Here is a 55,963-nt window from a genome sequence, read left to right on the forward strand (position 1 = left end):
CACCCAAGCAATTTGACTACTCTAACGAGCATCAGATTGCGGTGTGTGAAGACGAAAACGAACCGAAAGTTCGACGTTCACAAAACACCGAAAGCTGTCACATACCCAATTTGCTGAAGCGAGGCCCAGGCCGCGACTCAGTACCCGAATTTCTTGACGACCATAGAGCATTGGAACCACCTGATCCCATCCCGAACTCAGTAGTGAAACGATGCATCGCCGATGGTAGTGTGGGGTTTCCCCATGTGAGAGTAGGTCATCGTCAAGATTAAATTCCAGAACCCCTGATTGCTAACGCAGTCAGGGGTTTTGTTTTGGGCGGTCGGAAAGTGCGCTGAGTGTGGCCTCCAGCGCTAAAGTCCAGCCTTTCTATGCAATGACCCTGCGCATGGCTATCATGCGTGCCTCATTGTAAGGCGATGCTTGCATGCTGACGTTGTTGAAACTTCTGAAAGATGGCCGATTCCATTCCGGAGAAGCACTGGGTGCCGCCCTCGGCGTCAGTCGCAGTGCTGTATGGAAGCAGCTGCAGCACCTGGAGGCAGAGTTGAATCTGCCAATTCATAAGGTGCGAGGCAAGGGGTATCAGCTGGCATCCCCATTGGTGTTCTTGAGTGCTGAAGAGATTTCGCGGAGTGCGCCATCGCTGAGATGGCCCGTTCATATCTCCGACTCCATTGACTCCACTAATGCTGAAGCTTTGCGGCTGGTAGACGCTGGATGCGCGGCGCCGTTCCTGGTGCTCGCGGAGCAGCAAACTGCGGGAAGAGGTAGGAGAGGGCGAAAGTGGGTCAGTCCGTTCGCGCAAAACGTTTATTACAGCCTCGTATTGCGTATTGAGGCGGGTCTGCGCCAACTGGAGGGACTAAGCCTGGTTGTGGGTTTGGCGGTCGTGCAGGCCTTGCGCGAGTCTGGTGTTCAGGGCCTGGCCTTGAAGTGGCCGAACGATGTTTTGGTAGGGCAGAAGAAAATTGCTGGAATTTTGCTGGAATTGGTAGGTGATCCCGCGGATATCTGCCACGTGGTCCTGGGAATAGGTATCAACGTGAATATGCAGAGGGCTGACGAGGTCGATCAACAATGGACCTCGGTGCAGCTTGAGACGGGGGTTCAGGTGGATCGCAACCTTCTGGTGTCGCAACTGGGGCGGCAGCTGCAAGGCTACCTTGAGCGGCATCGGGAAGGCGGTTTTGTCGCGCTTCAGGGAGAGTGGGAGCAAAATCACGCTTGGCAGGGCCGGCCGGTCTCCCTTATCGCGGGTGTCCACCAGGTCGATGGGGTTGTGCTGGGTGTAGATCGCCAAGGGGCATTGCGCTTGAGTGTTGATGGCGTTGAGAAAGTATACAGTGGTGGTGAGTTAAGCCTGAGGTTGCGTGATGATTCTTGAGCTCGACTGTGGGAATAGCTTTATCAAATGGCGTGTACTTGCTGATAGCCCCAGTGCCTCGTCGGAGGGGGTGGTTGGTTCGGACCTGGCTTTGATTGAAAGCCTGTTGGCCCTTCCTGGATTGTTGCTGACGCGCTGTCGCTTGGTGAGCGTTCGTGCGCTGGAAGAAACAAGCAAGTTGGTCGCGGCTCTGCATGAGGCGTTCGGTATTACTGTTTCGTGCGCTGCTCCCGCGCGTGAAATGGGCGGAGTGCGCAACGGTTACGAAGATTTCGAGCGTCTCGGCCTTGACCGCTGGTTGGCGATGCTAGGTGGATTCAAGCTCGCGCGAGGCGCTTGCCTGGTGCTTGATTTTGGTACGGCAGCCACAGCGGATTTCATTGCGGCCGATGGCGAGCACTTGGGCGGTTTCATTTGCCCGGGTATGCCTCTCATGCGCAACCAACTGCGCACTCACACGCGTAAAATACGCTACGGCGACGCAGCTGCTGAAAGGGCGCTTGAGCGCCTCTCCCCTGGCCGTACGACCGTCGAGGCAGTGGAGCGCGGCTGCACACTGATGCTGAGAGGGTTTGTACTCACTCAGTTAGAGTTGGCGCGAAGCTACTGGGGTGATGACTTCATCGTGTTCCTGACTGGGGGGGACGCTGATTTAGTGGCTGATGCAGTGCCGCAGGCGCGGCTCGTGCCCGATCTGGTGTTTGTCGGTTTGGCGATGGCTTGTCCTTTGTCCTGAGGTGGTTATGCGTTGGTTGTTTTTGCTTTTACTTGTCCTCAACGCCTTCTATTACATTTGGCATCAGCAAGAAGCGCCGCTGCGCGCCAAGGATGTCACGCCTCTAAGCCTGTACAGGGGAGCGCAGCAGGATATTCGGCTTCTCAGCGAATCTTCTGATGCCGTGGTGCGCAGAGACCGCGTAAAAGCATCTGAAGCGCAAAATACTTGCTTGTACATCGGTGGTTTTGCGGATCAGCGTCAAGCACAGTCTGTTGAGCAGCGGCTCACAAGTCTGGATATAAAGGTCAAGCTTCTATTGCTCAATACTACAGACGCCTCCGGCTATTGGCTTCGAGTAGCCCCTGAAAGCCGACGCCTGGCTGACGATCTGCCCTTTGAAAACCTTGCTAAGGAATTCAATGAGTTAAAACATAAAATAATGTTGTGCGAAGGCGTTGCAACTCTCGAATAGTTTGCATAGAATGGCGCCCGCTTCGCAGTGAAGACCTTCTAGGCCTACAGTGTGAAGCGAAGGTCAATGCAGCTAACCTCATATTTTTAAATGAGAAAATGCTTGACAGAAGGTCGGCGTAATGTAAAATGCCGGCTCGCTTAGGAGGGGTTCCCGAGCGGCCAAAGGGATCAGACTGTAAATCTGACGTCTACGACTTCGAAGGTTCGAATCCTTCCCCCTCCACCATTTTTAGCGTGAGCTGCAAGCTCCGCGGGTATAGTTTAGTGGTAGAACCTCAGCCTTCCAAGCTGATGATGCGGGTTCGATTCCCGCTACCCGCTCCAAGTTTGCAGGTTGTGCAGGTGTTTTGCTCTTGTAGCTCAGTTGGTAGAGCACACCCTTGGTAAGGGTGAGGTCAGCGGTTCAAATCCGCTCAAGAGCTCCATATAACAAGGCAGATATGAAAATATCTGCCTTTGTTTTAACAGCTGCCTCGGCTTGAAGGTGTTGAGTCTGGCGTTATTGCCAGGTGATTTCAGGTCTAGTGGGGTTGGTTGTTGTAAAGTCTTTTTCGGGCCTGCATAATGGTCGGCCTGATTTTGTTTTAGGTCAGTAGCTCAATTGGCAGAGCGACGGTCTCCAAAACCGTAGGTTGGGGGTTCGATTCCCTCCTGACCTGCCAGATTCACGTGGTGTGTCTGGCTTTCTTTTCACAGGATCTTCATAGATGACTCCTAAGGCTGAAGCTCAAAGCTCTCGTTTCGATCTGGTCAAGTGGCTCGCTGTAGTCGCCTTGGTGGTCGTAGGCGTTGTTGGCAATCAGTACTACTCTGCTTCGCCGATCCTGTACCGCGTGCTCGCATTGCTTGCCCTAGCTGCTGTGGCTGCCTTTGTGGGCCTGCAGACCGCCAAAGGCAAATCTTTCGCGATCCTGGTAAAGGAAGCTCGCACCGAAATTCGTAAAGTCGTTTGGCCGACTCGCCAAGAAACCACGCAGACCACGTTGATCGTTGTGGCTGTTGTTCTGGTTATGGCGTTGCTGTTGTGGGGTCTTGATTCCCTGCTCGGCTGGCTTGTTTCCTTGATTGTTGGCTAAGGGTGTCCCGTGGCTAAGCGTTGGTACGTTGTTCATGCTTACTCGGGTTACGAGAAGCATGTTATGCGCTCTTTGCTGGAGCGCGTAAAGCTGGCAGGCATGGAAGATGGCTTCGGCGAAATTCTGGTTCCCACTGAAGAAGTGGTTGAAATGCGGAATGGTCAGAAGCGCAAAAGCGAACGCAAGTTCTTCCCTGGCTATGTGCTGGTTCAGATGGACATGAATGAAGGTACTTGGCACTTGGTCAAGGACACTCCTCGTGTCATGGGTTTCATTGGCGGTACCGCTGATAAGCCTGCTCCTATCACCGACAAAGAGGCAGAAGCGATTCTGCGCCGCGTTGCTGATGGTAGCGACAAGCCTAAGCCGAAGACGCTTTTCGAGCCGGGTGAGGTTGTTCGTGTCACAGATGGTCCGTTTGCTGATTTCAACGGTACTGTCGAAGAAGTTAACTACGAAAAGAGCCGGATCCAAGTGGCAGTGCTCATTTTCGGTCGCTCTACTCCGGTAGAGCTGGAGTTCAGCCAGGTCGAGAAGGTCTAGCTGAGCAAGCATCCCAACCCCGCAGCCTTAGGCTGTGGGGTTTTGTCGTCACTGGGATAAACGCGCAAGTAACCGGGGAGCCTTTCGAGGCGTTTGAACCCGTAATTGGAGTGCCTCATGGCCAAGAAGATTACCGCTTACATCAAGCTGCAAGTGAAGGCCGCTCAGGCCAACCCTAGCCCACCCGTCGGTCCAGCTCTGGGTCAGCACGGCGTGAACATCATGGAATTCTGCAAGGCCTTCAACGCCCGTACTCAGGGTCTTGAGCCAGGTCTGCCGACTCCAGTGATCATCACTGTATACAGCGACCGTAGCTTCACTTTCGAAACCAAGTCGACTCCGGCTTCGGTTCTGTTGAAGAAAGCTGCTGGTCTGACTAGCGGTTCCGCTCGTCCTAACACCGTTAAGGTTGGCACCGTAACTCGTGCTCAGCTGGAAGAAATCGCGAAAACCAAAAACGCGGATCTGACTGCAGCTGATATGGATGCAGCCGTGCGTACCATCGCCGGTTCTGCTCGTAGCATGGGCCTTAACGTGGAGGGTGTGTAATGGCTAAGCTGACCAAGCGCCAAAAGGCTATCGCCGGCAAAATCGAAGCAGGCAAGGCCTACAATTTTGTAGACGCCGCTGCCCTGCTGACCGAGCTGTCGACTGTCAAGTTCAGCGAGTCTGTTGACGTTGCTGTAAACCTGGGTGTTGACCCACGTAAATCCGACCAGGTCGTTCGTAGCGCTACTGTGCTGCCACACGGTACTGGCAAGACTGTACGTGTAGCTGTCTTCACCCAAGGCCCAGCAGCTGAAGCTGCTCTGGCCGCTGGCGCTGACCGCGTTGGCATGGACGACCTGGCTGCCGAAATGAAAGGCGGCGACCTGAACTACGACGTAGTTATTGCATCCCCGGATGCAATGCGCGTTGTAGGTCAGTTGGGTCAGATCCTGGGTCCACGTGGTCTGATGCCTAACCCGAAAGTCGGTACCGTAACGCCAGACGTAGCCACCGCGGTTAAAAACGCCAAGGCTGGTCAGGTTCGTTATCGCACCGACAAAAACGGCATCATTCACACCTCCGTTGGCAAAGTCGGCTTCGATGCCGTCAAGCTGAAGGAAAACGTTGAAGCCCTGATCGCTGATCTGAAGCGTATCAAGCCAGCTTCTTCGAAAGGTATCTACGTCAAGCGCGTTACCCTGAGCACTACTATGGGCCCAGGTCTGGTCATCGACCAAGGCTCACTGGACGTATAAGACACAGATTGGTGCGAGCGATCGCGCCAATTGAAAAAAATTGGGGTCCCTGCCTGGCGGGGGCTATCCAAGACCGTAGGCGACGCAAGTCTTAAACCACAAGCCTACGCAGATGGTGCTCCCGGTTCCTTACCGAATCAGACACCAAAACGACATCCGGCTCCGGCCAGATGAAACGGTAACAAGCAGGAGTTAAACCCGTGGCAATTAATCTCGAAGACAAGAAGGCCATCGTCGCTGAAGTCAACGAGGCTGCCAAAGCTGCTCTGTCCGCTGTCGTGGCTGATGCCCGTGGTGTGACAGTAGGCGCTATGACCGGACTCCGTAAAGAGGCTCGTGAAGCTGGCGTATACGTACGTGTTGTACGTAACACCCTGCTCAAGCGCGCTGTTGCTGACACTGAATACAGTGTCCTCAACGACGTGTTCACCGGCCCGACTCTGATCGCGTTCTCCAAGGAACATCCAGGCGCTGCTGCCCGTTTGTTCAAGGAATTCGCCAAGAGTCAGGATAAGTTCGAGATCAAGGCAGCTGCGTTCGAGGGCAAGTTCCTCGCAGCTAACCAAATCGACGTACTGGCAACACTGCCGACCCGCGACGAAGCCATTTCGCAGCTGATGAGCGTGATTCAAGGCGCTACCAGCAAGCTGGCTCGTACTCTGGCCGCAGTTCGCGAGCAAAAAGAAGCTGCCGCAGCCTAAGGCTGAGCGACTTCTCTCGCGTATTTTTGTTTATTTCGATGGCCGAGTAGGCCGTCCCCCAATTCAGGAAATACAGCAATGTCTATCTCCCAAGACGATATCCTCAACGCCGTAGCTGAAATGTCGGTTCTGCAGGTTGTTGAGCTGATCAAAGCTTTCGAAGAAAAATTCGGCGTTTCCGCTGCCGCTGCTTCCGCTGGCCCAGCTGTTGCTGCTGTTGCTGCTGAAGAGCAAACCGAATTCAACGTCATGCTGGTAGAAGCTGGCGAGAAGAAAGTAAACGTGATCAAGGCAGTACGTGAACTGACCGGTCTGGGCCTGAAAGAAGCCAAGGCTGTAGTTGACGGCGCTCCTGCCCAGGTTCTGGAAGCAGTGTCGAAAGACGCCGCTGACAAAGCTAAAGCAGTGCTGGAAGAAGCAGGCGCTAAAGTCGAGCTGAAGTAAGCATCGACCTTGCGTCTCCAGCCCAAGCGTTAAGCTGAAGGCTGATGGCTGGTGGCTCTTGCCACCGGCCTTTTTCCGTTCTTGGCTGTCGACTCGGTCGCCGCCACTAACGCGCTGTAACCACCCGATGCGGTGGTGCAAACCATGGGGTTTGCAAGATTTTCTGGCTGCTCCCGTCGGAGGGGCCAAACAAGCAGGTGACCAAGCTGGGGAACGCTGATGGCTTACTCATATACTGAGAAAAAACGTATCCGCAAGGACTTTAGCAAGTTGCCGGACGTCATGGATGTCCCGTACCTTCTGGCTATCCAGCTGGATTCGTATCGTGAATTCTTGCAGGCGGGAGCGACCAAAGATCAGTTCCGCGACGTGGGCCTGCATGCGGCCTTCAAATCCGTTTTCCCGATCATCAGCTACTCCGGCAATGCTGCGCTGGAGTACGTCGGTTATCGCCTGGGCGAACCGGCATTTGATGTCAAAGAATGCGTGTTGCGCGGTGTTACGTACGCCGTACCTTTGCGGGTAAAAGTCCGTCTGATCATTTTCGACAAAGAATCGTCGAACAAAGCGATCAAGGACATCAAAGAGCAAGAAGTCTACATGGGCGAAATCCCATTGATGACTGAGAACGGTACCTTCGTAATCAATGGTACCGAGCGCGTTATCGTTTCCCAGCTGCACCGTTCTCCGGGCGTGTTCTTCGACCACGACCGCGGCAAGACGCACAGCTCCGGCAAGCTCCTGTACTCCGCGCGGATCATTCCGTACCGTGGTTCGTGGTTGGACTTCGAGTTCGACCCGAAAGACTGCGTGTTCGTGCGTATCGACCGTCGTCGCAAGCTGCCGGCCTCGGTACTGCTGCGCGCGCTCGGCTACACCACTGAGCAAGTGCTGGACGCTTTCTATACCACCAACGTGTTCAGCCTGAAGGATGAAACCCTCAAGCTGGAGCTGATCGCTTCGCGTCTGCGTGGTGAAATTGCCGTCCTGGACATCCAGGATGAAAAAGGCAAGGTCATTGTTGAAGCTGGCCGCCGTATCACTGCGCGCCACATCAACCAGATCGAAAAAGCCGGTATCAAAGAGCTGGAAGTGCCTCTGGACTACGTCCTGGGTCGTACTACCGCCAAGGTCATCGTTCACCCGGCTACAGGCGAAATCCTGGCTGAGTGCAACACCGAGCTGAACACCGAGATCCTGGCCAAAATCGCCAAGGCTCAGGTCGTTCGCATCGAGACCCTGTACACCAACGACATCGACTGCGGTCCGTTCATCTCCGACACGCTGAAGATCGACTCCACCAGCAACCAATTGGAAGCGCTGGTCGAGATCTATCGCATGATGCGTCCGGGCGAGCCACCAACCAAAGACGCTGCCGAGACCCTGTTCAACAACCTGTTCTTCAGCCCTGAGCGCTATGACCTGTCTGCGGTCGGCCGGATGAAGTTCAACCGTCGTATCGGTCGTACCGAGATCGAAGGTTCGGGCGTGCTGTGCAAGGAAGACATCGTCGCGGTACTGAAGACCCTGGTCGACATCCGTAACGGCAAAGGCATCGTCGATGACATCGACCACCTGGGTAACCGTCGTGTTCGCTGTGTAGGCGAAATGGCCGAGAACCAGTTCCGCGTTGGCCTGGTACGTGTTGAACGTGCGGTCAAAGAGCGTCTGTCGATGGCTGAAAGCGAAGGCCTGATGCCGCAAGACCTGATCAACGCCAAGCCAGTAGCTGCGGCGGTGAAAGAGTTCTTCGGTTCCAGCCAGCTGTCCCAGTTCATGGACCAGAACAACCCGCTCTCCGAGATCACCCACAAGCGCCGTGTCTCCGCACTGGGCCCGGGCGGTCTGACCCGTGAGCGTGCCGGCTTTGAAGTGCGTGACGTACACCCGACGCACTACGGCCGTGTTTGCCCGATCGAAACGCCGGAAGGTCCGAACATCGGTCTGATCAACTCCCTGGCCGCTTATGCGCGCACCAACCAATACGGCTTCCTCGAGAGCCCGTACCGTGTGGTGAAAGACGCTTTGGTCACCGACGAGATCGTTTTCCTGTCCGCCATCGAAGAAGCTGATCACGTGATCGCCCAGGCTTCGGCCACGATGAATGACAAGAAAGTCCTGGTCGACGAGCTGGTAGCTGTTCGTCACTTGAACGAGTTCACCGTCAAGGCGCCGGAAGACGTCACCTTGATGGACGTTTCGCCGAAGCAGGTAGTTTCGGTAGCAGCGTCGCTGATCCCGTTCCTGGAGCACGATGACGCCAACCGTGCGTTGATGGGTTCCAACATGCAGCGTCAAGCTGTACCGACCCTGCGCGCTGACAAGCCGCTGGTAGGTACCGGCATGGAGCGTAACGTAGCCCGTGACTCCGGCGTTTGCGTCGTGGCTCGCCGTGGCGGCGTAATCGACTCCGTTGATGCCAGCCGTATCGTGGTTCGTGTTGCCGATGACGAAGTTGAAACTGGCGAAGCCGGTGTCGACATCTACAACCTGACCAAATACACCCGCTCGAACCAGAACACCTGCATCAACCAGCGTCCGCTGGTGAGCAAGGGTGATCGCGTTCAGCGTAGCGACATCATGGCCGACGGCCCGTCCACCGACATGGGTGAACTGGCGCTTGGTCAGAACATGCGCATCGCGTTCATGGCATGGAACGGCTTCAACTTCGAAGACTCCATCTGCCTGTCCGAGCGTGTTGTTCAAGAAGACCGTTTCACCACGATCCACATTCAGGAACTGACCTGTGTGGCCCGTGACACCAAGCTTGGCCCAGAGGAAATCACTGCAGACATCCCGAACGTGGGTGAAGCTGCACTGAACAAGCTGGACGAAGCCGGTATCGTCTACGTAGGTGCTGAAGTAGGCGCAGGTGACATCCTGGTCGGTAAGGTCACTCCGAAAGGCGAGACCCAGCTGACTCCGGAAGAGAAGCTGCTGCGTGCCATCTTCGGTGAAAAAGCCAGCGACGTTAAAGACACCTCCCTGCGCGTACCTACCGGTACCAAAGGTACTGTCATCGACGTACAGGTCTTCACCCGTGACGGCGTCGAGCGTGATGCTCGTGCACTGTCCATCGAGAAGACCCAGCTCGACGAGATCCGCAAGGATCTGAACGAAGAGTTCCGTATCGTTGAAGGCGCGACTTTCGAACGTCTGCGTTCCGCCCTGGTAGGCCATAAGGCTGAAGGCGGCGCAGGTCTGAAGAAGGGTCAGGACATCACCGACGAAATCCTCGACGGTCTTGAGCACGGCCAGTGGTTCAAACTGCGTATGGCTGAAGATGCTCTGAACGAGCAGCTCGAGAAGGCCCAGGCCTACATCGTTGATCGCCGCCGTCTGCTGGACGACAAGTTCGAAGACAAGAAGCGCAAACTGCAGCAGGGCGATGACCTGGCTCCAGGCGTGCTGAAGATCGTCAAGGTTTACCTGGCAATCCGTCGCCGCATCCAGCCGGGCGACAAGATGGCCGGTCGTCACGGTAACAAAGGTGTGGTCTCCGTGATCATGCCGGTTGAAGACATGCCGCACGATGCCAATGGCACCCCGGTCGACGTCGTCCTCAACCCGTTGGGCGTACCTTCGCGTATGAACGTTGGTCAGATCCTTGAAACCCACCTGGGCCTCGCGGCCAAAGGGCTGGGCGAGAAGATCAACCGTATGATCGAGGAGCAGCGCAAGGTCGCCGACCTGCGTAAGTTCCTGCACGAGATCTACAACGAGATCGGCGGTCGCAACGAAGAGCTGGACACCTTCTCTGACCAGGAAATCCTGGATCTGGCGAAGAACCTGCGCGGCGGTGTTCCAATGGCTACCCCGGTGTTCGACGGTGCCAAGGAAAGCGAAATCAAGGCCATGCTCAAACTGGCGGATCTGCCAGAAAGCGGCCAGATGCAGCTGTTCGACGGCCGTACCGGCAACAAGTTCGAGCGTCCGGTTACTGTTGGCTACATGTACATGCTGAAGCTGAACCACTTGGTAGACGACAAGATGCACGCTCGTTCTACCGGTTCGTACAGCCTGGTTACCCAGCAGCCGCTGGGTGGTAAGGCTCAGTTCGGTGGTCAGCGTTTCGGGGAGATGGAGGTCTGGGCACTGGAAGCATACGGTGCTGCTTACACTCTGCAAGAAATGCTCACAGTGAAGTCGGACGATGTGAACGGTCGGACCAAGATGTACAAAAACATCGTGGACGGCGATCACCGTATGGAGCCGGGCATGCCCGAGTCCTTCAACGTGTTGATCAAAGAAATTCGTTCCCTCGGCATCGATATCGATCTGGAAACCGAATAACACGTGACGCGAATCGAGAGCGGGGCAGTGATGCCCGCTCTCTGCTCCGCCAGGAGGAAAGGCCTTGAAAGACCTACTGAATTTGCTGAAAAACCAGGGTCAAGTCGAAGAGTTCGACGCCATCCGTATTGGGTTGGCATCGCCTGAGATGATCCGTTCGTGGTCGTTCGGTGAAGTTAAAAAGCCGGAAACCATCAACTACCGTACGTTCAAACCTGAGCGTGACGGCCTGTTCTGCGCCAAGATCTTTGGCCCGGTAAAGGATTACGAGTGCCTGTGCGGTAAGTACAAGCGCTTGAAGCACCGTGGTGTGATCTGCGAGAAGTGCGGCGTTGAAGTTGCACTGGCCAAGGTTCGTCGTGAGCGCATGGCGCACATCGAACTGGCTTCGCCGGTTGCCCACATCTGGTTCCTGAAATCGCTGCCGTCCCGTATCGGCTTGCTGATGGACATGACCCTGCGTGATATCGAGCGCGTTCTCTACTTCGAGAGCTATGTCGTTATCGATCCAGGCATGACCACCCTTGAAAAAGGTCAGCTGCTGAACGACGAGCAGTACTTCGAAGCGCTGGAAGAATTCGGTGACGATTTCGATGCTCGCATGGGTGCCGAAGCTGTCCGCGAACTGCTGCACGCTATCGACCTGGAGCACGAGATTGGCCGTCTGCGTGAAGAAATTCCGCAAACCAACTCCGAAACCAAGATCAAGAAGCTGTCCAAGCGTCTGAAGTTGATGGAAGCCTTCCAGGGTTCCGGCAACTTGCCAGAGTGGATGGTGCTGACCGTTCTGCCGGTTCTGCCGCCTGACCTGCGTCCACTGGTACCGTTGGATGGTGGTCGTTTCGCGACTTCCGACCTCAACGACCTGTACCGTCGCGTGATCAACCGTAACAACCGCTTGAAGCGCCTGCTTGATCTGTCCGCTCCGGACATCATCGTGCGCAACGAAAAGCGTATGTTGCAAGAAGCTGTCGATGCCTTGCTCGACAACGGTCGCCGTGGCCGCGCTATCACCGGTTCCAACAAGCGTCCTCTGAAATCCCTGGCTGACATGATCAAGGGTAAGCAAGGTCGTTTCCGTCAGAACCTGCTCGGTAAGCGTGTTGACTACTCTGGTCGTTCGGTAATTACCGTAGGCCCGACCCTGCGTCTGCACCAGTGCGGTCTGCCTAAGAAGATGGCACTTGAGCTGTTCAAGCCATTCATCTTCGGCAAGCTGGAAATGCGCGGTCTCGCGACCACCATCAAAGCGGCCAAGAAAATGGTCGAGCGCGAACTGCCAGAGGTTTGGGACGTTCTCGCTGAGGTGATCCGCGAACACCCGGTTCTCCTCAACCGTGCACCGACCCTTCACCGTCTGGGTATCCAGGCGTTTGAACCGGTACTGATCGAAGGTAAGGCTATCCAGCTGCACCCGTTGGTCTGTGCTGCGTACAACGCCGACTTCGACGGCGACCAAATGGCCGTGCACGTACCGCTGACACTGGAAGCCCAGTTGGAAGCGCGTGCATTGATGATGTCGACCAACAACATTCTGTCGCCAGCCAACGGTGAGCCAATCATCGTTCCGTCGCAGGACGTTGTATTGGGTCTGTACTACATGACGCGTGAAGCGATCAACGCCAAGGGCGAAGGTCGTGTGTTCGCTGACCTGCAAGAAGTTGACCGTGTGTTCCGTGCCGGCGAAGCCGCATTGCACGCCAAGGTCAAAGTGCGGATCAACGAAACCGTCAACGACCGTGACGGCGGCAGCGTGACCAACACTCGTATCGTCGACACCACTGTCGGCCGTGCGCTGTTGTATCAAGTTGTGCCAAAAGGTCTGTCGTACGACGTCGTCAACCTGCCGATGAAGAAAAAGGCGATCTCCAAGTTGATCAACCAGTGCTACCGCGTGGTTGGTTTGAAAGAGACCGTGATCTTCGCTGACCAGTTGATGTATACCGGTTTTGCTTACTCGACCATTTCCGGCGTTTCCATCGGCGTTAACGACTTTGTTATCCCGGATGAAAAAGCCCGCATCATCGGCGCTGCCACCGAAGAAGTGAAAGAAATCGAAAGCCAGTACGCCTCCGGCCTGGTAACCCAGGGTGAGAAGTACAACAAGGTAATCGACCTTTGGTCCAAGGCGAACGATGAAGTTTCCAAGGCGATGATGGCCAACCTCTCGAAAGAGAAAGTCATCGACCGTCATGGCGACGAAGTTGACCAAGAGTCCTTCAACTCGATGTACATGATGGCCGACTCGGGCGCACGGGGTTCTGCTGCGCAGATCCGTCAGCTCGCCGGTATGCGTGGCCTGATGGCCAAGCCGGACGGTTCCATCATCGAAACGCCGATTACTGCGAACTTCCGTGAAGGTTTGAGCGTACTTCAGTACTTCATCTCGACTCACGGTGCTCGTAAGGGTCTTGCGGATACCGCGTTGAAAACCGCTAACTCCGGTTACCTGACTCGCCGTCTGGTAGACGTTGCACAAGATCTGGTTGTAACCGAGATCGATTGTGGTACCGAGCACGGCCTGCTGATGACGCCGCACATTGAAGGCGGTGACGTTGTAGAGCCGTTGGGTGAGCGCGTATTGGGTCGTGTTATTGCCCGTGACGTGTTCAAGCCAGGCACCGAGGAAGTTATCGTTCCTGCCGGCACCCTGGTAGACGAGAAGTGGGTCGAGTTCATCGAACTCAACAGCATCGACGAAGTGATCGTTCGCTCGCCGATCAGCTGCGAAACCCGCTACGGCATCTGCGCCAAGTGCTACGGCCGTGACTTGGCTCGTGGTCACCAGGTGAACATCGGTGAAGCGGTCGGCGTTATCGCTGCCCAGTCCATCGGTGAGCCGGGTACCCAGCTGACGATGCGTACGTTCCACATCGGTGGTGCGGCAAGCCGGACCTCCGCAGCCGACAGCGTTCAGGTGAAGAATGGCGGTACTGTCCGCCTGCACAACCTGAAGCACGTAGAGCGAGTGGATGGCCACCTGGTTGCCGTGTCCCGTTCCGGTGAGCTGGCAATCGCTGATGACTACGGTCGTGAGCGTGAGCGTTACAAGCTGCCGTACGGTGCTGTGATTTCGGTTAAAGAAGGTGACAAGGTCGACGCTGGCGCAATCGTGGCCAAGTGGGACCCGCACACTCACCCAATCGTTACCGAAATGAAAGGTACCGTGACCTACGTGGGCATGGAAGAAGGCATCACGATCAAGCGTCAGACTGACGAATTGACCGGTATGACCAACATTGAAGTACTCGACGCGAAAGATCGTCCAGCTGCCGGTAAAGACATCCGTCCTGCCGTGAAGATGGTCGATGACAACGGCAAGGACTTGTTGCTGCCAGGCACTGACGTAATCGCTCAGTACTTCCTGCCAGCCAACGCCCTGGTCGGTGTAGCGGATGGTGCGAAGATCGCGATCGGTGATGTTATCGCGCGTATCCCGCAAGAAACTTCGAAAACCCGTGACATCACCGGTGGTCTGCCGCGTGTTGCCGACTTGTTCGAAGCTCGTCGTCCGAAAGAAGCGTCGATTCTGGCTGAAGTCAGCGGCACCATCGCGTTCGGTAAAGAGACCAAGGGCAAGCGCCGTCTGGTCATTACTCCGAACGACGGTAGTGATCCGTATGAAGAGCTGATTCCGAAGTGGCGTCACCTGAACGTGTTCGAAGGCGAACAGGTAAACCGCGGCGAAGTTATCTCCGACGGCCCGAGCGATCCACACGACATCCTGCGTCTGCTGGGTGTGAGTGCGCTGGCCAAGTACATCGTTAACGAGATCCAGGACGTTTACCGCCTGCAAGGCGTGAAGATCAACGATAAGCACATCGAGACCATCCTGCGTCAGATGCTGCGTAAAGTTGAAATCGCTGAATCCGGCGATTCCAGTTTCATCAAGGGCGACCAGATGGAACTGACTCACGTGCTGGTGGAAAACGAGCGCTTGGCGACCGAAGACAAATTCGTGTCCAAGTTCACTCGCGTGCTACTGGGTATCACCAAGGCGTCGTTGTCGACTGAATCGTTCATCTCGGCGGCCTCCTTCCAGGAGACCACTCGCGTACTGACCGAAGCAGCGGTAACCGGCAAGCGCGATTACCTGCGCGGCCTGAAAGAAAACGTGGTTGTGGGTCGTCTGATCCCGGCCGGTACCGGTTTGGCTTACCACAGCGAGCGTAAACGCCGCCGTGATGCTGACAAGCCGTTGCGCGTAAGCGCCAGTGAAGTGGAAGCTGCACTGACCGAAGCGCTGAACTCCAGCGGTAACTGAGTTCTGCGATAAATAAGTCCGGGCCCTGGTAGCCCCCATTCGTCGGATCGAGGCAGTTTTGTCCCGGTTCGATGAGAGGGGATGTCGGGGCCTTGCCTTGACTGGGGGCAAGATCCTCTTTAGACTCTTGTACCCCTAAATTTGGCGGGAATTCGTTCCTGCCATTTTGCTTTTCTTGCAAGACAATAGCGTCGCAAGACAACAGTGGAGCTAGTAGATGGCAACTATCAACCAGCTGGTACGTCAGCCGCGTAAGCGTATCGTCGAGAAATCCGACGTGCCTGCGCTGCAGAACTGCCCGCAACGTCGTGGCGTATGCACTCGCGTGTATACCACTACGCCGAAAAAACCTAACTCGGCACTGCGTAAAGTATGCCGTGTGCGCCTGACCAACGGTTTCGAGGTTTCCTCGTACATCGGTGGTGAAGGTCACAACCTGCAAGAGCACAGCGTGGTACTGATCCGCGGCGGTCGTGTAAAAGACTTGCCAGGTGTTCGTTATCACACCGTTCGCGGCTCCTTGGATACTTCCGGCGTTAAAGGTCGTAACCAGGGTCGTTCGAAGTACGGTACCAAGAAGCCTAAGTAGTAGCGGCTTTTTGTAACACTGAATCATCTTATTTTCTGAGTCGATAAGAGTAAGGTCGGAGGCGTCCCGAAAGGGCACCGATTCCGAGCGAACCTGAAGACCGTTTGAGGGCTTATCCATGCCAAGAAGACGCGTAGCAGCCAAGCGCGAAGTGCTTGACGATCCAAAATACGGAAGCCAAATTCTGGCCAAGTTCATGAACCACGTGATGGAGAGCGGCAAGAAAGCCGTTGCCGAGCGTATCGTTTATGGCGCGCTGGAAAAGGTTAAAGAACGCAAGAACAGCGACCCCCTGGAAATCTTCGAGAAAGCTCTCGACGCCATCGCTCCGCTGGTCGAAGTGAAGTCGCGCCGTGTAGGCGGTGCTACTTACCAGGTTCCGGTCGAAGTTCGTCCGTCCCGTCGTAACGCTCTGGCAATGCGCTGGTTGGTAGACTTCGCCCGTAAGCGCGGCGAGAAGTCTATGGCTCTGCGTTTGGCCGGCGAGCTGTTGGACGCTGCTGAAGGTAAAGGTGCTGCTGTTAAGAAGCGTGAAGACGTGCACCGTATGGCTGAAGCTAACAAAGCTTTCTCGCACTACCGCTTCTAATCTTAGCTTCACTAATTTTGCGAGGGCTTTATGGCTCGTACTACTCCGATTAGCCGCTACCGTAACATCGGTATCGTTGCTCACGTGGATGCTGGTAAAACCACCACCACCGAGCGCGTACTGTTTTACACCGGCAAAAGTCACAAAATGGGCGAGGTGCATGACGGCGCCGCGACCACAGACTGGATGGTTCAGGAGCAGGAGCGTGGTATTACCATTACTTCTGCTGCTATTACCGCCTTCTGGAAAGGTTCCGAGAAGCAGTACAAAGACGAGCATCGCTTCAACGTAATCGATACCCCAGGCCACGTAGACTTCACCATTGAAGTTGAGCGTTCCCTGCGTGTACTCGACGGTGCTGTCGTTGTGTTCTGCGGTACTTCGGGTGTTGAGCCTCAGTCGGAAACCGTATGGCGTCAAGCCAACAAATACGGCGTTCCACGTCTTGTTTACGTAAACAAGATGGACCGTGCTGGAGCCAACTTCCTTCGCGTGATCGGTCAGATCAAACAGCGTCTGGGTCACACCCCGGTGCCAATCCAGTTGGCTATCGGTTCCGAAGACAACTTCCAGGGTCAGATCGATCTGATCAATATGGAAGCGGTTTACTGGAATGACTCCGACAAAGGCATGGTGCCTGTTCGCAAGCCTATCCCTGCAGAACTGCAGGAACTGGCTGACGAGTGGCGCAACAACATGGTTGAGGCTGCGGCCGAAGCCAGCGAAGAGCTGATGAACAAGTACCTCGAGGGTGAAGAGCTCACCAACGTGGAAATCAAGGCTGCTCTGCGTCAGCGTACTATCGCTGGTGAGATCGTCCTGGCTGTTTGTGGTTCTTCCTTCAAGAACAAGGGTGTTCCCCTGGTTCTCGACGCCGTTATCGACTACCTGCCGGCTCCAACCGACATTCCTGCTATCAAGGGTACTAACCCTGATAACGAGGAAGAAGAAATGGAGCGTCACGCCGATGACAGCGAGCCGTTCTCGGCTCTGGCGTTCAAGATCGCAACCGACCCATTCGTGGGTACTTTGACCTTCGTCCGCGTTTACTCGGGCGTGTTGGCCTCCGGCGACGGCGTGATCAACTCGGTTAAAGGCAAGAAAGAGCGCGTGGGTCGTATGGTGCAAATGCACGCAAACGCCCGTGAAGAGATCAAGGAAGTACGCGCTGGTGACATCGCGGCCCTGATCGGCATGAAGGACGTCACCACGGGCGAGACTTTGTGCGACGCTGCCAAGCCAATCATCCTGGTTCGCATGGACTTCCCGGAGCCGGTTATTTCGGTTGCCGTAGAGCCTAAGACCAAGGATGACCAGGAAAAAATGGGTATCGCTCTGGGCAAGCTTGCTCAGGAAGATCCATCTTTCCGCGTCAAGACTGATGAAGAGACTGGTCAAACGATCATCTCCGGCATGGGCGAGCTGCACCTGGACATCCTGGTTGACCGGATGCGCCGTGAGTTCAACGTCGAAGCCAACATCGGTAAGCCTCAGGTTTCCTATCGTGAGCGCATCACGAAGAACTGTGAAATCGAAGGCAAGTTCGTTCGTCAGTCCGGCGGTCGTGGTCAGTTCGGTCACTGCTGGATCCGTTTTGCTCCTGCTGACGAAGGTCAGGAAGGTCTGCAATTCGTGAACGAAGTGGTAGGTGGTGTGGTTCCTAAGGAATACATCCCTGCTATCCAGAAGGGTATCGAAGAGCAGATGAAGAACGGTGTTGTTGCCGGCTATCCGCTGATCGGCCTGAAAGCAACCGTTTTTGACGGTTCTTACCACGACGTCGACTCCAACGAGATGGCGTTTAAGGTGGCTGCTTCCATGGCAACCAAGCAACTGGCCCAGAAGGGCGGTGGTGAGTTGCTTGAGCCAATCATGGCGGTAGAAGTTGTTACACCTGAAGACTATATGGGTGATGTCATGGGCGACCTTAACCGTCGTCGCGGCATGATCTTGGGTATGGAAGACACGGTTTCCGGCAAAGTGATTCGCGCCGAGGTTCCGTTGGGTGAGATGTTCGGTTACGCGACCGACGTTCGCTCCATGTCCCAGGGTCGCGCAAGCTACTCTATGGAATTCAAAAAATACAACACAGCTCCGGCGCACATCGCTGAAACTGTATCCAAAAAACAAGGCTGATTCAGTCCTTTAGGCAAGGAGTTAATTGTCGTGGCTAAAGAAAAATTTGATCGTTCCCTACCGCACGTAAACGTTGGCACCATCGGCCACGTTGACCACGGTAAAACCACTCTGACCGCTGCTCTGACTCGCGTCTGCTCCGAAGTTTTCGGTTCGGCTCGTGTTGACTTCGACAAGATCGACAGCGCACCAGAAGAAAAAGCTCGTGGTATCACCATCAACACCGCTCACGTTGAGTACAACTCGACTATTCGTCACTACGCTCACGTTGACTGCCCAGGTCACGCTGACTACGTGAAGAACATGATCACTGGTGCTGCCCAGATGGACGGCGCGATCCTGGTTTGCTCGGCCGCTGATGGTCCGATGCCACAAACCCGTGAACACATCCTGCTGTCCCGTCAGGTAGGCGTTCCGTACATCGTGGTTTTCCTGAACAAGGCTGACCTGGTAGACGACGCTGAGCTGCTGGAACTGGTTGAGATGGAAGTGCGCGATCTGCTGAGCACTTACGACTTCCCAGGTGACGACACTCCGATCATCATCGGTTCTGCTCGTATGGCTCTGGAAGGCAAAGACGACAACGAAATGGGCACCACTGCCGTTCGTAAACTGGTTGAGACTCTGGACAGCTACATCCCAGAACCAGTTCGTCTGACCGACAAGCCGTTCCTGATGCCAATCGAAGACGTATTCTCGATCTCCGGTCGCGGTACTGTTGTGACTGGTCGTATCGAGCGCGGTATCGTTCGCGTTCAAGATCCACTGGAAATCGTTGGTCTGCGTGACACTACCGTCACCACCTGCACCGGTGTTGAAATGTTCCGTAAGCTGCTCGACGAAGGTCGTGCTGGCGAGAACTGCGGCGTTCTGCTGCGTGGTACCAAGCGTGACGACGTTGAGCGTGGCCAGGTTCTGGTTAAACCAGGTTCGGTTAAGCCTCACACCAAGTTCACCGCAGAAGTTTACGTTCTGAGCAAGGAAGAAGGCGGTCGTCACACTCCGTTCTTCAAAGGCTACCGTCCACAGTTCTACTTCCGTACTACTGACGTGACCGGTAACTGCGAACTGCCAGAAGGCGTTGAAATGGTAATGCCAGGCGATAACATTCAAATGACTGTTACCCTGATCAAAACCATCGCAATGGAAGACGGTCTGCGCTTCGCTATCCGTGAAGGCGGCCGTACCGTTGGTGCTGGCGTTGTAGCTAAAATCATCGAGTAATTATCTCTTCTGAGATAGCTCGGTTTTTTTGAGAAGGCCCCCGCTTAGCGGGGGCCTTTTTATTGGGTTGACACCCATCGGGGGCGTCTATAGAATTGCGCCTCCTTTTAACGGGCGCATTGCGCCCGGTGGGAATAGCAGCCGGAGTCTGAAATCCAATGCAAAATCAGCAAATCCGTATCAGGTTGAAGGCTTTTGACCATCGCCTGATCGACCAATCCACCCAGGAAATCGTGGAAACCGCGAAACGTACTGGTGCTCAAGTGCGTGGTCCAATTCCACTGCCTACCCGTAAAGAGCGGTTCACCGTTCTGGTCTCCCCGCACGTCAACAAAGACGCGCGTGACCAGTACGAGATCCGTACTCATAAGCGCGTACTGGACATCGTCCAGCCAACGGATAAAACCGTTGATGCACTTATGAAGCTCGATCTGGCGGCCGGTGTGGAAGTACAGATCAGCCTCGGCTAAGACTCGGGTCTTAGTCGTGTAACGCTCTGAAATGGGCGGCCATAGCGGGTGAAAGCCCCGTACACTCATGAGGTTTACAACATGACTATTGGTGTAGTCGGTCGTAAATGCGGTATGACCCGTATTTTCACCGAAGAAGGTGTCTCCATTCCGGTCACGGTCATTGAGATCGAGCCGAATCGCGTCACCCAGTTCAAAACTGAAGAAACCGATGGCTATCGTGCAGTGCAAGTCACTGTCGGCGAGCGTCGTGCTTCGCGTGTGACTGCTGCTCAAGCAGGCCACTTCGCTAAAGCAAACGTTGCAGCTGGTCGCACCGTTATGGAGTTCCGTCTTGAAGACGGCGACTACCAGGCTGGCGATCTGATCAACGCTGAAATCTTCGCTGCTGGTCAACTGGTTGATGTAACCGGTCAGTCCAAAGGTAAAGGCTTCCAGGGTACGATCAAGCGTTGGAATTTCCGTGGACAAGACAACACTCACGGTAACTCCGTTTCCCACCGCGTCCCGGGCTCTATTGGCCAGTGCCAGACTCCTGGTCGTGTATTCAAGGGCAAAAAAATGTCCGGTCATATGGGCGCTGAGCGCGTGACCGTGCAGTCCCTCGAAGTAGTGCGCGTCGACGCTGAACGCAATCTGTTGTTGGTCAAGGGTGCTGTTCCTGGCGCTACTGGCGGCAACCTGGTTGTACGTCCAGCGGCCAAGGCTCGCGGTTAAGGGGAAGCTGACATGCAATTAAATGTAAATGACGCTCAAGCGATCGAAGTTTCCGAACTGACATTTGGCGGCGAATTCAACGAGACGCTGGTTCACCAAGCAGTCGTGGCCTACATGGCCGGCGGCCGTCAAGGTAGCAAGCAGCAAAAGACCCGTTCCGACGTACGTGGTGGCGGTAAGCGCCCTTGGCGTCAGAAAGGTACTGGCCGTGCTCGTGCCGGTACTATCCGTAGCCCAATCTGGCGTGGCGGCGGTACCACTTTCGCAGCTCGTCCGCAGGATCACTCGCAGAAGCTCAACAAGAAGATGTACCGCGCAGCTCTGCGCTCCATCCTTGCTGAACTCGTGCGTACTGACCGTCTGGTCGTGGTTCAGGACTTCGCTGTTGAAAGCCCGAAAACCAAAGATCTGCTGGGCAAACTGAACAACATGAGCCTGACCGACGTTTTGATCGTGTCGGAAGCTGTTGATCAGAACCTGTACCTGGCTGCTCGCAACCTGCCACACGTTGATGTACGTGACGTGCAAGGTTCCGATCCAGTTAGTCTGATCGCATACGACAAGGTGTTGATCACCGTGTCGGCCGTGAAGAAATTCGAGGAGCTGCTGGGATGAACCAGGAACGCGTATTTAAAGTTCTGCTTGGCCCGCACGTTTCCGAAAAGGCTACGGTTCTGGCTGACAAGAAAGGCCAGTTCGTTTTCAAGGTTGCAACTGACGCAACCAAGCTGGAAATCAAGAAGGCCGTCGAAAGCCTGTTCAGCGTGAAAGTAGAGCGTGTTACTACCCTGAATGTTCTGGGTAAGAGCAAGCGCACTGCTCGCGGTCTGGGCAAGCGTAATGACTGGAAGAAGGCAGTTATCTCCCTTCAGCCAGGCCAAGATCTCGATTTCAGCAGCAGTGCTGAGTAAGGAAGGGGTGCATCATGGCAATCGTTAAATGCAAACCGACTTCCCCTGGCCGCCGTTTTGTGGTCAAGGTGGTCAACCAGGAGCTGCATAAAGGCGCTCCTCACGCACCGCTGCTCGAGAAAAAATCGAAGTCTGGTGGTCGTAACAACAATGGTCGCATTACCACTCGTCACATAGGTGGTGGCCATAAGCAGCATTATCGTCTGGTCGACTTCCGTCGCAACGACAAAGATGGCATCGCTGCCACTGTCGAGCGCATCGAATACGATCCAAACCGTACTGCTCACATCGCTCTGCTGTTGTACGCAGATGGCGAGCGTCGCTACATCATCGCCCCTAAAGGCGTGAGCGCTGGCGACCAGCTGATCGCAGGTGCCCTGGCACCGATCAAGCCGGGCAACGCTCTGCAACTGCGCAACATTCCAGTTGGTAGCACCGTACACGGCATCGAATTGAAGCCAGGTAAAGGCGCGCAAATCGCTCGTTCCGCTGGTGCTTCGGCTCAGCTGATCGCTCGTGAAGGTGTCTACGTGACCCTGCGTCTGCGTTCTGGTGAGATGCGTAAAGTGCTGGCTGAATGCCGCGCGACCCTGGGCGAAGTCTCGAACTCCGAGCACAGCCTGCGTTCGCTGGGTAAAGCTGGTGCCAAACGCTGGCGTGGCGTTCGCCCAACCGTTCGTGGTGTTGCCATGAACCCGGTTGACCACCCACACGGTGGTGGTGAAGGTCGTACCTCTGGTGGTCGTCATCCGGTATCGCCATGGGGCTTCCCGACTAAGGGCGCGAAGACTCGTGGTAATAAGCGTACCGACAAAATGATCGTCCGTCGTCGCAAGTAAATAGAGGGATACGACAGTGCCACGTTCTCTGAAAAAAGGTCCTTTTATTGATCTTCACCTACTGAAGAAGATCGAAGTGGCGGCGGAAAAGAACGATCGCAAACCAGTTAAGACCTGGTCGCGTCGTTCGATGATCCTGCCACAAATGGTCGGTCTGACCATCGCTGTACACAACGGTCGCTTGCACGTCCCAGTTCTCGTGAACGAAGACATGGTCGGCCACAAACTAGGCGAGTTTGCCGGTACCCGCACTTATCGTGGGCACGTGGCAGACAAGAAAGCCAAGCGTTAAGGGGTAAGGAAATGGAAGTAGCCGCTAAGTTGTCGGGCGCTCGAATCTCCGCCCAGAAAGCCCGCTTGGTCGCCGACCAGATCCGCGGGAAGAAGGTGGGCGAAGCGCTCAACCTGTTGGCTTTCAGCAGTAAGAAAGCCGCCGAGATCATGAAGAAAGTGCTGGAGTCGGCCGTAGCCAACGCCGAGCATAACGAAGGCGCAGACGTTGATGACCTGAAGGTCAGCACCGTTTTCGTCAACGAAGGGCGTTCGCTGAAGCGCATCATGCCACGTGCCAAAGGCCGTGCTGATCGCATCGTCAAGCGGTCTTGCCATATCACTGTCAAGGTTGCTGACAAGTAACGGAGTCGAAGAGATGGGTCAGAAAGTACATCCCATTGGCATTCGCCTGGGAATCGTCAAGGAGCACACCTCCGTCTGGTACGCAGACGGTCGGACTTATGCGGACTACTTGTTCGCTGATCTGAAGGTGCGTGAGTATCTCCAAGACAAACTAAAAAGCGCGTCCGTAAGCCGTATCGATATCCATCGTCCGGCGCAAACTGCACGTATCACCATCCACACCGCTCGTCCAGGTATCGTTATCGGGAAGAAAGGTGAAGATGTTGAGAAACTGCGTCAGGACCTGACCAAGCAAATGGGTGTGCCTGTGCACATCAATATCGAAGAGATCCGCAAGCCGGAGCTCGACGGTATGCTGGTTGCGCAGAGCGTAGCTCAGCAGCTGGAGCGTCGCGTAATGTTCCGTCGCGCTATGAAGCGCGCTGTACAGAACGCCATGCGCATTGGTGCCAAAGGCATCAAAATCCAAGTGAGCGGTCGTCTCGGCGGTGCTGAAATCGCACGTACTGAATGGTATCGCGAAGGTCGTGTGCCACTGCACACCCTGCGTGCCGACATCGACTATGCCAACTACGAAGCTCACACCACTTACGGTGTGATCGGTGTAAAGGTTTGGATCTTCAAAGGCGAAGTAATTGGTGGTCGCCAAGAAGAACTGAAACCACAAGCACCAGCGCCTCGTAAAAAAGCTGCTAAGTAAGGGGTACGCCAAATGTTGCAACCTAAGCGTACGAAGTTCCGCAAGCAGATGACAGGCCACAACCGTGGTCTGGCTCAGCGCGGTAGCAAAGTCAGCTTCGGCGAGTTCGCGCTGAAGTCTGTAGCTCGTGGTCGTCTCACCGCTCGTCAGATCGAGTCAGCGCGTCGTGCTCTGACCCGTCACGTAAAACGTGGCGGCAAGATCTGGATCCGTGTATTCCCGGACAAGCCGATCTCCAAAAAACCTCTCGAGGTTCGGATGGGTAAAGGTAAGGGTAACGTGGAGTACTGGGTAGCCCAGATTCAGCCAGGCAAAGTCCTGTATGAAATCGAGGGTGTTTCTGAAGAGCTGGCGCGTGAGGCTTTCGCCCTGGCTGCTGCAAAGCTGCCGCTCGCCACCTCCTTTGTTAAACGGACGGTGATGTGATGAAAGCGAATGAACTTCGTGAAAAATCCGCACAGCAGCTGAACGAGCAACTGCTCGGCCTGCTGCGCGACCAGTTCAATCTGCGTATGCAGAAAGCAACTGGCCAGTTGGGGCAGTCTCATCTGCTCTCGCAAGTTAAGCGTGACATCGCTCGCGTGAAGACTGTGCTCAACCAGCAGGCAGGTAAGTGATCATGGCTGAAGCCGAAAAAACTGTCCGTACGCTGACTGGCCGTGTTGTCAGCGACAAGATGGACAAAACCATCACCGTTCTGATCGAGCGTCGCGTTAAGCACCCGATCTACGGTAAATATGTTAAGCGTTCGACTAAGCTGCACGCGCACGACGAAACCAATCAGTGCCACATCGGCGACAAAGTCACTATTCGTGAAACTCGTCCGCTGGCCAAGACCAAGTCTTGGGCACTGGTTGATGTTCTCGAACGCGCTGTGGAAGTCTAAGGACTAGGGGTCGGAGAAATTATATGATTCAGACTCAATCCATGCTCGATGTGGCCGATAACAGCGGCGCTCGCCGTGTTATGTGCATCAAGGTGCTGGGTGGCTCCCATCGTCGTTACGCTGGTATCGGTGACATCATCAAAGTTACCGTGAAGGAAGCAATTCCTCGCGGTAAGGTGAAAAAAGGCCAAGTGATGACTGCTGTTGTAGTCCGCACTCGTCACGGCGTACGTCGTGCTGATGGCTCCATTATCCGCTTTGATGGCAACGCTGCTGTTCTTCTGAACAACAAGCAAGAGCCGATCGGCACCCGTATCTTTGGGCCAGTGACCCGTGAGCTTCGTACTGAGAAGTTCATGAAGATCGTCTCGCTCGCCCCAGAAGTGCTGTAAGGAGATCCGACATGCAAAAGATTCGTCGTGACGACGAGATCATCGTGATCGCCGGCAAAGACAAAGGTAAGCGCGGTAAGGTGCTTAAGGTTCTCGCTAATAACCGTCTGGTTATCGGTGGTCTGAACCTGGTCAAGCGTCATACCAAGCCTAACCCGATGTCGGGCGTGCAGGGCGGTATCGTCGAGAAAGAAGCTCCGCTGGACGCTTCTAACGTCGCCATCTTCAACGGCGAAACCAACAAGGCTGACCGCGTTGGTTTCAAAGTAGAAGACGGTAAGAAAATTCGTGTCTTCAAGTCGACCCAAAAAGCGGTTGATGCTTGAACACTGCTAGGTAGATTAGACCATGGCACGACTACAAGAGATTTACCGGAAGGAAATCGCCCCTAAGCTTAAGGAAGAACTTAAGCTTGGGAACGTGATGGAAGTTCCGCGCGTTACCAAAATCACCCTGAACATGGGTTTGGGCGAAGCGATCGGTGACAAAAAAGTCATCGAGCACGCTGTTGCTGACCTGGAAAAGATCACCGGCCAGAAAGTCGTTGTGACTTACGCTCGGAAATCCATCGCTGGCTTTAAAGTCCGTGAAGGTTGGCCGATCGGCGTCAAAGTGACCCTGCGCCGTGAGCGTATGTACGAATTCCTGGATCGTCTGCTGTCGATCTCCCTGCCTCGGGTTCGCGACTTCCGCGGCCTGAATGCCAAGTCCTTCGATGGTCGTGGTAACTACAGCATGGGCGTGAAAGAGCAGATCATCTTCCCGGAAATCGACTACGACAAGATCGATGCTCTCCGCGGTCTGGACATCACCCTGACCACCACTGCCAAGAACGATGATGAAGGTCGCGCCCTGTTGCGTGCTTTCAAATTCCCGTTCCGCAACTGATTGGAGTAGGACCATGGCCAAGATGAGCATGAAAAACCGCGAGCTGAAACGTCAGCTCACGGTTGCCAAGTACGCCAAGAAGCGTGCAGCACTGAAAGCAATCATCGTTGATCTGAACGCAAGTCCAGAAGCGCGTTGGGAAGCTACAGTTGCTCTGCAGAAGCAGCCACGTGATGCAAGCGCTTCGCGCATGCGTAACCGCTGCCGCCTGACTGGTCGTCCACACGGCGTTTACCGCAAGTTCGGCCTCGGCCGTAACAAACTGCGTGAAGCGGCAATGCGTGGTGACGTACCTGGTCTGGTTAAAGCCAGCTGGTAAGTACTTTCAACGTCCAGGTGGTCGATTTCGCAAGATACTGACCGCCGGTGACCTTGAATCTGGAACAAGCCCCTTTTGGGGCTTGTTTCATTTCTGGAGTGTGTCTAAAATACGCGGCTCGCCTGAGCCCGTGTGTTTTACCCGGAGATTCTCGGCGACATATGTAGCCGCAAGGCTAATTTTTTTGTATTAGGAGCGTCTAGCCCATGAGTATGCAGGACCCGTTAGCGGACATGCTAACTCGTATCCGTAATGCCCAGATGGCTGAAAAGTCCGTCGTAAGCATGCCATCTTCCAAGTTGAAGGTTGCTGTTGCCAAAGTCCTGAAAGACGAAGGCTACATTGCGGGTTATCAGATCAGCAGCGATGTAAAAGCACTGCTGTCCATCGAGCTGAAGTACTTCGAAGGCCGTTCGGTCATCGAGGAAGTGAAGCGCGTTAGCCGTCCAGGCCTGCGTCAGTACAAGTCCGCTGAAGATCTGCCGAAAGTTCGTGGCGGTCTGGGCGTGTCTATCGTCTCCACCAACAAAGGTGTGATGACGGATCGTGCTGCGCGCGCTGCCGGTGTCGGCGGCGAAGTTCTTTGCACTGTGTTCTAAGGGGGGATAAGCATGTCTCGCGTCGCTAAGAACCCCGTTAAGCTGCCAGCCGGTGTCGAAGTTAAATTCGCAGGCCAACAGCTTTCGGTGAAGGGTGCCAAGGGTACTCTTGAACTGAACATCCATTCGTCCGTTGAGATCGTTGAAGAAGCGGGTGAGCTGCGTTTTGCTGCTCGCAATGGCGATCAACAAACTCGCGCAATGGCCGGTACCACGCGTGCGTTGGTAAACAACATGGTCCAAGGCGTAAGCCAAGGCTTCGAGCGTAAGCTCCAGCTGGTCGGTGTTGGTTACAAAGCGCAAGCAAAAGGCACGGTTTTGAACCTGGCCCTTGGCTTCTCGCACCCTGTGGATTACGAACTGCCAGCGGGCATCACTGCTGAGACCCCTAGCCAGACCGATATCCTGATCAAGGGCATCGACAAGCAGCTGGTAGGTCAAGTGGCCGCTGAGATCCGCGACTTCCGTCCACCAGAGCCGTACAAAGGCAAAGGTGTGCGCTACGCGGACGAAGTCGTCCGTCGTAAAGAAGCCAAGAAGAAGTAGGGCATAGCAAATGACCGACAAAAAAGTTACTCGACTGCGTCGCGCTCGCAAAGCACGCCTGAAAATGCACGAACTCGAAGTCGTGCGTCTCTGCGTGTTCCGCTCGTCGCAGCACATCTACGCCCAGGTCATCTCGGCCGACGGCAACAAAGTCCTGGCAAGCGCCTCGACTTTGGATAAAGAACTGCGTGATGGTGCCACCGGCAACATCGACGCGGCCACAAAGGTTGGCCAGCTGGTCGCTACGCGTGCTAAGGCCGCTGGCGTCTCGCAAGTGGCTTTCGACCGCTCTGGCTTCAAGTACCACGGTCGCGTGAAAGCGCTGGCTGATGCTGCTCGTGAAGCTGGGCTGGAGTTCTAAGTTATGTCAAATAACGACCAAAAGCGCGACGAAGGCTACATTGAGAAGCTGGTTCAAGTTAACCGCGTAGCCAAAACCGTTAAAGGCGGCCGTATCTTCACTTTCACCGCGTTGACCGTGGTAGGTGATGGTAAAGGGCGTGTTGGCTTCGGCCGTGGCAAGTCACGTGAAGTGCCTGCTGCAATCCAGAAAGCAATGGAAGCTGCTCGTCGCAACATGATCCAAGTTGATCTGAACGGCACCACGCTGCAGTACGCAATGAAGTCCGCCCATGGCGCTTCGAAGGTGTACATGCAGCCTGCTTCTGAAGGTACCGGTATCATCGCTGGCGGCGCTATGCGTGCTGTCCTCGAAGTTGCTGGCGTTCAGAACGTTCTGGCCAAGTGCTACGGCTCGACTAACCCGGTAAACGTGGTTCACGCCACTTTCAAAGGTTTGAAAGCTATGCAATCTCCTGAGTCCATCGCTGCCAAGCGTGGTCTGAATGTCAAGGAGATCTTCTGATCATGGCTACCGTTAAAGTAACGCTGATCAAAAGCATGACCGGCCGTATCCCTAACCACAAACTGTGCGTTAAAGGTCTGGGTCTGCGTCGCATCGGTCACACTGTAGAAGTCCAGGATACTCCCGAGAATCGCGGGATGATCAACAAGGCTTACTACATGCTGCGTGTAGAGGGTTAATCGATGAAACTCAATGATCTGAGTCCAGCGCCGGGTTCCCGTCGCGAAAAGCATCGTCCGGGCCGTGGTATCGGTAGCGGTTTGGGTAAGACTGGTGGCCGTGGCCACAAAGGTCAAACCTCCCGCTCCGGTGGCACCATCGCTCCAGGCTTTGAAGGCGGTCAACAGCCGCTGCATCGTCGCCTGCCTAAGTTCGGTTTCGTATCCCTGAAAGCCATGGATCGCGCAGAAGTGCGTCTGTCCGAGCTGGCTAAAGTGGAAGGCGACATCGTTACTGTGCAGACCCTGAAAGATGCCAACGTGATCAACGTCAACGTACAGCGTGTGAAAATCATGCTGTCCGGTGAAGTGACACGCGCTGTCACTATCGGCAAGGGAATCGGCGCCACCAAAGGTGCGCGTTCGGCTATCGAAGCAGCTGGCGGCAAGTTCGAGGAATAAATGGCTAAGCAAGGTGCTCTCTCAGCGCTCGGCAAAGGCGGTATGTCTGAACTTTGGGCTCGTCTGCGTTTTCTGTTCCTGGCGATTATCGTCTACCGAATAGGCGCACACATCCCGGTTCCAGGTATCAACCCGGACCGACTCGCAGACCTGTTTCGACAGAATGAGGGGACCATTCTTAGCTTGTTCAACATGTTTTCCGGCGGTGCGCTGGAGCGGATGAGCATCTTTGCACTGGGGATCATGCCGTACATCTCGGCATCGATCATCATGCAGCTGATGACCGCCGTCAGTCCGCAGCTGGAACAGTTGAAGAAGGAAGGTGAAGCTGGCCGTCGCAAGATTAGCCAGTACACCCGCTACGGCACTGTCATCCTCGCCCTGGTTCAAGCTATCGGCATGTCCGTTGGCCTAGCCGGGCAGGGTGTTGCGTTCACTGGTGACTTTGGCTTCCATTTCGTCGCGGTATCCACGTTTGTGGCTGGTGCGATGTTCATGATGTGGCTGGGTGAGCAGATTACTGAGCGTGGTGTTGGCAACGGTATCTCGATGTTGATTTTCGCAGGTATCGTCGCCGGTCTTCCGAGAGCGATTGGGCAGTCTTTCGAGTCTGCACGTCAGGGTGATATCAATATCTTTGCCTTGGTTGCCATCGGTTTGCTGGCAGTAGCGATTATCGGTTTTGTGGTGTTCATTGAGCGTGGTCAGCGTCGTATTGCTGTTCACTACGCCAAGCGTCAGCAGGGCCGTAAGGTTTTTGCTGCGCAGACCAGCCACTTGCCGCTGAAAGTGAATATGGCCGGCGTTATTCCGGCAATTTTCGCGAGCAGCATTTTGCTGTTTCCGGCTTCGTTGGGTACCTGGTTTGGTCAGTCTGAAAATATGGGCTGGCTGCAGGACCTCTCTCAGTCGATCGCTCCTGGTCAGCCGTTGAATATTCTGCTGTTTAGTGCAGGGATTATTTTCTTCTGCTTCTTCTATACGGCGTTGATGTTCAATCCGAAAGACGTAGCGGAAAACCTGAAGAAGTCCGGTGCCTTTATTCCGGGCATCCGTCCAGGTGAGCAGTCTGCGCGCTACATTGATGGCGTTCTGACTCGTTTGACCCTGTTCGGTGCTCTATATATGACGGCCGTGTGCTTGTTGCCCCAGTTCCTGGTGGTTGCAGCAAACGTTCCGTTCTACCTTGGCGGGACCTCGTTGCTGATCGTGGTCGTGGTTGTGATGGACTTCATGTCCCAAGTACAATCGCACCTCGTTTCGCACCAGTACGAATCCCTGATGAAGAAAGCCAACCTGAAGGGCTACGGCAGCGGCATGTTGCGCTGAGTACCCCATAAGGTTCGAGGAGTTGGTGATGAAAGTTCGTGCATCGGTGAAAAAGCTGTGCCGTAACTGCAAGATTATTCGCCGCGAAGGTGTTGTTCGAGTAATTTGCAGCGCGGAACCGCGTCACAAACAGCGCCAAGGCTGAGTGTGATCCGCTTGAAGCCCGGCAGCTAGTGCGCTGCCGGGTTGATTATTTGTTATTACAGCGATATTATCTCGCGCCCTATTTCTTGGCTTCCGGGGCGTAGGTAGCTGTCAATTGGAGTCCCACTGAATGGCCCGTATTGCAGGCGTTAACATTCCAGATAACAAGCACACTGTTATCTCGCTGACCTACATCTATGGTGTTGGTCGCACTACTGCGCAGAAAATTTGCGCAGTCGCTGGTGTAAATCCAGCCGCTAAGATCAAGGATCTGAGCGACGAGCAGATTGAACAGCTGCGTGGCGAAGTGGCGAAGTTCACCACTGAAGGTGACCTGCGTCGCGAAATCAACATGAAAATCAAGCGTTTGATGGACCTCGGTTGCTATCGCGGTCTGCGTCATCGTCGTGGTCTTCCAGTACGCGGTCAGCGTACCAAGACTAACGCGCGTACCCGTAAAGGTCCGCGTAAGCCGATCCGCAAGTAATCGCCCCAGCGAATCGACAGGAAAATTATCATGGCAAAACCTGCTGCTCGTCCTCGTAAAAAAGTTAAAAAGACAGTGGTTGATGGCATCGCCCACATCCATGCTTCTTTTAACAACACCATCGTGACCATCACCGACCGTCAAGGTAACGCGCTTTCTTGGGCTACCTCCGGTGGTTCGGGTTTCCGCGGTTCCCGCAAGTCCACCCCGTTTGCTGCTCAAGTAGCTGCTGAACGTGCTGGTCAAGCTGCGCTGGAATACGGCCTGAAAAACCTCGACGTTAACGTCAAAGGTCCAGGTCCAGGTCGTGAGTCTGCTGTCCGTGCTTTGAACGGCTGTGGCTATAAGATCGCCAGCATCACCGACGTGACGCCAATCCCGCACAACGGGTGCCGTCCGCCGAAGAAGCGCCGCGTGTAATCCAGGAGATTGTAAAGAATGGCTCGTTACATTGGTCCAAAATGCAAACTCGCTCGTCGCGAAGGCACCGATCTCTTCCTGAAGAGCGGCGTGCGCGCGATCGAATCGAAGTGCAACATCGAAGCAGCACCTGGTATCCACGGCCAACGCCGCGGTCGCCAGTCCGACTACGGCACCCAACTGCGTGAAAAGCAGAAGGTCCGTCGTATCTACGGCGTTCTCGAGCGTCAGTTCAGCGGCTACTACAAAGAAGCTGCTGGCAAGAAAGGTGCAACCGGTGAAAACCTGCTGCAACTGCTCGAATGCCGTCTGGACAACGTTGTATACCGTATGGGCTTTGGTTCGACTCGTGCCGAATCCCGTCAGCTGGTATCGCACAAGTCGATCAGCGTTAACGGTCAGACCGTAAACGTTCCGTCCTACCAGGTTCGTGCTGGTGACGTGGTCGCAGTTCGCGAGAAAGCAAAAAACCAACTTCGCATTGTCCAAGCTCTCGATCTGTGTGCCCAACGTGGCCGCGTAGAATGGGTAGAAGTAGACACTGAGAAGAAGTCGGGCGTTTTCAAGAACGTTCCTGCTCGCAGTGATCTGTCCGCCGACATCAACGAAAGCCTGATTGTCGAGCTCTACTCCAAGTAAGGGCTAGAAAATAGGTGCATCCATGCAGATTTCGGTAAATGAGTTCCTGACACCCCGCCACATTGATGTGCAGGTTGTCAGTCCAACCCGCGCTAAGATCACTCTCGAGCCTCTCGAGCGTGGTTTTGGCCACACCCTGGGCAACGCGCTGCGCCGCATCCTGTTGTCCTCAATGCCCGGCTGTGCAGTAGTCGAGGCCGAGATTGACGGTGTGCTCCACGAGTACAGCGCCATCGAAGGTGTACAGGAAGACGTAATTGAAATCCTGTTGAACCTTAAAGGTCTGGCTATCAAGCTGCACGGCCGTGACGAAGTTACGCTGACCTTGTCGAAGAAGGGTTCGGGGGTGGTTACCGCTGCCGATATTCAGCTGGATCATGATGTCGAGATCGTTAACCCCGATCACGTAATCGCTAACCTGGCGTCTAACGGCGCTCTGAACATGAAGCTCACCGTAGCTCGTGGTCGTGGTTATGAACCGGCCGACTCGCGTCAGAGCGATGAAGACGAAAGCCGCAGCATTGGTCGCTTGCAGCTTGACTCTTCGTTCAGCCCGGTTCGCCGCATCGCATACGTGGTGGAAAACGCCCGTGTCGAGCAGCGTACTAACCTGGACAAGCTGGTTATTGATCTGGAAACCAACGGTACTCTGGATCCTGAAGAGGCTATCCGCCGCGCTGCAACCATCCTGCAACAGCAGTTGGCTGCGTTCGTCGACCTCAAGGGTGACAGCGAACCAGTGGTAATCGAGCAGGAAGACGAGATCGATCCGATCCTGCTTCGCCCGGTTGACGATCTGGAACTGACTGTACGTTCGGCTAACTGCCTTAAGGCGGAAAACATTTACTACATCGGCGACCTGATTCAGCGTACCGAAGTAGAACTGTTGAAGACTCCGAACCTGGGCAAGAAATCCTTGACTGAAATCAAGGACGTTCTGGCCTCCCGCGGTCTGTCCCTCGGCATGCGCCTCGACAACTGGCCGCCTGCAAGTCTTAAGAAGGACGACAAGGCGACTGCCTGATCGTCGTAATCACCGAACGTGAGTTTGGTAAGGAATGAACCATGCGTCATCGTAAAAGTGGTCGTCACCTGAGCCGTACCAGCTCGCACCGCAAGGCCATGTTCCAAAACATGGCGGTGTCGCTGTTCGAGCACGAGCTGATCAAAACTACACTGCCGAAAGCTAAAGAACTGCGTCGCGTTGCTGAGCCGCTGATTACTTTGGCCAAGACGGACAGCCTGGCTAACCGCCGTCTGGCTTTCGACCGTACTCGTTCGAAAGCTATCGTTGGTAAGCTCTTCAACGACCTGGGCAAGCGTTACGCTACCCGTGAGGGTGGCTACCTGCGCATCCTCAAGTGCGGTTTCCGCGCTGGCGACAACGCGCCTATGGCGTACGTCGAGTTGGTTGATCGTGCTACTGCTGGCGAAGCTGTAAGCGCCGAGTAAGACGACAAGCTGTAACGAAGAACCGGGCCTAGTGCCCGGTTTTTTGTGCGAGTAAGAAAAGCGCGATTTGTACAAGCTTCCGTCGATTGTGCTTGGCACTATGGCACGAGGGGAGTTTGGTAGTTATTTTCTATCGAAGCCTACAATTTAATGAATTTGTAGGCGTCATGTTGATGATCAATACTCCCTGCAAGCCGATTAGCCGGCAGTTCCAAGTCCGACCTGAGGGAAATTGAGCATGAGCCAGAATAAAATCCTTACGACCGCCAGCGGTGCTCCCGTTGCGGACAACCAGAATTCCCGTTCCGCAGGCCCGCGCGGCCCGTTGCTCCTCGACGATTTTCACCTGATTGAGAAGCTCGCTCACTTCAACCGTGAAAACATCCCTGAGCGCCGTGTACACGCCAAAGGCTCGGGTGCCTATGGCACTTTCACAGTCACCAAAGACATTACCCAATACACCAGTGCTAAGTTGTTCGAGTCCGTCGGCAAGCAGACGCCGACCTTCCTGCGCTTTTCTACGGTAGGTGGTGAGCGCGGTTCGGCTGATACCGAGCGCGACCCACGCGGCTTCGCCCTTAAGTTCTACACCGAAGAAGGCAACTGGGACATCGTGGGTAACAACACCCCTGTGTTCTTCATTCGCGATCCATTGAAGTTTCCTGACTTCATCCATACCCAGAAGCGCTTGCCGCAAAGCAACCTGAAAAGCGCGCAAATGATGTGGGACTTCTGGTCTCACTCCCCTGAGGCGTTGCACCAGGTCACCATTCTGTTTTCCGACCGTGGCATTCCCGATGGCTACCGCCATATGCACGGTTTTGGCAGCCACACCTATAGCCTGATCAACGCCAAGGGCGAGCGTCACTGGGTCAAGTGGCACTACAAAACCAAACAGGGCATCAAGAACCTGGCACCGGCCGAAGCTGCGCGTTTGGCCGGTACTGACCCTGATTACGCCCAGCGCGATCTCTTTGATGCGATCGAGCGCGGTGACTTCCCGAAATGGCGCGTGTGCATCCAGATCATGACCGAGGCCCAGGCCAACGCTCATTACGAGAATCCTTTCGATGTGACCAAAACCTGGTCGCAGAAGGAATTCCCTTTGATCGAAGTCGGCGAACTGGAGTTGAACCGCAACCCGCAGAACTACTTTGCTGAAGTGGAGCAAGCCGCATTCGGTCCGAGCAATATGGTTCCAGGCGTAGGCCTGTCGCCAGACCGCATGCTGCAAGGTCGTGTATTCGCCTACGCAGATGCCCACCGCTACCGCGTTGGTACCAATCACCAGCAACTGCCGGTGAACGCCCCACGTAGCCCAGTAAACAGCTACCAGCGTGATGGCTCGATGGCATTCGGCAGTAACGGTGGTGCGGCGCCTAATTACGAGCCGAACAGCTACGCCGATGCACCGAAGCAAGCGCCACAGTATGCAGAGCCTGCACTGGCACTTAATGGCGCGGCTGACCGCTACGATCACAGAGAGGACACTGATTACTACAGTCACGCAGGTGCGCTGTTCCGCCTGATGAGCGATGAGCAGAAAGCGTTGCTCACCAACAACATTGCCGGCGCAATGGGTGGCGTTTCCAGCGACGTGGTTCAGCGCCAGCTGCAACACTTCTACAAGGCTGATCCTGCTTATGGAGAAGCAATCGCAAAGGCGTTGGGTGTATCGCTTAGCTGACTCTAAACGATAAGCAGAACCGCCCTCATTTGGGCGGTTTTTGCGTTAAATCCGCTACTTTTCTCGGAAAATCTTCACTTTTCTGCCGTTGGTCCCGTGACCTTCGAGTCATCATGGTTCAAACTACAGACTTTCAAGCAGGGAGATGTAGGGCGATGCAAGGTCACCCCGACGTAATCGATTACCTCAACACGTTGCTGACGGGCGAACTGGCGGCTCGTGACCAATATTTCATCCATTCGCGCATGTACGAAGACTGGGGCTTTACCGAGCTCTACGAGCGTATCAACCACGAAATGGAAGAAGAGGCACAGCACGCCGACGCACTGATGCGCCGTATCCTCATGCTCGAAGGCACGCCGCGCATGCGTCCGGATGACCTGGATGTGGGCACCACGGTCCCTGACATGCTCGCCGCCGACCTGCGCCTCGAGTACAAGGTCCGTGCCGCGCTTTGCAAAGGCATCGAGCTCTGTGAACAGCACAGCGACTTTGTCACTCGGGAAATCCTGCGGGTGCAGTTGAATGATACCGAAGAAGATCACACCTACTGGCTGGAAAAGCAGTTGGGCCTGATCAAGTTGATTGGCCTGGAGAATTACCTGCAATCGCAGTTCTGATTCCCGGCAGCAAAAAGCCCCTGTCACTGCAAAGTGACAGGGGCTTTTCATTGGGCCTGAAAAAGTCAGGCCCGGTCGCGTTCCAACAGTGGTTTCAAGTAGTAACCAGTGTGTGACTGCGGCATTTCGGAAACCTGCTCCGGCGTACCTACGGCGATAATCTGACCGCCCTTGGAACCACCTTCCGGCCCCAGGTCTACCAGCCAGTCGGCCGTCTTGATCACATCAAGGTTGTGCTCGATCACCACCACGGTATTGCCGTGGTCGCGAAGGCGGTGCAGCACGTCCAACAGTTGCTGGATATCCGCGAAGTGCAGGCCGGTGGTCGGCTCATCAAGGATATACAAGGTCTTGCCGGTGTCGCGCTTGGACAGCTCACGAGACAACTTCACCCGTTGTGCTTCACCACCAGACAGCGTCGTAGCTGACTGCCCCAGCTTGATATATGAAAGGCCTACATCCATCAGGGTCTGTAGCTTGCGCGCCAGCGCCGGAACCGCGTCAAAGAACTCGCGCGCTTCCTCGATGGTCATCTCGAGGGTTTCATGGATGCTCTTGCCTTTGTATTTGATCTCCAGCGTCTCGCGGTTATAGCGCTTGCTCTTGCACACATCGCACGGTACGTAGATGTCCGGGAGGAAGTGCATCTCCACCTTGATCAAGCCATCGCCCTGGCACGCTTCACAGCGGCCGCCCTTGACGTTGAACGAGAACCGGCCCGGTCCGTAGCCCCTTGAGCGTGATTCCGGAACACCCGCAAACAGCTCACGAATCGGTGTGAACAGTCCGGTGTAGGTCGCCGGGTTGGAGCGTGGTGTACGGCCAATCGGGCTTTGGTCGATATCGACCACCTTATCCAGGTGTTCCAGGCCCTTGATGCTGTCATGGGCCGCCGCTTCCAGGGTGGTCGCGCCATTCAGGGCGGTGGCACTCAACGGGAACAGCGTATTGTTGATCAGGGTCGACTTCCCCGAGCCGGAAACACCGGTCACGCAGGTCAGCAGGCCCAGTGGAATTTCCAGGTCGACATTGCGCAGGTTGTTGCCACGCGCGCCCTTGAGGTGCAGCGCCAGCTTTTTGTTGCGTGGCGTACGTTTGGCGGGTACTTCGATCTTCACGCGGCCGGACAGGTACTTGCCGGTCAGCGAGTCCGGGTGCGCCATGACTTCGGCAGGCGTGCCCTCGGCGACAATGTGCCCACCATGCACACCCGCGCCCGGGCCGATGTCGACCACGTAATCCGCCAGGCGAATCGCGTCTTCATCGTGTTCGACCACGATCACCGTGTTACCGATATCCCGCAGGTGTTTCAACGTACCCAGCAGGCGATCGTTGTCACGTTGGTGCAAACCAATCGACGGCTCATCAAGGATGTACAGCACACCCACGAGGCCGGCACCAATCTGGCTGGCCAGGCGAATCCGTTGGGCTTCGCCGCCGGACAAGGTATCGGCGCTGCGATCCAGCGACAGGTAATCCAGGCCTACGTTGACCAGGAACTGCAGCCGCTCGCGAATCTCCTTGAGGATCTTGTCGGCGATCTCCCCACGGCGACCGGTCAGTTTGAGCACGCCAAAGTATTCGCAGGCATCACCGATCGGCAGGCTGGTCACCGCCGGCAAGGTCTTTTCGCCCACCCATACATGCCGCGCCTCACGACGCAGGCGCGTGCCGCGGCAATCCGGGCAAGGCTGGGTGCTGAGGAATTTCGCCAGCTCTTCGCGCACGCTGGCCGATTCAGTCTCGCGGTAGCGACGCTCAAGGTTCGGCACAATGCCTTCGAATGGGTGGGAGCGCTTGACGATATCGCCACGGTCGTTCAGGTACTTGAAGTCGACGTTCTGCGAGCCGCTACCATGCAGGATGACCTTCTGCTGGTCCGCCGGCAGTTGGTTGAAAGGCACTTCCAGGCTGAATTTATAGTGCGACGCCAACGACCCCAGCATCTGGAAGTAATAGACGTTGCGCCTATCCCAGCCGCGAATGGCCCCCTCCGCCAGCGTCAGGTCACCGTTGACCAGGCGCTTGATGTCGAAGAACTGCTTCACGCCCAGGCCATCACAAGTCGGGCAGGCGCCGGCCGGGTTGTTGAAGGAAAACAGCTTGGGTTCCAGCTCGCTGATGGCGTGGCCGCAGATCGGGCAGGCAAACCGGGCGGAGAAGATGATCTCTTCGCCTGGCTCGTCGTCCATCGGCGCCACCAGTGCAATACCGTCGGCCAGTTTCAATGCGGTTTCGAAGGATTCCGCCAGGCGCTGCTGCAGGTCGGCGCGCACCTTGAAGCGGTCGACCACGACATCGATCGAATGCTTCTTCTGCTTGTCGAGCTTCGGCGCTTCGTCCAGTTCATACAGCTTGCCGTTGATCCGCGCACGCACAAAACCTTGCGCACGCAGCTCTTCGAAAACGGAAAGATGTTCGCCCTTGCGCTCACGGATCACCGGTGCCAGCAGCATCAGCTTGGCACCTTCCGGCTGGGCCAGCACCAGGTCGACCATCTGGCTGACGGTCTGGGCTTCCAGGGGAATGTCGTGGTCCGGGCAACGCGGAATACCCACGCGTGCATACAGCAGGCGCAGGTAATCGTAGATTTCGGTAATGGTGCCCACGGTGGAACGCGGGTTATGGGAGGTCGACTTCTGCTCGATGGAAATGGCCGGCGACAGGCCTTCAATAGTGTCGACGTCGGGCTTTTCCATCATCGACAGGAACTGCCGGGCATAGGCCGACAGGGATTCCACATAGCGGCGCTGGCCTTCGGCATACAGCGTGTCGAACGCCAGCGACGATTTGCCGGACCCGGACAAGCCGGTGATGACGATCAGTTTGTCCCGGGGCAGGGTCAGGTCGATGTTCTTCAGGTTGTGGGTTCTAGCCCCACGAATCAGGATCTTGTCCAAGATGGCCTCGCACGGCGGGCGTAAATAATGCCGGAGTATACGGCTAAAGACTGGATGAATATACACTGTCAAAAGGCCGCTTGCAGCCTTAGATGAAAGCTGCGCGGCAAAGCGCCGCATATACCCTCTCAATCGATGGGACTGGTAGAATCGCCGCCGGTTCACACGAGGTTTTTCCATGCACGATCCCCACAGCGAACGCATGAGTAGCGGCGAGACCCGAGCGGCAAGCGGTCTGGCCCTGGTGTTCGCCTTCCGTATGCTGGGCATGTTTATGGTGTTGCCGGTGCTGGCGACCTATGGAATGGATCTCGCAGGCGCAACCCCCGCGTTGATCGGCCTGGCGATTGGCGCCTATGGCCTGACCCAGGCGATTTTCCAGATCCCGTTCGGGATCATTTCCGACCGTATCGGTCGCCGCCCGGTGATCTACCTGGGGCTGATCGTGTTCGCCCTCGGCAGCGTGCTCGCGGCTCAATCCGATTCCATCTGGGGCGTGATCGCCGGGCGCATCCTGCAAGGCGCGGGCGCGATTTCCGCTGCGGTCATGGCGTTGCTGTCCGACCTGACCCGCGAACAACATCGCACTAAGGCCATGGCCATGATCGGCATGACCATCGGCCTGTCGTTTGCCGTGGCCATGGTGGTGGGGCCCTTGCTGACTCGCGCGTTTGGTTTGCACGGGCTGTTCCTGGCCACAGGCGGTATGGCACTGTTCGGCATCGTGATCGTGGCCTTCATGGTGCCGCGCTCCACTGGCACGTTGCAGCACCGTGAGTCAGGCGTCGCGCGCAAGGCCCTGTTGCCGACGCTCAAGCACCCGGACCTGCTGCGCCTGGATTTAGGTATCTTCGTATTACACGCCATGCTGATGTGCAGCTTTGTCGCCTTGCCTCTGGCCTTGGTAGAAAAAGCCGGCCTGCCCAAGGAGCAGCACTGGTGGGTCTACCTTACTGCGCTGCTGATTTCGTTCTTCGCCATGATCCCCTTCATCATCTACGGCGAAAAGAAACGCAAAATGAAACGAGTTTTGCTCGGCGCCGTCGCGACGCTGATGCTCACTGAGCTATTCTTCTGGCAGTTCGGCGACAGTCTGCGGGCGCTGGTAATCGGCACGGTGGTGTTCTTCACCGCGTTCAACCTGCTGGAGGCGTCGCTGCCTTCGCTGATCAGTAAAGTTTCACCGGCCGGCGGCAAAGGGACGGCGATGGGGGTGTATTCCACCAGCCAGTTCCTGGGTTCCGCACTGGGCGGCATCATGGGTGGCTGGATGTTCCAGCATGGCGGTTTGTCGGTTGTGTTCCTTGGATGCGCAGGTCTGGCTGCCCTCTGGCTGGCCTTTGCTGTTACCATGCGCGAACCTCCCTATGTGACGAGTCTGCGCTTGCCGTTATCGCCCGAAGCGATCCGCGAAGCCGGTCTGGTCGAGCGCCTTAAGGCCGTTACTGGGGTTACCGATGCCGTGGTTGTTGCTGAAGAAGCCGCCATCTACATCAAATTGGACACCGAATTATTGGATCGCGCGACGCTCGAGCAACTGGTCAACCCAGTGCCGACAGCGCGCCCAGCCTAGGAGAACGTTATGGCCCGTGGGGTTAACAAAGTCATATTGGTCGGTACGTGCGGCCAGGATCCCGAAGTTCGCTACTTGCCTAACGGTAACGCCGTGACCAACCTGAGTCTGGCGACCAGCGAACAGTGGACCGACAAGCAGACCGGCCAGAAGGTCGAGAAAACCGAATGGCACCGTGTGTCGATGTTCGGCAAGGTCGCAGAGATCGCCGGCGAGTACCTGCGCAAAGGTTCGCAGGTCTACATCGAAGGCAAGCTGCAGACCCGCGAGTGGGAAAAAGACGGCATCAAGCGTTACACCACTGAAATCGTGGTCGACATGCAAGGCACCATGCAACTGCTGGGCGGCCGTCCACAGGGCGACCAACAGGGCCAGGGCGGCATGTCCAACTCGGCTCCGCGTCCACAGCAGTCGCGCCCGCAGCCAAGCCAGCAGCCACAGCGTGAGTCGCGTCCAGCGCCACAACAGGCCGCGCCGCAACCGGCTCCGGATTTCGACAGCTTTGATGACGATATCCCGTTCTGAGGTTTAACACCCGGAACACACAGAACCCCCGCTGGCTCAGGCCTCGGGGGTTTTTTATCACCCGTGATCAGCTTCAGTCGAGGCGGCGGTGACAACCATCTCCTTGAACCGCTGCAGCATCGCCGAACCGTCATCGATCCGCGTCGCCAAATGCAACGGCGCCACCAGGCTGCGGCACTCCGTCAATTCCCGATAAACGATGCCATCCCCGCGCAACCGCTGCATCGACGCCGGCACGATGGACACCCCAAGTCCAGCAGCCACCAGGCTTAGGGTCGCGGTCATGCGCGGAGCTTCCTGCACCACCTGCGGGCTAAACCCTGCTTCACGGCAGGCCACCAGAATTGCGTCGTACAAACCCAGCCCCACACGCCGGCGGTAGAGCACGAAGGACTCGGTCGCCAATGCCGACAAGGGCAGGGGAGATCCCGGATCGATTGCCAGAGGATGATCCGTGGGCAACGCCAGCAACATGGGCTCCACCAGGATCGGTTCGTCTTGCAGCGACTGGGTTGCGCTGAGGGGCGAGCGGATAAATGCTGCATCGAGCTTCTCATGGATCAACGCGTCCAGCAGTTCGCCGGTCCCGGCTTCCTCCAGCACCACCGTCACGCCGACAAAGGTTTCGCGAAACCGCCGTAATACACTCGGCACAAAGGGATGCAGCGCCGCCGAGCTGGTAAACCCGATCGCCAGGCGCCCACGCTCGCCCCGTGCGGCGCGGCGCACCACCTCTGCAATCCTGTCTGCCTGGGCGAGAATCTCACGTGCTTCGTCCAGCAATGCGAGCCCGGCCGTCGTGGGCCGCACGCCACGGGGCAGGCGCTCCATCAAGACCACACCCAGTTCGGCCTCAAGGCTTTGCAGCATCCGCGTCAACGGCGGTTGCTGCATGCCCAGGCGTTCGGCGGCGCGGGTGATATAGCCTTCTTCGGCGATGGCCACAAAGGCCTTGAGTTGGCGAAGTTCCAGCATAGGGATACTTTTCAGGTATGGGAGCGCATCAATCCTGGCATTTGTTCTCATGGCTCACAAGATTTAGGCTGTGGACATCCTCAAGAAGAAGGAAAGCCGTGATGAACTGGTCAGCCAAGCAGTACACGATGTTCGAACAGCAGCGCACCCGCCCTGTCCGTGACCTGGTCGCGGCCATTCCGAACGTTGAAGTGCACAATGCCGTCGATTTAGGCTGCGGTCCCGGTAACTCGACTGAGGTGCTCGCCGAGCGCTTCCCGCAAGCGCACATCACCGGTATGGACAGTTCCGATGACATGCTGGTCGACGCCCGCAAACGGCTACCGACATTGAACTTCGAACTGGCGGATATCGGTGCCTGGAACCCTGCGCGCGCCTTCGATGTGATCCTGGCCAATGCGTCCCTGCAATGGCTGCCGGACCACGCCACGCTGTACCCGCACCTGGTCCGCCAACTGACGCCCGGCGGTACGCTGGCGGTGCAAACCCCGGACAACCTCGACGAACCCGCCCACCAGCTCGCCCGCGAAGTCGCGGCAGAAGGTCCATGGTCGGCAAAGATCGGTGCGGTCAAACACAACGAGCGCCACACGGCGAGCTACTACTACGAACTGCTGAGCAAACATTGCAGTACGGTCGATGTGTGGCGCACCACCTACCAGCATCCGTTGGCGAGCCACGCGGCAGTAGTGGAGTGGTTCAAGGCATCGGCGCTGAGGCCCTTCCTCGCGCCTTTGGCCGACAGCGAAAAAACCGCTTTCCTGCAGGAATACCAGGCGCGAATGACCCGTGCCTATCCAGCCCTGGCTGGCGGCACTGTACTACTACCGTTTCCGCGCCTGTTCATCATCGCGACCCGCTGACGTCCAAAGGACAAGTGGCGGTCATGCCGCCGCTTGCGCCTTCAAATACTCATCCGCCGACACCACGCTCGCATACCCAAACGCCAGCGACGCCATGTAAGCCCCATGCACCTGCGCCGCCGGAATCACCTGCCCATTGAACTCCAGGTCCCGCGTGGCGCACGCGTCATGAATCACCGTGACCGTGTAGCCCAGGTCCGCCGCCGCCCGCACCACCGCGTCGATGCACATGTGGCTCATGCTGCCGACCACTACCAGGTCCGTGATGCTGCGCTGTTCCAACAGGGCTCGCAGGTTGGTCTCGCGGAACGCATTCACGAAATGCTTGAGCACCACCGGCTCGTTGCCCTCGTTCAACACTTTGCCATGCAGGTGCGCACCCTCGGAGCCGGGCGTGAAGAACAGTGCGTCATCGGAGGTGAACTCATGGCGCACATGAATCACCGCATCGCCCGCCTGGCGAAATGCTTGCAGCACCTGCGCGGCTTTGTCCGCTGCGGCGTCCACGCCGTCAAGTGGCCACTTGCCCTGGGGGAAGTAGTCGTTCTGGATATCGATTAGGATGAGCGCTTGCTTGGCCATGTGTGTTGCCTCGTGATGGGTTGATGGGGCCAGTATCTTAGCTGGCGCCCACACCTGGGATTGGCTGCACCGACAATAACAGGGGGAAAACTGACAATGGTCGTGGTTGAGCTGGGCGTGTTGATCTACCAGGGTGCGCAACTGGCCGCCGTGCACGGCTTGACTGACCTGTTTGGCGTGGCCAATCGCATCGCCGCCGAGCATCAATCCGCGCAGTTGCCATTGCTGCGGGTCAGCCATTGGCAGGTGGATAGCGCTGGCACACCGGTGCGTGTTTTCAGCAGCTATCCCGGTCCCGAGCAACCGATGATGGCGGTGCTGGTGCCGCCATCGATCGGCGAGTTTACAGAAGACCAGGCACACCCGGCGCTGCTGGAATGGATTCGCCAGCAACATGCGGCAGGCACGGTACTGGGCGGTGTGTGCATTGGCTCGATCATGTTGGCGCGCAGTGGGTTGCTCGACGGGCGCAGCGCCACCACCCATTGGTCCTCCGCCAAATCCTTCGCCAGCCGCTACCCGGCGGTGCGCCTGGAGGCCGACAAGCCGATCGTCGATGATGGCGACCTGATCACCACCGCCGGCTTGATGGCCTGGTCCGAACTCGGCCTGCGCCTGGTCGACCGTCTGATGGGCCCAAGCATCGCGGCCGATACCGCGCGTTTCCTGGTGATCGAGCACAGTGACAGCGCCAGCCAGTGCGGCAGCAACTTCGCGCCGATTCTTGGCCACGGTGACACAGCCATCCTCAAGGTTCAGCACTGGTTGCAGGCCAGCGGTGCGGTGGATGTTTCCCTGGCGGCAATGGCCCGGGAAGCCGGTTTGGAGGAGCGGACTTTCCTGCGGCGTTTTCGCAGCGCCACCGGTTTGAAACCCACCGAATACTGCCAGCACCTGCGTGTGGGCAAGGCGCGGCAGATGCTGGAATTCACCAACGGCACCATCGACCATATCGCGTGGACCGTGGGCTACCAGGACCCCAGCGCCTTTCGCGCCATCTTCAAGAAAATCACCGGCCTTGCGCCCAGCGATTACCGCAGCCGTTTTGGCGTGTGAATCGTGCAGAACGCCGCTGCGTTAACGCGGCGTCGTGCAGAATAAAACAGGCCAACTGCCATCGGTTTTTCCGTAACGGCTTGATTTGAAAAGCATCCTCCATGGAAGAGCCTTGGCCTGATCCCTGCAACCTTCTGCGTACACACATGGCGGGATGGCCAAGGGGGACGCATGACCCCGATTCAACGCAAGAAGCTGGTAGTTGCTCACTCCACGCGTGAGGGCGCGCCGCTGCATGAGGTCGAAACCAATCGTGCCTTGGCACGCTGGCTGGCGCAGATCCTCGGGCTCAAGTTCGGTGGAAGCTATGACGCTGATCTACACGCGGGGCGGGCGTTATACCTGCTGCCCACACAAACCCTGGTCGGTCCCGGCCAGGCGCGGGCACTGAATATCCAAGGTCCGGAGGATTTGTGGGGCGGTTATGTCGACCACGACTTCATCTGCACCAAGGCCATCAGTCATGGCTTACTCAGCCCTGAAGCCAAAGCGCCCGAAGGGTGGTCGGGGTTGTTTGGCGAACGTGTGCGAAAAGTCGTGCTGGAGGGCTTGAGTGTCTTTGCGCTGGAGGACGCGCGGCCTGCCGCTGCACGCTTGCTGTCCAGCGGCCCCATTCGCTTGAAACCCGTGCACGCCTGCGCGGGCCGAGGCCAGGAAGTTATCCACAGCCTGGATGAATTCGAAGCGGTGCTGGCGCGACCGGATGCCGCACAACTCTTCAACCAGGGCGTGGTGCTGGAGCAAGACCTGCACAACGTGGTCACCTACAGTGTCGGCCAGAGTTTTATCGGCGATCACGTGTTCAGCTACTGCGGCGAGCAATACCTGACGAAAGATGGACAGGGCGAAGAGGTCTACGGCGGCTCCAACCTGTTGGTGGTGCCCGGTTACTACGAAGACCTGCTGCAACTCGAATTACCCGACGACGTTCGCGAGGCCATCGAGCAAGCCCAAGTCTTCGACGCGGCCGCCGATGAAGCCTATCCCGGCTTCTACGCATCACGGCGCAATTACGACATCGCCCAGGGCCTCGACAATAACGGCCAGCGTCGTAGCGGCGTGCTCGAACAATCCTGGCGCATGGGCGGGGCCAGCAGTGCCGAAGTCGCGGCCCTGCAAAGCTTTATCAACAATCCCGGCCTGCGTGCGATCCATGTGTCCTCCGTGGAAACCTACGTGGACCAGTCCTTGCCGGCTGATGCCATCGAGGTGTATCGCGGCCCGGCGGAAAACAGCGAGTTCCTTCTCAAGTACGTGACGGTTGAATCTTATGACGGCTAGAAGCGAAAGCATTGCGATCGATATCGACGACGAACAGATGAGCGGCACCTTCCTGAGCCCCAAATCCAAAGTGCCTGGCGTGTTGTTTGTGCACGGTTGGGGTGGCAGCCAGGAGCGAGACCTTGAGCGCGCCAAAGGCATCGCCGGCTTGGGATGTGTATGCCTGACCTTCGACCTGCGCGGGCACGCTGGCACGGGTATTCCTTTGTCCCGCGTCACCCGCGAAGACAATCTGCGCGACCTGCTGGCGGCCTATGACCGGCTGCTGGCTCACCCGGCCATCGACACCTCGGCGGTGGCGGTAGTGGGCACCAGTTACGGCGGCTACCTCGCGGCGATCCTCACCTCGCTGCGCCCGGTGCGCTGGCTGGCGCTGCGCGTGCCGGCGCTGTACCGCGACCAGGAATGGCTCAAGCCCAAGCGTGACCTGGATAAGGCCGACCTGATGGATTACCGCAGCACCTTGGTCCACGCCGAAACCAATCGCGCCTTGCATGCGTGTTCGGCATTTACCGGGGATGTATTGATCGTCGAATCGGAAACCGATGACCACGTGCCCCACGCGACCATCATGAGCTACCGTGCGGCGTGCCAGCAGACCCATTCCCTGACCCATCGCATCATCGATGGCGCCGACCATTCCCTCAGCGATCCGGTGTCCCAACAGGCGTACACCTCAATCCTGGTGGATTGGATCACCGAAATGGTGGTGGGCGAACGGTTGAGCATCATCCAGTCCCAGTAAGGGTTCAGGCGGGTGTTTTCTTCACCCGCAACGCCTTGGCCTTGGCCTCCACACCGAGGTACATCACCAGCGCGATCAGCAGCGGCAAGATGAAGTAAATCGCCCGATACGCGATCAATCCGGCGAGCAGGCTGCCCCGCGACGCCTCATGCTGCAGCAGTGCAATAAACACCGCCTCCAGCACGCCCAGCCCGGCGGGAATATGGGTGAGCACCCCGGCAATCGCGCTGATCAGCAACACGCCCAACACCAGTGGATAGTCCAGCTTGGCCGGCAGCAGGGTGAAAATCACCGCCGCCATCAGCGACCAGTTCAACGCGCCGAGCAGCAACTGCAGGCACGCCATGCGCACTGACGGCAGGTTGATTTCCATGCCGCGAATCGTCCACGCGCGCTTCTTCGAAAACTGGCAGGCCACCAGATAGCCGAGGCTGGCCAGTACCAACAACGCGCCAATGCCCTGCAATGCCGTGGTGCTGACCTTCCACCCCGGCGGCATGGTCACCAGGCCGCTGCTGAACACCACCCCGGCAATCGCCATGTAGCCAAACCAATTGGTGGCCAGGCTCAGGCCGAGAATCTTGGCGATATTGCCGGTGCTCACCCCCAGGCGCGAATACAGGCGATAACGCATGGCGATGCCGCCCACCCACGCGCTCAAGTTGAGGTTGAAGGCGTAGCTGATGATGCCCACCGGCAGGATCTGCTTCCACACCAGGTTCTGGCGGATGTAGGTGCGGCCGATCAAGTCGAAGCTGGCGTACACCAGAAAGCTGCACAACGTCAGTGCCCCCGCGATCACCAGAGTGCGCACCTTGAAATCACCCAGGGTCTGCAGCACTTCGCTCCAGTCGATACGCCGCGCCAGCAGAGTGAACAGCACGATCAGCACCAGGAAAAAGGCGATAGTCAGCGGTTTCTTCCAGCGTTTGAACCGGGATTCAGCGGTCATTGGCCTGGCTCTCGATGGGTTTCAATCGTGGCTTGTGCGCCGGCAGCCATCCCGTCAACGCTGGGAAGTGACGCATCACATGAAATACCAGAAAGCCCACGGTCAATCGCCACAGCCACAAGCGCGGTTTGCGGTTTTCCGGCATGGTCTGGCAATGATTGTTGGCGAGTGTTTCCAGGCGTTCGTACAAGTGCTGGTTGAAGGCTCGGTCGCGTATCAACACGTTGGCTTCCAGGTTCAGCGACAGGCTCAACGGGTCCAGGTTGCTCGACCCAACGGTGCTCCATTCTTCATCCACCAACGCGACTTTGCCGTGCAGGGGGCGCTGGCAATATTCGTGGATCACCACCCCGTCCTTGAGCAGATAGTCGTAGAGCATCCGCGCCGCCAACTTGGCCAGCAGCACATCGGGCTGGCCCTGCATGATCAATTGCACCCTCACGCCACGGCGCGCGGCGTTGCGGATTTCCCGCAGCAAGCGGTAGCCGGGGAAGAAATAGGCGTTGGCAATCACCGCACGTTTTTGCGCCTTGCTCAGTGCGTGGATGTACGCCTCTTCAATATCATCGCGATGTTGCACGTTGTCGCGGTAAATCAGCCGCACCAGGCCATCGCCCTGGTCGGTGGACCACAACGAAGGCCGCTGCTGGCGCCGCCGCCAGCCACGTCGCGCGCGGACTTGGCGACCACTTTGCGCCAGGGCAAAATGATGCAGGTCCGCCACCGCCGGGCCCACCATCCGCACTGCATAATCCTGCTTGGCTTCTGGACCGAAATCTCCCAAATGATCGGCGGAGAAATTGATCCCGCCAATAAACGCCACCTGCGCATCCACCACCACAATCTTGCGGTGCAGGCGACGAAACCAGTTGGTGCGAAAGCCCAGTGTCTTGGACGCCGGGTCAAACATCTGCACCGTCACCCCGGCGTCCGCCAGTTCACCGAGAAACGAGGGCGTCAGCTCACCGCAACCAAAACCGTCCAGGCTTGCCACCACTTTCACTCCACGCTGCGCGGCCTCGATCAGGATGCCGTGCAGCTCATGACCCACCTTGTCTTCGAAGAGAATGAAGGTCTCCAGCAGAATCTCACGCTGCGCCGCGCGCAGGGCTTCGAACACCTTGGGAAAATACGCCTCGCCATTTTCCAGCAACTCGATCTGGTTGCCACTCTGCCAGCCATAATCCAGGTCGCGGGCCTTGGCTTCGTCCGGCGGCTGGTCGGTGGAGATATGTTCCACGGCCACGTTCATAGCTCGATCTCCACCGATAGCGGCACATGGTCGGAGAGGTGGGACCATGGCCGCGTCGTCAGCACCCTGGGGTTATGCACCTTCAGGTTGCGTACATAAATCCGGTCCAGCGGCAGCAATGGCAACCGCGCCGGGAAGGTGCGCGCGGGTTTGCCCATGGACTCGATAAACACTTCCTTCAAACCCGCCTTGCTCAGGTCGGCCTTCTGGCGCCAATCGTTGAAATCACCGGCCACCACTAACGGTGCATCGGCCGGGATTTCGCTGATGCGCTGCTCGATCAAGCGTAATTGCTGCTGGCGGTGCACTTCACGCAAACCCAGGTGGATGCAGATCGCATGGATCTCCTGGCCGGTGCCCGGCAAGCGCAGCACGCAATGCAGCAGGCCCCTGTTTTCATGGCCGCTTTGGGAGATATCGAGATTGTCGTAACGCACGATCTGGAACTTCGACAGCAACGCATTACCGTGGTCGCCATGGGGATAGACCGCGTTGCGCCCGTAGGCGAATTGCGGCCAGATACTGTCGGCGAGGAACTCGTACTGCGGCATGTTCGGCCAGTCACTGAAGCGCTGGGGGTGGCGCTCGTGGGTGCCGTGGATTTCCTGCAGGAACACCATGTCGGCGCCCACGCTGCGCACGGCTTCACGCAATTCGGGCAGGATGAAGCGTCGATTCAGTGCGGTGAAGCCCTTGTGGATATTGACCGTCAACACCGTGAAGCGAGTGATGGCGACGCTGGGGGTGATGGGCACCCAGTCGGGAATCGCAGCCATAGTTGCTCCTGTGAAAAAGTGGTGGGGCCTGGCCCTCGTTTATGGCTGACTGTGATTTTTGACGGAAAGTTTCCAGCGTCCTACAGACGGCATAAAGATGCCGCTGAAGGGGAACGATCAACGCGCAAACCCGTCAGTTCCTTACAGACCCTTCTGAAGGAGCTCGGTGTTTTGCTGAATCTCAAGACTGCATTACTGCTCGGCGCGCTGCTGTTTTGCGGCAGCGGTGCGCTGCAAGCGGCGGCCACCGCGCCGGAACCTGAAGCGCCGGCCAAGCCAGAGTTGCTGGTGGAAGGCGGCCTTCTCGGTGCGATCAGTTCCAGCATTGATGATGTGCAGCAAAAGCTGGACCTCAACCAGAACTTCATTGACGAATGGCGCCTGCGGGCCGACCGGGCTGCCAACGAAGTCGGTCGCCTGGTCAACCAGACCGCTGAGCGTTCCCCGTGGAGCGTGGCCGGGGACTTCCTGTTGCTGTCCGGTGTGTGGATCGGCGCCTTTACGCTGCTGACGTTACTGGGGCGCGTGATAGTGAGACGACTGGGGCAACGCACGTTTTTCGAACGGCGCAAACGCCTCCTAGCGGTGCTGGGCTATGTGGTGCCTTACACGATCCCGGCGCTGATATGCCTGCCCCTGACCTTGTATGTCAGCCATTTTCTGCCCACCTCCGTGGGGCGGGCGCTGGCGCTGTGTTTTGCCTATGCCACCAGCAGTGGCATCTTCTCCACGTCAATGCTGCTGTGTGTGATCGTCATGTTCAATGTCGGCCACAAGCGCCCGGCGGTGCAGATCATTCGCGGCTACTGCCCCAAGCCGCTGTTCCTCATCGGCTTTCTCGCCGCCCTCAGCGACGCCTTGACCAGTCCGCAGATCGCACGCCAACTGGGCGGCAATATCACCAGCAGCATTGCGGTATTCACCGGCCTGCTTGCGACAGTAATCTTTGGCGTATTAGTGGTTCGCCTGCGCCGTCCGGTCGCCCACCTGATCCGCAACCGGCCGTTGGCGCAGCGCATGAAACATCCGGCGCTCCAGCAATCTCTGCGGGTGTTTTCCGGGTTGTGGTACTGGCCGATCCTGTTGATGGTACTGGTCTCGGCAATCAACTTGATCGGTGCCGGCGACGATAATCAGAAGGCCCTGCGTTGCGCGTTGTTCACCACGATCCTGCTGATCGGCACGGTATTCCTCAGCACCGTGTTGCAACACCTGTTCAAATCCCGCAGCCAGGTGGCGATCCAGCGCAGCAGCGCCTACAAGGAACGTTTTCTCAGCCTGTTGCACGCGATCCTGCGCATCGCCATGGCCATTGCTTTTATTGAAATCCTCGGGCGGATCTGGGGCGTGTCCCTGTTCGAGTTCGCCCAGCGCAACTCGGTGGGCCGCGCGATCAGCGATTCGCTGAGCAGCATCGGCCTGATCCTGCTGATGACCTGGCTGTTCTGGGTGGTACTCGACACGGCGATCCAGGAAGCCTTGAAACCACCGGTCAACAAGCGCTCCAGTCGCCAACCGAGCACGCGGGTGAAAACCATCCTGCCGCTGCTGCGTAATGCGGTGAAGATCGTTCTGGTAGTGATCTGCGCGATCACCACCATGGCCAACCTCGGGATCAACGTCGCGCCGCTGCTGGCCGGTGCCGGGGTGGTCGGCCTGGCCATTGGTTTTGGTTCGCAACAACTGGTGCAGGATGTGATCACCGGCCTATTCATCATTATCGAAGACACGCTGTCCATCGGCGACTGGGTGGTACTCGACTCCGGTCACGCCGGCACTGTCGAAGGCCTGACCATCCGCACCCTGCGCCTGCGCGACGGCAAGGGCTTTGTGCATTCGGTGCCGTTCGGGCAGATCAAGGCGGTCACCAACCAGTCGCGGCAATTTGCCTATGCGTTCTTTTCGGTACAGTTCACCTACGACACGGATGTGGACAAGGCGGTGGAACTGATCCGCGAGGCGGGCCAGTCGATCCGCGATGATGTGTTCCTCAAGTACAACCTGCAAGGCCCGCTGGAGGTGTTTGGCGTGGACAAGATGGACCTCAACGGCGTGGTACTCACGGCACAGTTCCGCACGGTGTCGGGTGGGCAATATGCGGTGAGCCGCGCGTTCAACCAGCGCCTGAAAAAGCTTGTGGATAACTGTGATCAGGTGCACTTCGCGCAGACTTATCCACAGCAGGTGTTGCTGCCCAAGCGTACGCCGCAGGTGGATGAGCCGGATGAAGACGTGCCCGCTTCGGTGGTGCTGACCGAGCAACCGCGAACGCAGTGACCCATATGGTAAGCGGGCTTGGCCAACGCGGGACAAGCCTGCTCACCACAACAGGTTCATCGTTTGATCAGTTTTTCTTGCAACAGCGTGGTCTCGGGTGGACTCAGTTCCAGCAACATTTGTTGCGTGCCGCCGACCATTACCGCCGCCGGCAACCCATCCCGGTACACAATCCGATTACCGCTCACTGCCGGCACCTTGTTGCCGGGCAACAGTGTACCGACCAGGTTCAGCGGATCGGCCCCACACACTGCGATCAAACTCCCGTCATGGGGCCGCCGCCGTACTTCACGCAGCAGCGGGATCGCCTCCGGCAGCGCAAACTGCTCACCTGCCAAACCACTGACAAACCGCCCGCCGCGAATTTCCCCGCGTGCTTCCAGCCGGTGAAACGTGCGCAGCAGCTCGCGCCAACTCGGTAGCCAATCTGCCTCACGCTCCAGCAAGCGCCAGAACACCACGCCATAGCGGCGCAGCAGGGTCATGGCGACATGCTCAAGTGCCTCGGCTGAATGGGGCCCGGCAGCCGTTGATGAACGTCGCACCAAGGCCCAGCGCCCGGCATCGTCCATGCCGCCGACAAACGCACCGCGCCCGCGCCGGCTGCTGCGCGCCTGGCGTTTGCTGGCGGGGGTGGTCAGGGCGCGCAGGCCGGCGAAGCTGTCGGCGTTCACCAGCCCTGCGCCGACCAACTCCTGCAACGTGGTTTCCAGCTCGCTGCGCAACAGATGGGCTTCGTGGGACAGCTCATCAAAAAACAGCGCGCCGTGATCACACAGGGCCTGATGCACTTTCTGCGCCTTGGGCGACAGGGTGGTGACATCGGTAACTTCGGTCAATCCGCTCCATAACCCTACTTGGCTACGGGGCAGCAACACCACCGGCGTGCTGCGCAAGGCCATGGCGCTGGCCTTGTTGCTCAAGCGCAGCCACACCAGTTTGCCGCTGCGGCAGAGTTCGTCGAGCCATGTGGATGAATAATCCTTGAGGCGTGCGCTGAGCAGGTCGTTGTCCCAGGCGGACGTGGCGGCGGCATAGCCTTCAAACTGCCCGACGATTTGCGGCAGCATCGCGCTGCCCTGGCCACGGGTGCCGCCGGACAGGTGCTGCCAGTCGAACAGAAAACGCATGAAATCCTGTAATGCCACCGGTTCGATTTCCCGGCGCAGGCGCTTGACCGTGTAGCGATGAATGCGCGCCAGCAGGTGGCGTTCGCACCACTGCTCTTGTGTGGCCTCGGGGCTGAAATAGCCGCGTAACACGTAGCCTTCCTGTTCCAGGCGGGCCAGTGCTTGAGTGACCTGCATGACCGACAACGCCAGGGGCGCGGCGATCTCGATCAGGCTCACCGGGCCGAACCCACCGAGGCGCGCGCGCAACACTTCCGTCACGGCATCCTCGTAGGTCCACGACTCATCGAAGCCGGGCAGCAACGGCAAGTTGCTCGGATAGATCGCCTGCAGGCAACCCAGGCGCTCAACGGCGACCCACAGGTTGGTGTGTAAGTGAGTGTGCAACTGATAGGCGCGGCCAGCCTTGGCCAGGGCATGCAACCATTGCGCCCATTGCGGCGTGACTTCGTTGGCGGCGATACACGCCAGGCTCATCAGCGCCTCATGCATTTCATCCGGCCCGTTGGGCGCCGGCCAGGCTTCTTCGCGCACGGCGGCGATGGCATCGGCGTCCAGCGCACCGAGGTCGTCGGTGCTTTGCGGGTCGCTCCAGCGTCGTGTGAGCACGGCCTGGGTGCGGCGTTCCTCCAGCGGCGCATCGTCGAGAAAAGTGTACGGACGGGCGCTGAGAATCTCCGCCGCCATGGGCGAGGGTGCCGGCAGGTCGCGGCTGATCAGGCGCACGTCGCCGCGCTCCATGCGCCGCAGCAGGGCCAGCCAGGCGTCGCAGTCCATGGCTTCATGCAGGCAGTCGTCGAGGGTTTGTTCCACTAACGGGTGCTCGGGCACGTCGCGCTCACCGGCGAGGTTTTCCAGGCAGGCAATCTGGTCCGGGAACACGCTGGCGATCAGGTCTTCGCTTTTCATGCGCTGGATCTGCGGCGCGACCTTGCGCCCACCGGTATACCGCGGCAACGCCAAGGCCACACCGGCATTCCAGCGCCAGCGCACGCCGAACAGCGGCGCATCCAGCACGGCCTGGATCAGGATATGTTCGGCGCTTTGGCTGTTGAGGTAGCGCCACACCTCATCCAGCTCGAAGCTGTGGCTGGTGGACAGTGACAGCACGATCGCATTTTCGCTGGCCGCCGCCTGCAACTCGAAGTTGAACGTGCGGCAAAACCGCTTGCGCAGGGCCAGGCCCCAGGCACGGTTGACGCGGCTGCCGAACGGCGTGTGGATGATTAATTGGGTGCCGCCGGACGCGTCGAAAAACCGCTCCATGATCAGCGTGTCCTGGGACGGCAATGCACTCAGGGCCAGGCGTGCGCGGGCGAGGTAGTCGAGGAGCTGTTCGGCGCTGGCGCGGTTCAGGCCGAGTTCGCCGGTCAGCCAGGCCTGTGCGGCTTGCAGGTCGCCGGGTGTGGCGCCGAGCAGCGTGTCCAGTTGACCTTGCAAACGCGCCACCGCCGCCGACAGCTCGTGACTGCGCCCAGGCGCTTCGCCTAGCCAGAAGGGGATGGTCGGCGGTTGACCATGGGCGTCCTCGACCCGCACTTTGCCGGCTTCGACCCGCAAGATCCGATAGGAGGAATTGCCAAGCTGGAAGATATCCCCGGCGATGCTTTCCACCGCGAAGTCTTCGTTGACGCTGCCGATGTTCAGGCTCTGGGGTTCGAGCAACACGCTGTAGTCGGCGTTGTCGGGGATGGTGCCGCCGCTGGTCACGGCGGTCAGCTTGGCGCCGCGCCGACCACGCAAGGTGCGGGTCAGGGCGTCGCGGTGCAGGTAGGCGCTGCGCATGCCCTGGCGACCGTTGTAGCCGTCGCAGAGCATCTGCAACAGTGCCTGGTAATGACGTTCGTCGAGTTCGGCGTAGGGCGCGGCGCGATGGATCATCTCCAGCAAGCCTTGCTCCGACCATTCACGGGCGCTGACTTCGGCGATGATTTGTTGGGCCAGCACGTCCAGTGGCGCCACCGGTATGTGCAGGGTGTCCAGTTCGCCTCGACGCACGCAGTCGAGCAGGGCGGCGCATTCGATCAGATCGTCGCGGGTGGTGGCGAACAGGCGCCCTTTGGGTGTGCCGCCAACCTGGTGACCGGAGCGGCCGACCCGTTGCAGAAAACCGTTGATGGAACCCGGCGAACCGATCTGGCATACCAGGTCCACATCGCCGATATCAATCCCCAGCTCCAGGGATGCTGTGGCGATCAGCACTTGCAGCTCGCCGCCCTTGAGACGCTGCTCGGCATCCAGGCGCATCTCCTTGGCCAGGCTGCCGTGGTGGGCAGCCACCGCAGTTTTGCCCAGGCGCTCGCTCAAGTGCCGGGCCAAGCGTTCGGCCAGGCGTCGGGTGTTGACGAACACCAGAGTGGTGCGGTGCTCGCGCGCCAGTTCGGCGAGGCGGTCGTAGACCAACTCCCACACGTCATTGGCCATCACCGCCGAGAGCGGCACGGGCGGCACCTCGATATCCAGATCGCGCGGGCGGGCGTGGCCGATATCCACAATCGCGCAGTCCCGGCCAGTGCCCACCAGGAACCGCGACACCGCGTCGATGGGCTTTTGCGTGGCCGACAAGCCAATGCGCATCAGCGGCTCGGCGCACAAGCCTTGCAGGCGCTCCAGGCTCAGGGCGAGATGGCTGCCACGTTTGCCGACGGCGATGGCGTGGATTTCATCGACGATCACCGTGCGTGTGCTGGCGAGCATCTGGCGACCGGAGTCCGAGCCCAGCAGCACGTAGAGCGATTCCGGGGTGGTCACCAGGATATGCGGCGGGCGCTTGCGCATCTGGACGCGGTCTTTTTGTGGGGTGTCGCCCGTGCGCACGGCGGTGCGGATGATCAGCGGCGGCAGACCCAGGCGCTGCAGGTGCTCGGTGATCCCGGCCAGCGGGTTTTGCAGGTTGATCTGTATATCATTGGACAGCGCCTTGAGCGGCGACACGTAGACCACCAGCGTCTCATCCGGCAGCGCACCGCCGTTGGCAAGGCCTTGGTGGACCAGGTCGTCCAGCACCGCCAGGAACGCGGTGAGGGTCTTGCCGGAGCCGGTGGGCGCGGCGATCAGGGTCGATTGACGCTGGCGGATCAGCGGCCAGGCCTGGGCCTGGGCGCCGGTCACCGAGGGGAACGTGCTGCGCAACCAGGCGCTGACGGCGGGGTGGAAGCCGGTCAATGCGGTATCAGTGGATTCAGGAAGGCTCATGCAATGATTGATAGCCCCAGTTCCAACAAGTTG

General features: G+C 57.5%; 59 protein-coding genes, 4 tRNA genes and 1 rRNA gene. 57 read left to right on the plus strand and 7 right to left on the minus strand.

Going from position 1 to position 55,963, the window contains the following annotated elements; genetic code table 11:
- Window positions 1-152 precede the first annotated feature (152 nt).
- The 50 genes from rrf to bfr all read left to right on the plus strand — a co-directional run bounded on the left by rrf (window position 153) and on the right by bfr (window position 35,848).
- Window positions 153-268 (plus strand): 5S ribosomal RNA (rrf, locus tag BM026_RS17915).
- A gap of 159 nt (window positions 269-427) precedes the next feature.
- Window positions 428-1,387, plus strand: a complete 960-nt coding sequence (gene birA, locus BM026_RS17920; RefSeq protein WP_093125520.1) for a bifunctional biotin--[acetyl-CoA-carboxylase] ligase/biotin operon repressor BirA — start codon at window positions 428-430, stop codon at window positions 1,385-1,387.
- Window positions 1,377-2,123: a pantothenate kinase gene (locus BM026_RS17925; RefSeq protein ID WP_093529613.1), complete on the plus strand. Its 747-nt coding sequence runs from the start codon at window positions 1,377-1,379 to the stop codon at window positions 2,121-2,123. Before birA ends, BM026_RS17925 begins: the two co-directional genes overlap by 11 nt.
- Window positions 2,124-2,130: 7 nt before the next feature.
- Window positions 2,131-2,577, plus strand: a complete 447-nt coding sequence (locus BM026_RS17930) for a hypothetical protein (protein WP_092250509.1) — start codon at window positions 2,131-2,133, stop codon at window positions 2,575-2,577.
- Between the two features lie 143 nt (window positions 2,578-2,720).
- Window positions 2,721-2,805 (plus strand) — tRNA-Tyr (locus BM026_RS17935).
- Window positions 2,806-2,829: 24 nt separating this feature from the next.
- Window positions 2,830-2,903 (plus strand) — tRNA-Gly (locus tag BM026_RS17940).
- 25 nt (window positions 2,904-2,928) lie between these two features.
- Window positions 2,929-3,004 (plus strand) — tRNA-Thr (locus BM026_RS17945).
- Between the two features lie 161 nt (window positions 3,005-3,165).
- A tRNA-Trp gene (locus tag BM026_RS17950) sits at window positions 3,166-3,241 on the plus strand.
- A gap of 45 nt (window positions 3,242-3,286) precedes the next feature.
- Window positions 3,287-3,655 carry a preprotein translocase subunit SecE gene (gene secE / locus BM026_RS17955; RefSeq protein ID WP_071489830.1) on the plus strand — a complete coding sequence of 123 codons (369 nt, stop codon included), beginning with the start codon at window positions 3,287-3,289 and terminating at the stop codon, window positions 3,653-3,655.
- 9 nt (window positions 3,656-3,664) lie between these two features.
- Window positions 3,665-4,198, plus strand: coding sequence for a transcription termination/antitermination protein NusG (gene nusG, locus BM026_RS17960; RefSeq protein WP_003176436.1), 534 nt, complete (start codon window positions 3,665-3,667; stop codon window positions 4,196-4,198).
- 117 nt (window positions 4,199-4,315) lie between these two features.
- Window positions 4,316-4,747, plus strand: a complete 432-nt coding sequence (gene rplK, locus BM026_RS17965; protein WP_003176435.1) for a 50S ribosomal protein L11 — start codon at window positions 4,316-4,318, stop codon at window positions 4,745-4,747.
- Window positions 4,747-5,442, plus strand: coding sequence for a 50S ribosomal protein L1 (rplA, locus tag BM026_RS17970; RefSeq protein WP_003232403.1), 696 nt, complete (start codon window positions 4,747-4,749; stop codon window positions 5,440-5,442). The genes rplK and rplA overlap by 1 nt, the downstream gene beginning before the upstream one ends.
- 200 nt (window positions 5,443-5,642) lie before the next feature.
- The gene (gene rplJ / locus BM026_RS17975; RefSeq protein ID WP_016969477.1) at window positions 5,643-6,143 is read left to right on the plus strand and encodes a 50S ribosomal protein L10; all 501 of its coding nucleotides are present in this window, start codon (window positions 5,643-5,645) and stop codon (window positions 6,141-6,143) included.
- 78 nt (window positions 6,144-6,221) lie between these two features.
- Entirely contained in the window at window positions 6,222-6,587 is a 366-nt protein-coding gene (gene rplL / locus BM026_RS17980; RefSeq protein ID WP_071489831.1) for a 50S ribosomal protein L7/L12, read from the plus strand.
- A 219-nt stretch (window positions 6,588-6,806) separates the two neighbouring features.
- Window positions 6,807-10,880, plus strand: a complete 4,074-nt coding sequence (gene rpoB, locus BM026_RS17985) for a DNA-directed RNA polymerase subunit beta (RefSeq protein WP_010206926.1) — start codon at window positions 6,807-6,809, stop codon at window positions 10,878-10,880.
- 64 nt (window positions 10,881-10,944) lie between these two features.
- The gene (rpoC, locus tag BM026_RS17990; RefSeq protein WP_071489832.1) at window positions 10,945-15,144 is read left to right on the plus strand and encodes a DNA-directed RNA polymerase subunit beta'; all 4,200 of its coding nucleotides are present in this window, start codon (window positions 10,945-10,947) and stop codon (window positions 15,142-15,144) included.
- Between the two features lie 217 nt (window positions 15,145-15,361).
- On the plus strand, window positions 15,362-15,733 hold the full coding sequence (gene rpsL, locus BM026_RS17995) for a 30S ribosomal protein S12 (protein WP_002555494.1): 372 nt from the start codon (window positions 15,362-15,364) through the stop codon (window positions 15,731-15,733).
- Window positions 15,734-15,851: 118 nt separating this feature from the next.
- Complete coding sequence (rpsG, locus tag BM026_RS18000) at window positions 15,852-16,322, plus strand: 30S ribosomal protein S7 (RefSeq protein WP_002555493.1); 471 nt, start codon at window positions 15,852-15,854, stop codon at window positions 16,320-16,322.
- A 30-nt stretch (window positions 16,323-16,352) separates the two neighbouring features.
- Window positions 16,353-18,458 (plus strand): elongation factor G, encoded by a 2,106-nt coding sequence (fusA, locus tag BM026_RS18005; protein WP_010206921.1) that lies wholly within the window; start codon window positions 16,353-16,355, stop codon window positions 18,456-18,458.
- Between the two features lie 30 nt (window positions 18,459-18,488).
- On the plus strand, window positions 18,489-19,682 hold the full coding sequence (tuf, locus tag BM026_RS18010; RefSeq protein WP_010206920.1) for an elongation factor Tu: 1,194 nt from the start codon (window positions 18,489-18,491) through the stop codon (window positions 19,680-19,682).
- Between the two features lie 158 nt (window positions 19,683-19,840).
- Window positions 19,841-20,152, plus strand: coding sequence for a 30S ribosomal protein S10 (rpsJ, locus tag BM026_RS18015; protein ID WP_003186070.1), 312 nt, complete (start codon window positions 19,841-19,843; stop codon window positions 20,150-20,152).
- Between the two features lie 81 nt (window positions 20,153-20,233).
- Entirely contained in the window at window positions 20,234-20,869 is a 636-nt protein-coding gene (rplC, locus tag BM026_RS18020) for a 50S ribosomal protein L3 (protein WP_003194649.1), read from the plus strand.
- A gap of 12 nt (window positions 20,870-20,881) precedes the next feature.
- The gene (rplD, locus tag BM026_RS18025; RefSeq protein ID WP_003176424.1) at window positions 20,882-21,484 is read left to right on the plus strand and encodes a 50S ribosomal protein L4; all 603 of its coding nucleotides are present in this window, start codon (window positions 20,882-20,884) and stop codon (window positions 21,482-21,484) included.
- Complete coding sequence (rplW, locus tag BM026_RS18030; protein ID WP_002555488.1) at window positions 21,481-21,780, plus strand: 50S ribosomal protein L23; 300 nt, start codon at window positions 21,481-21,483, stop codon at window positions 21,778-21,780. The genes rplD and rplW overlap by 4 nt, the downstream gene beginning before the upstream one ends.
- Window positions 21,781-21,794: 14 nt before the next feature.
- Window positions 21,795-22,619, plus strand: a complete 825-nt coding sequence (gene rplB, locus BM026_RS18035; protein WP_003186055.1) for a 50S ribosomal protein L2 — start codon at window positions 21,795-21,797, stop codon at window positions 22,617-22,619.
- Between the two features lie 16 nt (window positions 22,620-22,635).
- Window positions 22,636-22,911 (plus strand): 30S ribosomal protein S19, encoded by a 276-nt coding sequence (gene rpsS, locus BM026_RS18040; RefSeq protein WP_003232420.1) that lies wholly within the window; start codon window positions 22,636-22,638, stop codon window positions 22,909-22,911.
- Window positions 22,912-22,922: 11 nt separating this feature from the next.
- Window positions 22,923-23,255, plus strand: coding sequence for a 50S ribosomal protein L22 (gene rplV, locus BM026_RS18045; protein WP_003103908.1), 333 nt, complete (start codon window positions 22,923-22,925; stop codon window positions 23,253-23,255).
- Window positions 23,256-23,268: 13 nt separating this feature from the next.
- On the plus strand, window positions 23,269-23,955 hold the full coding sequence (gene rpsC / locus BM026_RS18050) for a 30S ribosomal protein S3 (RefSeq protein WP_003176422.1): 687 nt from the start codon (window positions 23,269-23,271) through the stop codon (window positions 23,953-23,955).
- A 12-nt stretch (window positions 23,956-23,967) separates the two neighbouring features.
- A complete protein-coding gene (gene rplP / locus BM026_RS18055) occupies window positions 23,968-24,381 on the plus strand; it encodes a 50S ribosomal protein L16 (RefSeq protein WP_003176421.1) in 414 nt (137 codons plus the stop codon).
- Window positions 24,381-24,572, plus strand: coding sequence for a 50S ribosomal protein L29 (gene rpmC, locus BM026_RS18060; RefSeq protein WP_002555481.1), 192 nt, complete (start codon window positions 24,381-24,383; stop codon window positions 24,570-24,572). The genes rplP and rpmC overlap by 1 nt, the downstream gene beginning before the upstream one ends.
- A gap of 2 nt (window positions 24,573-24,574) precedes the next feature.
- On the plus strand, window positions 24,575-24,841 hold the full coding sequence (gene rpsQ, locus BM026_RS18065) for a 30S ribosomal protein S17 (RefSeq protein ID WP_003176419.1): 267 nt from the start codon (window positions 24,575-24,577) through the stop codon (window positions 24,839-24,841).
- 23 nt (window positions 24,842-24,864) lie between these two features.
- Window positions 24,865-25,233, plus strand: coding sequence for a 50S ribosomal protein L14 (rplN, locus tag BM026_RS18070; RefSeq protein ID WP_002555479.1), 369 nt, complete (start codon window positions 24,865-24,867; stop codon window positions 25,231-25,233).
- 11 nt (window positions 25,234-25,244) lie between these two features.
- Window positions 25,245-25,559: a 50S ribosomal protein L24 gene (rplX, locus tag BM026_RS18075; RefSeq protein WP_003176416.1), complete on the plus strand. Its 315-nt coding sequence runs from the start codon at window positions 25,245-25,247 to the stop codon at window positions 25,557-25,559.
- A gap of 22 nt (window positions 25,560-25,581) precedes the next feature.
- Complete coding sequence (gene rplE, locus BM026_RS18080) at window positions 25,582-26,121, plus strand: 50S ribosomal protein L5 (RefSeq protein ID WP_003194642.1); 540 nt, start codon at window positions 25,582-25,584, stop codon at window positions 26,119-26,121.
- Window positions 26,122-26,134: 13 nt separating this feature from the next.
- Entirely contained in the window at window positions 26,135-26,440 is a 306-nt protein-coding gene (gene rpsN, locus BM026_RS18085) for a 30S ribosomal protein S14 (RefSeq protein ID WP_003176414.1), read from the plus strand.
- A gap of 206 nt (window positions 26,441-26,646) precedes the next feature.
- The gene (rpsH, locus tag BM026_RS18090; protein WP_010206883.1) at window positions 26,647-27,039 is read left to right on the plus strand and encodes a 30S ribosomal protein S8; all 393 of its coding nucleotides are present in this window, start codon (window positions 26,647-26,649) and stop codon (window positions 27,037-27,039) included.
- Window positions 27,040-27,051: 12 nt separating this feature from the next.
- Window positions 27,052-27,585, plus strand: a complete 534-nt coding sequence (rplF, locus tag BM026_RS18095) for a 50S ribosomal protein L6 (protein WP_003194640.1) — start codon at window positions 27,052-27,054, stop codon at window positions 27,583-27,585.
- A gap of 10 nt (window positions 27,586-27,595) precedes the next feature.
- A complete protein-coding gene (gene rplR / locus BM026_RS18100) occupies window positions 27,596-27,946 on the plus strand; it encodes a 50S ribosomal protein L18 (RefSeq protein ID WP_003186037.1) in 351 nt (116 codons plus the stop codon).
- Between the two features lie 3 nt (window positions 27,947-27,949).
- Window positions 27,950-28,450, plus strand: coding sequence for a 30S ribosomal protein S5 (gene rpsE, locus BM026_RS18105; RefSeq protein ID WP_093514287.1), 501 nt, complete (start codon window positions 27,950-27,952; stop codon window positions 28,448-28,450).
- A gap of 2 nt (window positions 28,451-28,452) precedes the next feature.
- A complete protein-coding gene (gene rpmD / locus BM026_RS18110) occupies window positions 28,453-28,629 on the plus strand; it encodes a 50S ribosomal protein L30 (RefSeq protein WP_003176408.1) in 177 nt (58 codons plus the stop codon).
- A gap of 3 nt (window positions 28,630-28,632) precedes the next feature.
- Window positions 28,633-29,070, plus strand: a complete 438-nt coding sequence (gene rplO / locus BM026_RS18115; protein WP_003176407.1) for a 50S ribosomal protein L15 — start codon at window positions 28,633-28,635, stop codon at window positions 29,068-29,070.
- Window positions 29,071-30,399 carry a preprotein translocase subunit SecY gene (secY, locus tag BM026_RS18120; RefSeq protein ID WP_003176406.1) on the plus strand — a complete coding sequence of 443 codons (1,329 nt, stop codon included), beginning with the start codon at window positions 29,071-29,073 and terminating at the stop codon, window positions 30,397-30,399.
- Window positions 30,400-30,427: 28 nt separating this feature from the next.
- On the plus strand, window positions 30,428-30,544 hold the full coding sequence (gene rpmJ / locus BM026_RS18125) for a 50S ribosomal protein L36 (RefSeq protein ID WP_002555468.1): 117 nt from the start codon (window positions 30,428-30,430) through the stop codon (window positions 30,542-30,544).
- A 129-nt stretch (window positions 30,545-30,673) separates the two neighbouring features.
- Window positions 30,674-31,030: a 30S ribosomal protein S13 gene (gene rpsM, locus BM026_RS18130; protein WP_003194635.1), complete on the plus strand. Its 357-nt coding sequence runs from the start codon at window positions 30,674-30,676 to the stop codon at window positions 31,028-31,030.
- Between the two features lie 30 nt (window positions 31,031-31,060).
- Window positions 31,061-31,450, plus strand: a complete 390-nt coding sequence (gene rpsK / locus BM026_RS18135; protein WP_002555466.1) for a 30S ribosomal protein S11 — start codon at window positions 31,061-31,063, stop codon at window positions 31,448-31,450.
- A gap of 18 nt (window positions 31,451-31,468) precedes the next feature.
- Window positions 31,469-32,089, plus strand: coding sequence for a 30S ribosomal protein S4 (gene rpsD, locus BM026_RS18140; protein ID WP_003176404.1), 621 nt, complete (start codon window positions 31,469-31,471; stop codon window positions 32,087-32,089).
- A gap of 22 nt (window positions 32,090-32,111) precedes the next feature.
- The gene (gene rpoA / locus BM026_RS18145) at window positions 32,112-33,113 is read left to right on the plus strand and encodes a DNA-directed RNA polymerase subunit alpha (RefSeq protein WP_003176403.1); all 1,002 of its coding nucleotides are present in this window, start codon (window positions 32,112-32,114) and stop codon (window positions 33,111-33,113) included.
- 41 nt (window positions 33,114-33,154) lie between these two features.
- Window positions 33,155-33,541 (plus strand): 50S ribosomal protein L17, encoded by a 387-nt coding sequence (rplQ, locus tag BM026_RS18150; protein ID WP_003176402.1) that lies wholly within the window; start codon window positions 33,155-33,157, stop codon window positions 33,539-33,541.
- A gap of 238 nt (window positions 33,542-33,779) precedes the next feature.
- Entirely contained in the window at window positions 33,780-35,228 is a 1,449-nt protein-coding gene (locus BM026_RS18155) for a catalase (protein WP_092250512.1), read from the plus strand.
- A gap of 155 nt (window positions 35,229-35,383) precedes the next feature.
- Window positions 35,384-35,848, plus strand: coding sequence for a bacterioferritin (bfr, locus tag BM026_RS18160; protein ID WP_033900044.1), 465 nt, complete (start codon window positions 35,384-35,386; stop codon window positions 35,846-35,848).
- A 65-nt stretch (window positions 35,849-35,913) separates the two neighbouring features.
- Here the strand turns inward: bfr and uvrA are convergent, their stop codons facing one another.
- Window positions 35,914-38,748, minus strand: a complete 2,835-nt coding sequence (uvrA, locus tag BM026_RS18165; protein ID WP_071489834.1) for an excinuclease ABC subunit UvrA — start codon at window positions 38,746-38,748, stop codon at window positions 35,914-35,916.
- A gap of 178 nt (window positions 38,749-38,926) precedes the next feature.
- Between uvrA and BM026_RS18170 the strand changes: the two genes are divergently transcribed.
- Window positions 38,927-40,321 carry an MFS transporter gene (locus tag BM026_RS18170; RefSeq protein WP_071489835.1) on the plus strand — a complete coding sequence of 465 codons (1,395 nt, stop codon included), beginning with the start codon at window positions 38,927-38,929 and terminating at the stop codon, window positions 40,319-40,321.
- 9 nt (window positions 40,322-40,330) lie between these two features.
- The gene (locus tag BM026_RS18175; protein WP_003232445.1) at window positions 40,331-40,846 is read left to right on the plus strand and encodes a single-stranded DNA-binding protein; all 516 of its coding nucleotides are present in this window, start codon (window positions 40,331-40,333) and stop codon (window positions 40,844-40,846) included.
- A gap of 57 nt (window positions 40,847-40,903) precedes the next feature.
- Here the strand turns inward: BM026_RS18175 and BM026_RS18180 are convergent, their stop codons facing one another.
- Window positions 40,904-41,821, minus strand: coding sequence for a LysR family transcriptional regulator (locus tag BM026_RS18180; RefSeq protein ID WP_175507955.1), 918 nt, complete (start codon window positions 41,819-41,821; stop codon window positions 40,904-40,906).
- 101 nt (window positions 41,822-41,922) lie between these two features.
- Between BM026_RS18180 and tam the strand changes: the two genes are divergently transcribed.
- Window positions 41,923-42,684, plus strand: coding sequence for a trans-aconitate 2-methyltransferase (gene tam, locus BM026_RS18185; RefSeq protein ID WP_093529615.1), 762 nt, complete (start codon window positions 41,923-41,925; stop codon window positions 42,682-42,684).
- A gap of 21 nt (window positions 42,685-42,705) precedes the next feature.
- Here tam and BM026_RS18190 read toward each other — a convergent pair whose 3' ends face one another.
- Window positions 42,706-43,266 (minus strand): cysteine hydrolase family protein, encoded by a 561-nt coding sequence (locus BM026_RS18190; RefSeq protein WP_093529616.1) that lies wholly within the window; start codon window positions 43,264-43,266, stop codon window positions 42,706-42,708.
- Between the two features lie 96 nt (window positions 43,267-43,362).
- Between BM026_RS18190 and BM026_RS18195 the strand changes: the two genes are divergently transcribed.
- The 3 genes from BM026_RS18195 (at window position 43,363) to BM026_RS18205 (ending at window position 46,348) form a co-directional block, all read left to right on the plus strand.
- On the plus strand, window positions 43,363-44,322 hold the full coding sequence (locus tag BM026_RS18195; protein ID WP_093125549.1) for a GlxA family transcriptional regulator: 960 nt from the start codon (window positions 43,363-43,365) through the stop codon (window positions 44,320-44,322).
- A gap of 171 nt (window positions 44,323-44,493) precedes the next feature.
- Complete coding sequence (locus BM026_RS18200) at window positions 44,494-45,603, plus strand: DUF3182 family protein (protein WP_093529618.1); 1,110 nt, start codon at window positions 44,494-44,496, stop codon at window positions 45,601-45,603.
- A complete protein-coding gene (locus tag BM026_RS18205) occupies window positions 45,593-46,348 on the plus strand; it encodes an alpha/beta hydrolase family protein (RefSeq protein ID WP_092250535.1) in 756 nt (251 codons plus the stop codon). Before BM026_RS18200 ends, BM026_RS18205 begins: the two co-directional genes overlap by 11 nt.
- Before the next feature lie 4 nt (window positions 46,349-46,352).
- On the opposite strand, the gene BM026_RS18210 is transcribed toward BM026_RS18205, so the two are convergent.
- The 3 genes from BM026_RS18210 to BM026_RS18220 are packed head-to-tail and all read right to left on the minus strand — an operon-like array spanning window position 46,353 to window position 49,328.
- The gene (locus BM026_RS18210) at window positions 46,353-47,300 is read right to left on the minus strand and encodes a lysylphosphatidylglycerol synthase domain-containing protein (RefSeq protein ID WP_071489843.1); all 948 of its coding nucleotides are present in this window, start codon (window positions 47,298-47,300) and stop codon (window positions 46,353-46,355) included.
- Window positions 47,290-48,552 (minus strand): cardiolipin synthase ClsB, encoded by a 1,263-nt coding sequence (gene clsB, locus BM026_RS18215; protein ID WP_093529620.1) that lies wholly within the window; start codon window positions 48,550-48,552, stop codon window positions 47,290-47,292. The genes BM026_RS18210 and clsB overlap by 11 nt, the downstream gene beginning before the upstream one ends.
- Complete coding sequence (locus tag BM026_RS18220; RefSeq protein WP_071489845.1) at window positions 48,549-49,328, minus strand: endonuclease/exonuclease/phosphatase family protein; 780 nt, start codon at window positions 49,326-49,328, stop codon at window positions 48,549-48,551. Before BM026_RS18220 ends, clsB begins: the two co-directional genes overlap by 4 nt.
- Window positions 49,329-49,499: 171 nt before the next feature.
- On the opposite strand from BM026_RS18220, the gene BM026_RS18225 reads away from it, so the two are divergent.
- Complete coding sequence (locus BM026_RS18225; protein WP_092250541.1) at window positions 49,500-51,605, plus strand: mechanosensitive ion channel family protein; 2,106 nt, start codon at window positions 49,500-49,502, stop codon at window positions 51,603-51,605.
- Between the two features lie 56 nt (window positions 51,606-51,661).
- On the opposite strand, the gene BM026_RS18230 is transcribed toward BM026_RS18225, so the two are convergent.
- Entirely contained in the window at window positions 51,662-55,930 is a 4,269-nt protein-coding gene (locus tag BM026_RS18230) for a DEAD/DEAH box helicase (protein WP_093529622.1), read from the minus strand.
- Window positions 55,931-55,963 lie beyond the last annotated feature (33 nt).

The organism is Pseudomonas sp. NFPP24 (assembly GCF_900112095.1).
Taxonomy (GTDB): domain Bacteria; phylum Pseudomonadota; class Gammaproteobacteria; order Pseudomonadales; family Pseudomonadaceae; genus Aquipseudomonas; species Aquipseudomonas extremorientalis.

Excerpts from the sequence above, each read along its gene's own strand:
- rpsD (WP_003176404.1), top strand. The coding sequence starts at position 31,469 with ATGGCTCGTTACATTGGTCCAAAATGCAAACTCGCTCGTCGCGAAGGC.
- BM026_RS18170 (WP_071489835.1), top strand. The coding sequence starts at position 38,927 with ATGCACGATCCCCACAGCGAACGCATGAGTAGCGGCGAGACCCGAGCG.
- rpsL (WP_002555494.1), top strand. The coding sequence starts at position 15,362 with ATGGCAACTATCAACCAGCTGGTACGTCAGCCGCGTAAGCGTATCGTC.
- rplB (WP_003186055.1), top strand. The coding sequence starts at position 21,795 with ATGGCAATCGTTAAATGCAAACCGACTTCCCCTGGCCGCCGTTTTGTG.
- BM026_RS18155 (WP_092250512.1), top strand. The coding sequence starts at position 33,780 with ATGAGCCAGAATAAAATCCTTACGACCGCCAGCGGTGCTCCCGTTGCG.
- rpsJ (WP_003186070.1), top strand. The coding sequence starts at position 19,841 with ATGCAAAATCAGCAAATCCGTATCAGGTTGAAGGCTTTTGACCATCGC.
- BM026_RS18200 (WP_093529618.1), top strand. The coding sequence starts at position 44,494 with ATGACCCCGATTCAACGCAAGAAGCTGGTAGTTGCTCACTCCACGCGT.
- rpoB (WP_010206926.1), top strand. The coding sequence starts at position 6,807 with ATGGCTTACTCATATACTGAGAAAAAACGTATCCGCAAGGACTTTAGC.
- BM026_RS18220 (WP_071489845.1), bottom strand. The coding sequence starts at position 49,328 with ATGGCTGCGATTCCCGACTGGGTGCCCATCACCCCCAGCGTCGCCATC.
- BM026_RS18190 (WP_093529616.1), bottom strand. The coding sequence starts at position 43,266 with ATGGCCAAGCAAGCGCTCATCCTAATCGATATCCAGAACGACTACTTC.
- rpoA (WP_003176403.1), top strand. The coding sequence starts at position 32,112 with ATGCAGATTTCGGTAAATGAGTTCCTGACACCCCGCCACATTGATGTG.
- clsB (WP_093529620.1), bottom strand. The coding sequence starts at position 48,552 with ATGAACGTGGCCGTGGAACATATCTCCACCGACCAGCCGCCGGACGAA.
- rplW (WP_002555488.1), top strand. The coding sequence starts at position 21,481 with ATGAACCAGGAACGCGTATTTAAAGTTCTGCTTGGCCCGCACGTTTCC.
- rpsC (WP_003176422.1), top strand. The coding sequence starts at position 23,269 with ATGGGTCAGAAAGTACATCCCATTGGCATTCGCCTGGGAATCGTCAAG.
- rpsM (WP_003194635.1), top strand. The coding sequence starts at position 30,674 with ATGGCCCGTATTGCAGGCGTTAACATTCCAGATAACAAGCACACTGTT.
- rplV (WP_003103908.1), top strand. The coding sequence starts at position 22,923 with ATGGAAGTAGCCGCTAAGTTGTCGGGCGCTCGAATCTCCGCCCAGAAA.
- rplO (WP_003176407.1), top strand. The coding sequence starts at position 28,633 with ATGAAACTCAATGATCTGAGTCCAGCGCCGGGTTCCCGTCGCGAAAAG.
- BM026_RS18175 (WP_003232445.1), top strand. The coding sequence starts at position 40,331 with ATGGCCCGTGGGGTTAACAAAGTCATATTGGTCGGTACGTGCGGCCAG.
- rplE (WP_003194642.1), top strand. The coding sequence starts at position 25,582 with ATGGCACGACTACAAGAGATTTACCGGAAGGAAATCGCCCCTAAGCTT.
- rpsE (WP_093514287.1), top strand. The coding sequence starts at position 27,950 with ATGTCAAATAACGACCAAAAGCGCGACGAAGGCTACATTGAGAAGCTG.
- fusA (WP_010206921.1), top strand. The coding sequence starts at position 16,353 with ATGGCTCGTACTACTCCGATTAGCCGCTACCGTAACATCGGTATCGTT.
- rplQ (WP_003176402.1), top strand. The coding sequence starts at position 33,155 with ATGCGTCATCGTAAAAGTGGTCGTCACCTGAGCCGTACCAGCTCGCAC.
- rplR (WP_003186037.1), top strand. The coding sequence starts at position 27,596 with ATGACCGACAAAAAAGTTACTCGACTGCGTCGCGCTCGCAAAGCACGC.
- bfr (WP_033900044.1), top strand. The coding sequence starts at position 35,384 with ATGCAAGGTCACCCCGACGTAATCGATTACCTCAACACGTTGCTGACG.
- BM026_RS18230 (WP_093529622.1), bottom strand. The coding sequence starts at position 55,930 with ATGAGCCTTCCTGAATCCACTGATACCGCATTGACCGGCTTCCACCCC.
- secY (WP_003176406.1), top strand. The coding sequence starts at position 29,071 with ATGGCTAAGCAAGGTGCTCTCTCAGCGCTCGGCAAAGGCGGTATGTCT.
- rplX (WP_003176416.1), top strand. The coding sequence starts at position 25,245 with ATGCAAAAGATTCGTCGTGACGACGAGATCATCGTGATCGCCGGCAAA.
- rplD (WP_003176424.1), top strand. The coding sequence starts at position 20,882 with ATGCAATTAAATGTAAATGACGCTCAAGCGATCGAAGTTTCCGAACTG.
- rpsH (WP_010206883.1), top strand. The coding sequence starts at position 26,647 with ATGAGTATGCAGGACCCGTTAGCGGACATGCTAACTCGTATCCGTAAT.
- rplP (WP_003176421.1), top strand. The coding sequence starts at position 23,968 with ATGTTGCAACCTAAGCGTACGAAGTTCCGCAAGCAGATGACAGGCCAC.
- BM026_RS18195 (WP_093125549.1), top strand. The coding sequence starts at position 43,363 with ATGGTCGTGGTTGAGCTGGGCGTGTTGATCTACCAGGGTGCGCAACTG.
- rplC (WP_003194649.1), top strand. The coding sequence starts at position 20,234 with ATGACTATTGGTGTAGTCGGTCGTAAATGCGGTATGACCCGTATTTTC.
- rplL (WP_071489831.1), top strand. The coding sequence starts at position 6,222 with ATGTCTATCTCCCAAGACGATATCCTCAACGCCGTAGCTGAAATGTCG.
- BM026_RS17930 (WP_092250509.1), top strand. The coding sequence starts at position 2,131 with ATGCGTTGGTTGTTTTTGCTTTTACTTGTCCTCAACGCCTTCTATTAC.
- rplF (WP_003194640.1), top strand. The coding sequence starts at position 27,052 with ATGTCTCGCGTCGCTAAGAACCCCGTTAAGCTGCCAGCCGGTGTCGAA.
- rplK (WP_003176435.1), top strand. The coding sequence starts at position 4,316 with ATGGCCAAGAAGATTACCGCTTACATCAAGCTGCAAGTGAAGGCCGCT.
- rpmJ (WP_002555468.1), top strand. The coding sequence starts at position 30,428 with ATGAAAGTTCGTGCATCGGTGAAAAAGCTGTGCCGTAACTGCAAGATT.
- BM026_RS18205 (WP_092250535.1), top strand. The coding sequence starts at position 45,593 with ATGACGGCTAGAAGCGAAAGCATTGCGATCGATATCGACGACGAACAG.
- rpsG (WP_002555493.1), top strand. The coding sequence starts at position 15,852 with ATGCCAAGAAGACGCGTAGCAGCCAAGCGCGAAGTGCTTGACGATCCA.
- rpmD (WP_003176408.1), top strand. The coding sequence starts at position 28,453 with ATGGCTACCGTTAAAGTAACGCTGATCAAAAGCATGACCGGCCGTATC.
- secE (WP_071489830.1), top strand. The coding sequence starts at position 3,287 with ATGACTCCTAAGGCTGAAGCTCAAAGCTCTCGTTTCGATCTGGTCAAG.
- rpsK (WP_002555466.1), top strand. The coding sequence starts at position 31,061 with ATGGCAAAACCTGCTGCTCGTCCTCGTAAAAAAGTTAAAAAGACAGTG.
- rplA (WP_003232403.1), top strand. The coding sequence starts at position 4,747 with ATGGCTAAGCTGACCAAGCGCCAAAAGGCTATCGCCGGCAAAATCGAA.
- rpsN (WP_003176414.1), top strand. The coding sequence starts at position 26,135 with ATGGCCAAGATGAGCATGAAAAACCGCGAGCTGAAACGTCAGCTCACG.
- rpmC (WP_002555481.1), top strand. The coding sequence starts at position 24,381 with ATGAAAGCGAATGAACTTCGTGAAAAATCCGCACAGCAGCTGAACGAG.
- rpsQ (WP_003176419.1), top strand. The coding sequence starts at position 24,575 with ATGGCTGAAGCCGAAAAAACTGTCCGTACGCTGACTGGCCGTGTTGTC.
- tam (WP_093529615.1), top strand. The coding sequence starts at position 41,923 with ATGAACTGGTCAGCCAAGCAGTACACGATGTTCGAACAGCAGCGCACC.
- rplN (WP_002555479.1), top strand. The coding sequence starts at position 24,865 with ATGATTCAGACTCAATCCATGCTCGATGTGGCCGATAACAGCGGCGCT.
- BM026_RS18210 (WP_071489843.1), bottom strand. The coding sequence starts at position 47,300 with ATGACCGCTGAATCCCGGTTCAAACGCTGGAAGAAACCGCTGACTATC.
- birA (WP_093125520.1), top strand. The coding sequence starts at position 428 with ATGCTGACGTTGTTGAAACTTCTGAAAGATGGCCGATTCCATTCCGGA.
- BM026_RS17925 (WP_093529613.1), top strand. The coding sequence starts at position 1,377 with ATGATTCTTGAGCTCGACTGTGGGAATAGCTTTATCAAATGGCGTGTA.
- BM026_RS18180 (WP_175507955.1), bottom strand. The coding sequence starts at position 41,821 with ATGCTGGAACTTCGCCAACTCAAGGCCTTTGTGGCCATCGCCGAAGAA.